General features: G+C 35.9%; 60 protein-coding genes, 1 other RNA gene and 1 pseudogene (2 of these 62 only partly in view). 40 read left to right on the top strand and 22 right to left on the bottom strand.

The window, feature by feature from the left end:
- Window positions 1–1038, bottom strand: partial view of a transposase gene (locus DESTER_RS04325; RefSeq protein WP_041737412.1) — the 5' portion only. Its footprint begins 27 nt before the window's first position; only the first 1038 of its 1065 coding nucleotides appear in the window; it begins with the start codon at window positions 1036–1038; its stop codon lies off the left edge, out of view.
- Window positions 1039–1386: 348 nt separating this feature from the next.
- Between DESTER_RS04325 and DESTER_RS04315 the strand changes: the two genes are divergently transcribed.
- The 3 genes from DESTER_RS04315 (at window position 1387) to DESTER_RS08175 (ending at window position 4554) form a co-directional block, all read left to right on the top strand.
- Window positions 1387–2145, top strand: a complete 759-nt coding sequence (locus tag DESTER_RS04315) for a pseudouridine synthase (RefSeq protein WP_013638433.1) — start codon at window positions 1387–1389, stop codon at window positions 2143–2145.
- A 57-nt stretch (window positions 2146–2202) separates the two neighbouring features.
- Window positions 2203–3459, top strand: coding sequence for a serine hydroxymethyltransferase (locus DESTER_RS04310; RefSeq protein ID WP_013638432.1), 1257 nt, complete (start codon window positions 2203–2205; stop codon window positions 3457–3459).
- 75 nt (window positions 3460–3534) lie between these two features.
- Window positions 3535–4554, top strand: a complete 1020-nt coding sequence (locus DESTER_RS08175; RefSeq protein WP_218914911.1) for a GGDEF domain-containing protein — start codon at window positions 3535–3537, stop codon at window positions 4552–4554.
- Between the two features lie 148 nt (window positions 4555–4702).
- On the opposite strand, the gene groL is transcribed toward DESTER_RS08175, so the two are convergent.
- Window positions 4703–6346, bottom strand: a complete 1644-nt coding sequence (groL, locus tag DESTER_RS04300; RefSeq protein WP_013638431.1) for a chaperonin GroEL — start codon at window positions 6344–6346, stop codon at window positions 4703–4705.
- Between the two features lie 27 nt (window positions 6347–6373).
- Window positions 6374–6664, bottom strand: a complete 291-nt coding sequence (groES, locus tag DESTER_RS04295) for a co-chaperone GroES (RefSeq protein ID WP_013638430.1) — start codon at window positions 6662–6664, stop codon at window positions 6374–6376.
- Window positions 6665–6799: 135 nt separating this feature from the next.
- Here groES and DESTER_RS04290 point away from each other — a divergent pair, with 135 nt between their 5' ends.
- A complete protein-coding gene (locus DESTER_RS04290) occupies window positions 6800–7450 on the top strand; it encodes a Crp/Fnr family transcriptional regulator (RefSeq protein ID WP_013638429.1) in 651 nt (216 codons plus the stop codon).
- A gap of 6 nt (window positions 7451–7456) precedes the next feature.
- Here the strand turns inward: DESTER_RS04290 and DESTER_RS04285 are convergent, their stop codons facing one another.
- Window positions 7457–7762, bottom strand: coding sequence for a nitrous oxide-stimulated promoter family protein (locus tag DESTER_RS04285; RefSeq protein ID WP_013638428.1), 306 nt, complete (start codon window positions 7760–7762; stop codon window positions 7457–7459).
- 49 nt (window positions 7763–7811) lie between these two features.
- On the bottom strand, window positions 7812–9773 hold the full coding sequence (gene cooS, locus DESTER_RS04280; protein ID WP_013638427.1) for an anaerobic carbon-monoxide dehydrogenase catalytic subunit: 1962 nt from the start codon (window positions 9771–9773) through the stop codon (window positions 7812–7814).
- Window positions 9774–9920: 147 nt separating this feature from the next.
- Between cooS and DESTER_RS04275 the strand changes: the two genes are divergently transcribed.
- Genes DESTER_RS04275 through DESTER_RS04255 form a run of 5 tightly spaced genes read left to right on the top strand, consistent with a single transcriptional unit; the run spans window position 9921 to window position 14166 of the window.
- Window positions 9921–10289 carry a NifB/NifX family molybdenum-iron cluster-binding protein gene (locus DESTER_RS04275; protein WP_013638426.1) on the top strand — a complete coding sequence of 123 codons (369 nt, stop codon included), beginning with the start codon at window positions 9921–9923 and terminating at the stop codon, window positions 10287–10289.
- 36 nt (window positions 10290–10325) lie between these two features.
- Window positions 10326–11633: an IS110 family RNA-guided transposase gene (locus DESTER_RS04270; RefSeq protein ID WP_013637888.1), complete on the top strand. Its 1308-nt coding sequence runs from the start codon at window positions 10326–10328 to the stop codon at window positions 11631–11633.
- Between the two features lie 20 nt (window positions 11634–11653).
- Entirely contained in the window at window positions 11654–12619 is a 966-nt protein-coding gene (wtpA, locus tag DESTER_RS04265; RefSeq protein ID WP_013638425.1) for a tungstate ABC transporter substrate-binding protein WtpA, read from the top strand.
- A 52-nt stretch (window positions 12620–12671) separates the two neighbouring features.
- Entirely contained in the window at window positions 12672–13460 is a 789-nt protein-coding gene (locus DESTER_RS04260) for an ABC transporter permease (RefSeq protein ID WP_013638424.1), read from the top strand.
- On the top strand, window positions 13453–14166 hold the full coding sequence (locus DESTER_RS04255) for an ATP-binding cassette domain-containing protein (protein WP_013638423.1): 714 nt from the start codon (window positions 13453–13455) through the stop codon (window positions 14164–14166). The genes DESTER_RS04260 and DESTER_RS04255 overlap by 8 nt, the downstream gene beginning before the upstream one ends.
- On the opposite strand, the gene mobB is transcribed toward DESTER_RS04255, so the two are convergent.
- Window positions 14123–14806: a molybdopterin-guanine dinucleotide biosynthesis protein B gene (mobB, locus tag DESTER_RS04250; RefSeq protein ID WP_013638422.1), complete on the bottom strand. Its 684-nt coding sequence runs from the start codon at window positions 14804–14806 to the stop codon at window positions 14123–14125. The two genes, DESTER_RS04255 and mobB, sit on opposite strands and share 44 nt — an antisense overlap.
- Window positions 14807–14950: 144 nt before the next feature.
- Between mobB and fdhD the strand changes: the two genes are divergently transcribed.
- From fdhD to DESTER_RS04215, 7 genes are read left to right on the top strand one after another with little or no spacing between them, the layout of a single operon-like run.
- The gene (gene fdhD, locus DESTER_RS04245) at window positions 14951–15718 is read left to right on the top strand and encodes a formate dehydrogenase accessory sulfurtransferase FdhD (protein WP_013638421.1); all 768 of its coding nucleotides are present in this window, start codon (window positions 14951–14953) and stop codon (window positions 15716–15718) included.
- 3 nt (window positions 15719–15721) lie between these two features.
- Window positions 15722–16948 (top strand): molybdopterin molybdotransferase MoeA, encoded by a 1227-nt coding sequence (locus tag DESTER_RS04240; RefSeq protein ID WP_013638420.1) that lies wholly within the window; start codon window positions 15722–15724, stop codon window positions 16946–16948.
- 23 nt (window positions 16949–16971) lie between these two features.
- Window positions 16972–17946, top strand: a complete 975-nt coding sequence (moaA, locus tag DESTER_RS04235) for a GTP 3',8-cyclase MoaA (RefSeq protein WP_013638419.1) — start codon at window positions 16972–16974, stop codon at window positions 17944–17946.
- A 25-nt stretch (window positions 17947–17971) separates the two neighbouring features.
- Window positions 17972–18883, top strand: a complete 912-nt coding sequence (gene moaCB / locus DESTER_RS04230; protein WP_013638418.1) for a bifunctional molybdenum cofactor biosynthesis protein MoaC/MoaB — start codon at window positions 17972–17974, stop codon at window positions 18881–18883.
- A gap of 20 nt (window positions 18884–18903) precedes the next feature.
- Entirely contained in the window at window positions 18904–19452 is a 549-nt protein-coding gene (gene mobA, locus DESTER_RS04225; protein WP_041737405.1) for a molybdenum cofactor guanylyltransferase, read from the top strand.
- Window positions 19433–19795, top strand: a complete 363-nt coding sequence (locus tag DESTER_RS04220; RefSeq protein ID WP_013638416.1) for a molybdenum cofactor biosynthesis protein MoaE — start codon at window positions 19433–19435, stop codon at window positions 19793–19795. The genes mobA and DESTER_RS04220 overlap by 20 nt, the downstream gene beginning before the upstream one ends.
- A gap of 23 nt (window positions 19796–19818) precedes the next feature.
- Complete coding sequence (locus DESTER_RS04215; protein WP_013638415.1) at window positions 19819–21012, top strand: FprA family A-type flavoprotein; 1194 nt, start codon at window positions 19819–19821, stop codon at window positions 21010–21012.
- Between the two features lie 9 nt (window positions 21013–21021).
- Here the strand turns inward: DESTER_RS04215 and DESTER_RS08320 are convergent, their stop codons facing one another.
- From DESTER_RS08320 to DESTER_RS04160, 11 genes are all read right to left on the bottom strand, one after another.
- Entirely contained in the window at window positions 21022–21348 is a 327-nt protein-coding gene (locus DESTER_RS08320) for a 4Fe-4S dicluster domain-containing protein (protein WP_013638414.1), read from the bottom strand.
- 21 nt (window positions 21349–21369) lie between these two features.
- On the bottom strand, window positions 21370–21651 hold the full coding sequence (locus tag DESTER_RS04205; RefSeq protein WP_013638413.1) for an ATP-binding protein: 282 nt from the start codon (window positions 21649–21651) through the stop codon (window positions 21370–21372).
- 82 nt (window positions 21652–21733) lie between these two features.
- Complete coding sequence (locus DESTER_RS04200) at window positions 21734–23107, bottom strand: sigma-54-dependent transcriptional regulator (RefSeq protein ID WP_013638412.1); 1374 nt, start codon at window positions 23105–23107, stop codon at window positions 21734–21736.
- On the bottom strand, window positions 23085–24086 hold the full coding sequence (locus DESTER_RS04195; RefSeq protein ID WP_013638411.1) for a two-component system sensor histidine kinase NtrB: 1002 nt from the start codon (window positions 24084–24086) through the stop codon (window positions 23085–23087). The genes DESTER_RS04200 and DESTER_RS04195 overlap by 23 nt, the downstream gene beginning before the upstream one ends.
- Complete coding sequence (locus tag DESTER_RS04190) at window positions 24083–24475, bottom strand: hypothetical protein (protein ID WP_013638410.1); 393 nt, start codon at window positions 24473–24475, stop codon at window positions 24083–24085. The genes DESTER_RS04195 and DESTER_RS04190 overlap by 4 nt, the downstream gene beginning before the upstream one ends.
- A gap of 9 nt (window positions 24476–24484) precedes the next feature.
- A complete protein-coding gene (rlmB, locus tag DESTER_RS04185) occupies window positions 24485–25198 on the bottom strand; it encodes a 23S rRNA (guanosine(2251)-2'-O)-methyltransferase RlmB (protein ID WP_013638409.1) in 714 nt (237 codons plus the stop codon).
- Window positions 25198–25602, bottom strand: coding sequence for a type II secretion system major pseudopilin GspG (gene gspG, locus DESTER_RS04180; RefSeq protein ID WP_013638408.1), 405 nt, complete (start codon window positions 25600–25602; stop codon window positions 25198–25200). The genes rlmB and gspG overlap by 1 nt, the downstream gene beginning before the upstream one ends.
- Window positions 25603–25613: 11 nt before the next feature.
- The gene (hisH, locus tag DESTER_RS04175; RefSeq protein WP_013638407.1) at window positions 25614–26231 is read right to left on the bottom strand and encodes an imidazole glycerol phosphate synthase subunit HisH; all 618 of its coding nucleotides are present in this window, start codon (window positions 26229–26231) and stop codon (window positions 25614–25616) included.
- Complete coding sequence (locus tag DESTER_RS04170) at window positions 26228–27814, bottom strand: MlaD family protein (RefSeq protein WP_013638406.1); 1587 nt, start codon at window positions 27812–27814, stop codon at window positions 26228–26230. Before DESTER_RS04170 ends, hisH begins: the two co-directional genes overlap by 4 nt.
- Window positions 27807–28580, bottom strand: a complete 774-nt coding sequence (locus tag DESTER_RS04165; protein ID WP_013638405.1) for an ABC transporter ATP-binding protein — start codon at window positions 28578–28580, stop codon at window positions 27807–27809. The genes DESTER_RS04170 and DESTER_RS04165 overlap by 8 nt, the downstream gene beginning before the upstream one ends.
- On the bottom strand, window positions 28577–29359 hold the full coding sequence (locus DESTER_RS04160) for an MlaE family ABC transporter permease (RefSeq protein ID WP_013638404.1): 783 nt from the start codon (window positions 29357–29359) through the stop codon (window positions 28577–28579). The genes DESTER_RS04165 and DESTER_RS04160 overlap by 4 nt, the downstream gene beginning before the upstream one ends.
- A 135-nt stretch (window positions 29360–29494) precedes the next feature.
- Between DESTER_RS04160 and lysS the strand changes: the two genes are divergently transcribed.
- From lysS to ssrA, 7 genes are all read left to right on the top strand, one after another.
- A complete protein-coding gene (gene lysS, locus DESTER_RS04155) occupies window positions 29495–31033 on the top strand; it encodes a lysine--tRNA ligase (protein ID WP_013638403.1) in 1539 nt (512 codons plus the stop codon).
- Window positions 31034–31080: 47 nt separating this feature from the next.
- Window positions 31081–32307: an ABC transporter permease gene (locus DESTER_RS04150; RefSeq protein ID WP_013638402.1), complete on the top strand. Its 1227-nt coding sequence runs from the start codon at window positions 31081–31083 to the stop codon at window positions 32305–32307.
- A 2-nt stretch (window positions 32308–32309) separates the two neighbouring features.
- Window positions 32310–32807, top strand: a complete 498-nt coding sequence (locus DESTER_RS04145) for an N-acetyltransferase (RefSeq protein WP_013638401.1) — start codon at window positions 32310–32312, stop codon at window positions 32805–32807.
- Entirely contained in the window at window positions 32804–34030 is a 1227-nt protein-coding gene (gene tyrS, locus DESTER_RS04140; RefSeq protein WP_013638400.1) for a tyrosine--tRNA ligase, read from the top strand. The genes DESTER_RS04145 and tyrS overlap by 4 nt, the downstream gene beginning before the upstream one ends.
- Before the next feature lie 56 nt (window positions 34031–34086).
- Complete coding sequence (gene waaF / locus DESTER_RS04135; RefSeq protein WP_013638399.1) at window positions 34087–35088, top strand: lipopolysaccharide heptosyltransferase II; 1002 nt, start codon at window positions 34087–34089, stop codon at window positions 35086–35088.
- A gap of 75 nt (window positions 35089–35163) precedes the next feature.
- Window positions 35164–36360 carry a methionine adenosyltransferase gene (locus tag DESTER_RS04130; RefSeq protein WP_013638398.1) on the top strand — a complete coding sequence of 399 codons (1197 nt, stop codon included), beginning with the start codon at window positions 35164–35166 and terminating at the stop codon, window positions 36358–36360.
- Between the two features lie 105 nt (window positions 36361–36465).
- Window positions 36466–36818, top strand: a transfer-messenger RNA (tmRNA) gene (ssrA, locus tag DESTER_RS08170).
- Window positions 36819–36840: 22 nt separating this feature from the next.
- Here ssrA and DESTER_RS04120 read toward each other — a convergent pair.
- On the bottom strand, window positions 36841–37509 hold the full coding sequence (locus DESTER_RS04120) for a thioredoxin fold domain-containing protein (protein ID WP_013638397.1): 669 nt from the start codon (window positions 37507–37509) through the stop codon (window positions 36841–36843).
- Window positions 37510–37600: 91 nt separating this feature from the next.
- Here DESTER_RS04120 and DESTER_RS04115 point away from each other — a divergent pair, with 91 nt between their 5' ends.
- From DESTER_RS04115 to DESTER_RS04060, 12 genes and pseudogenes are all read left to right on the top strand, one after another.
- Window positions 37601–38788 (top strand): RNA-guided endonuclease InsQ/TnpB family protein, encoded by a 1188-nt coding sequence (locus DESTER_RS04115; protein ID WP_244829509.1) that lies wholly within the window; start codon window positions 37601–37603, stop codon window positions 38786–38788.
- Between the two features lie 183 nt (window positions 38789–38971).
- Window positions 38972–40414, top strand: a complete 1443-nt coding sequence (locus DESTER_RS04110; RefSeq protein ID WP_013638395.1) for a leucyl aminopeptidase — start codon at window positions 38972–38974, stop codon at window positions 40412–40414.
- Between the two features lie 37 nt (window positions 40415–40451).
- Window positions 40452–41432 (top strand): IS5-like element ISDeth1 family transposase, encoded by a 981-nt coding sequence (locus DESTER_RS04105; RefSeq protein ID WP_013638394.1) that lies wholly within the window; start codon window positions 40452–40454, stop codon window positions 41430–41432.
- Window positions 41433–41494: 62 nt separating this feature from the next.
- Window positions 41495–42626, top strand: a pseudogene (locus DESTER_RS04100) (IS481 family transposase).
- Window positions 42626–42850, top strand: coding sequence for a 30S ribosomal protein S21 (gene rpsU / locus DESTER_RS04095; protein ID WP_013638392.1), 225 nt, complete (start codon window positions 42626–42628; stop codon window positions 42848–42850). Before DESTER_RS04100 ends, rpsU begins: the two are co-directional and overlap by 1 nt.
- A gap of 22 nt (window positions 42851–42872) precedes the next feature.
- Window positions 42873–43322 (top strand): GatB/YqeY domain-containing protein, encoded by a 450-nt coding sequence (locus DESTER_RS04090; RefSeq protein ID WP_013638391.1) that lies wholly within the window; start codon window positions 42873–42875, stop codon window positions 43320–43322.
- A gap of 82 nt (window positions 43323–43404) precedes the next feature.
- Complete coding sequence (locus DESTER_RS04085) at window positions 43405–45675, top strand: endonuclease MutS2 (RefSeq protein WP_013638390.1); 2271 nt, start codon at window positions 43405–43407, stop codon at window positions 45673–45675.
- A 56-nt stretch (window positions 45676–45731) separates the two neighbouring features.
- Window positions 45732–45989: a hypothetical protein gene (locus tag DESTER_RS04080; protein WP_013638389.1), complete on the top strand. Its 258-nt coding sequence runs from the start codon at window positions 45732–45734 to the stop codon at window positions 45987–45989.
- 155 nt (window positions 45990–46144) lie between these two features.
- On the top strand, window positions 46145–47095 hold the full coding sequence (locus tag DESTER_RS04075; protein WP_013638388.1) for a ketopantoate reductase family protein: 951 nt from the start codon (window positions 46145–46147) through the stop codon (window positions 47093–47095).
- 58 nt (window positions 47096–47153) lie between these two features.
- Window positions 47154–47705, top strand: coding sequence for a peptide-methionine (S)-S-oxide reductase MsrA (gene msrA / locus DESTER_RS04070; RefSeq protein ID WP_013638387.1), 552 nt, complete (start codon window positions 47154–47156; stop codon window positions 47703–47705).
- Window positions 47689–48432 (top strand): nitrilase-related carbon-nitrogen hydrolase, encoded by a 744-nt coding sequence (locus tag DESTER_RS04065; RefSeq protein WP_041737398.1) that lies wholly within the window; start codon window positions 47689–47691, stop codon window positions 48430–48432. The genes msrA and DESTER_RS04065 overlap by 17 nt, the downstream gene beginning before the upstream one ends.
- 2 nt (window positions 48433–48434) lie before the next feature.
- Window positions 48435–49544, top strand: coding sequence for an aminopeptidase (locus tag DESTER_RS04060; RefSeq protein ID WP_013638385.1), 1110 nt, complete (start codon window positions 48435–48437; stop codon window positions 49542–49544).
- Here DESTER_RS04060 and rsmA read toward each other — a convergent pair.
- From rsmA to DESTER_RS04045, 3 genes are read right to left on the bottom strand one after another with little or no spacing between them, the layout of a single operon-like run.
- On the bottom strand, window positions 49533–50294 hold the full coding sequence (rsmA, locus tag DESTER_RS04055) for a 16S rRNA (adenine(1518)-N(6)/adenine(1519)-N(6))-dimethyltransferase RsmA (protein WP_013638384.1): 762 nt from the start codon (window positions 50292–50294) through the stop codon (window positions 49533–49535). The genes DESTER_RS04060 and rsmA overlap by 12 nt on opposite strands.
- Before the next feature lie 15 nt (window positions 50295–50309).
- Window positions 50310–50942, bottom strand: coding sequence for an energy transducer TonB (locus DESTER_RS04050; protein WP_013638383.1), 633 nt, complete (start codon window positions 50940–50942; stop codon window positions 50310–50312).
- On the bottom strand, window positions 50926–51354 hold the full coding sequence (locus tag DESTER_RS04045) for an ExbD/TolR family protein (RefSeq protein ID WP_013638382.1): 429 nt from the start codon (window positions 51352–51354) through the stop codon (window positions 50926–50928). The genes DESTER_RS04050 and DESTER_RS04045 overlap by 17 nt, the downstream gene beginning before the upstream one ends.
- A 135-nt stretch (window positions 51355–51489) precedes the next feature.
- Between DESTER_RS04045 and DESTER_RS04040 the strand changes: the two genes are divergently transcribed.
- Complete coding sequence (locus tag DESTER_RS04040; RefSeq protein ID WP_013638381.1) at window positions 51490–51981, top strand: MotA/TolQ/ExbB proton channel family protein; 492 nt, start codon at window positions 51490–51492, stop codon at window positions 51979–51981.
- Here the strand turns inward: DESTER_RS04040 and DESTER_RS04035 are convergent.
- Entirely contained in the window at window positions 51950–52570 is a 621-nt protein-coding gene (locus DESTER_RS04035) for a LolA family protein (RefSeq protein WP_013638380.1), read from the bottom strand. The two genes, DESTER_RS04040 and DESTER_RS04035, sit on opposite strands and share 32 nt — an antisense overlap.
- An 83-nt stretch (window positions 52571–52653) precedes the next feature.
- Here DESTER_RS04035 and rsmD point away from each other — a divergent pair, with 83 nt between their 5' ends.
- The 4 genes in view from rsmD to uvrC are tightly spaced (at most 21 nt apart) and all read left to right on the top strand, a layout consistent with a single transcriptional unit that may run on beyond the window.
- Window positions 52654–53235 (top strand): 16S rRNA (guanine(966)-N(2))-methyltransferase RsmD, encoded by a 582-nt coding sequence (gene rsmD, locus DESTER_RS04030; RefSeq protein ID WP_013638379.1) that lies wholly within the window; start codon window positions 52654–52656, stop codon window positions 53233–53235.
- 3 nt (window positions 53236–53238) lie between these two features.
- The gene (locus DESTER_RS04025) at window positions 53239–54546 is read left to right on the top strand and encodes an IS110 family RNA-guided transposase (protein WP_013637888.1); all 1308 of its coding nucleotides are present in this window, start codon (window positions 53239–53241) and stop codon (window positions 54544–54546) included.
- A gap of 21 nt (window positions 54547–54567) precedes the next feature.
- On the top strand, window positions 54568–55230 hold the full coding sequence (locus DESTER_RS04020; RefSeq protein WP_013638378.1) for a 6-carboxytetrahydropterin synthase: 663 nt from the start codon (window positions 54568–54570) through the stop codon (window positions 55228–55230).
- A protein-coding gene (gene uvrC / locus DESTER_RS04015) for an excinuclease ABC subunit UvrC (protein WP_013638377.1) crosses the window boundary here: on the top strand, window positions 55227–56639 show its 5' portion. The gene runs 339 nt beyond the window's last position; only the first 1413 of its 1752 coding nucleotides appear in the window; the start codon lies at window positions 55227–55229; the stop codon falls past the right edge of the window. The genes DESTER_RS04020 and uvrC overlap by 4 nt, the downstream gene beginning before the upstream one ends.

Raw genomic sequence — 56639 nt, 5'->3', positions numbered from 1 at the left:
TCTGACACTTTTTCCTAACTTCTTAATCGCAACGTTTAAAGCTCCATTAAGGTCTGCATTGAAAACTTTGCTGATCTTCAGGTCTTTGAAAAGACCTCTTCTGACTCTTTTTCCTGTAAATTGTAGTTTATTGATATCTTCTTCCGTAAGTTCTTCCTTACTCTTTCCAGAAATTTCCTCTATGTTCCCTGTTACTGCTGAAATTTGGGAAGTATAGGTTTCGGGTTCTTTGAGAAACTCTATCCCTGCTAATCTGCACTTGTATTCAAGTTTTTGAATGAGTTTTCCAAGTGGTATGTGTCTGAAAGTTTGGTTAAACCTTTTTCCTTTTGTTCCCTCCTTTTGATACTCCTCTGTTAAGCTATCGGAAATGACTACTTTCCCTATTCCTTCTTTTAAACATAAAGCAACTATGAAATTGGATACAGTTCCAAACAGTTGATTAATTCTCTTTTTCCTGTAATTCCAAAGCTTCTTGTGTTCTAATTCTTTTCCTTCACTTTGGAGTTTTGCTGATAGCTTGTTTACCCATTGGTTGAATGCTTTTAAGGGATTGCCATTGATGATAAACGACGGTAAATCCTCTTTGTTGGAAACTGCAGAAATCAAATTCTTGACTCCCAAGTCAATTGAGAGGAAAAACTCTTTGTTTAGATTAACTTCACTTTCAGAAACTTCATAGCTTATTAGGTAAGTTACTTTTCTTAATGCTGTCCAGTTTATCTTGACGTGTTCTACTTTTAAATTTTCTGGAATTTTAAACTTAACTGCTCCATAATCTTTTCCTATTCTAACCACTATATGGTTGGATTTTCTTTTTCCTTGAAGTTTTCTCTTGTCAACTATCATATTAGGATTTGTTTCAAGAGTGAAGGAGTAAAGAGTATTTAGCTTTCTTGGTTTTGGGAGTGATGCTTTTTCTCCTATTTTCCACTTCTCTAAGATGCTTTTAAACTCTTTTACTACCATTCCAACGATAGCTTTTACCGTGTCTGAACCTATTCTTTCAGTCCACAGGATTACCAATTCTTTTTCCATTCTTTAATTTTTTCATTCTCAAAAGGGAGGGTTTCTCTACCCTTTACAAACTTTTCAAGGAATGTTTTGGAGAGGAAGGTTTTTATGTCTTTTGTGTTTTTGTGATATTCTAATGCACACAGATAAAGGAGGTTTTTAAACTGCTGGAAGGTTTTTGAAGCTCTTTTCAGTTTATTGTAGATGCTTTTTTTGGTAGTAGAGATAGATAGGGTAAGGAGCAAGGTAGGACTCCTTTTTGATGTTCTAGGATGAATTTATATTCGAGATATAGAAGTGACAAGTGGTATAAAGACTAATGATTTATAAGGAAATGTAATGTAATCAAAAACTGTTTGCAAGGAGGTAAAGATGCGTTTAAATAAATTTCTTGCATATGCAGGGCTTGGAGCAAGGAGAAAAGTTGAAGAGCTGATAAAACAAGGAAGAGTTACAGTAAATGGTGAAGTAGTTGAAAATCCTGCAGTTGAAGTTGATCCTAAGAAAGATGAAGTAAGAGTTGATGGAGAAAGAGTTAGACTACCCAAAAGATTTATTTATCTTGCTTTTAACAAACCTCAAGGTGTTTTAACAGCAATGGAAAGAGAACCGGGAGATAAAAGACCTATAGTTGCAGATTATTTCAGAAAGTATCCTGTAAGGCTCTTTCCAGTTGGGAGACTTGACTACAACACAGAAGGACTTCTTCTCATGACAAACGACGGAGAGCTCGCAGAAAGACTTGCTCATCCAAGATACCATATTCCCAAGACTTACATAGCAAAAGTAAAGGGAAGAGTAACTCCAGCTGAAATTGAGAGAATGAAAAAAGGAGCAAAACTGGTAGATGATAAAGGGAAACCTTTCTTTGCAAAACCTATAGACATTAAACTTTTAAAGCCAAGTAGAACTGGTAGAAATACTTACGTTCAGATAAGTTTTGATATTGGGAAAAACAGAGTTGTTAGAAGATTTTTTGATAGATTTGATCATGGAGTCTTAAAGTTAAAGAGAATAGCTATTGGACCTCTTAAACTTGGCAATTTACCAAAAGGAATGTATAGAGAGCTAACACCAGAAGAAGTTAAAAAGCTTAAAGAAGTAACTGGATTGGACACTCCTACATCTTAAAATGTATCATTTCGCTGCAAAGAAATGAGTTTGAAATCAATTAATGGAGGTAATAAAATGAAGCATCTTAGGAAAGTTGACGCAGAAGTTTTTGAGGCACTAAAGTGTGAGTACAAAAGACAGAATGAGCACCTTGAGCTTATTGCTTCTGAAAACTTTACAAGTGAAGCAGTAATGGAAGCTCAAGGTTCTGTTCTTACTAACAAGTATGCAGAAGGTTATCCTGGAAAAAGGTACTATGGTGGATGTGAGTGTGTTGATATTGTTGAAAAACTTGCAATTGAAAGGTGTAAGGAGCTCTTTGGAGCTGAGCACGTGAACGTTCAGCCACACTCAGGTTCTCAGGCAAATCAAGCTGTTTATCTTGCTGTACTAAAACCTGGAGATACAATCCTCTCAATGAATCTTTCCCATGGTGGACACCTTTCCCACGGTTCTCCTGTCAACATGACAGGAAAGTACTTTAATGTTGTTCAATATGGAGTTAGAAAAGATACTGAAACTATAGACTTTGATCAAGTTTACAGCTTAGCTAAGGAACACAAGTCAAAGCTTATTATTTGTGGTGCTTCTGCTTATCCGAGAGTAATTGATTTTAATAAGTTCAGAGAAATTGCAGATGAAGTTGGAGCTCTCCTTTTAGCTGATATTGCTCACATTGCTGGACTTGTTGTTACTGGACTTCATCCATCTCCAATAGAAGCTTGTCACTTTGTTACAACAACGACTCACAAGACTTTGAGAGGTCCTCGTGGTGGTGTAACAATGTGTAAGGCTGAATTTGCAAAGGAAATTGATAAAGCTATATTCCCGGGACTTCAAGGTGGACCTCTCATGCACGTAATTGCAGCAAAAGCTGTTGCGTTTAAGGAAGCTCAAACTGAAGACTTTAAAAAATATCAAGAGCAAGTTGTAAAGAATGCTAAAGCAATGGCCGAAGAACTCCAAAGACAAGGTTTTAGACTTGTGTCAGGTGGAACTGATACTCACCTTATGCTTGTTGACCTTACAGATAAGGGAATTACTGGAAAAGAGGCTGAAGCTGCCCTTGGAAAGGCAAACATTACAGTAAACAAAAACACAATTCCATTTGACACAAGGAGCCCATTTGTAACAAGCGGTATCAGAATCGGAACTCCTGCAATAACAACAAGGGGAATTAAAGAAGACGAAGCAAGAAGAATTGCTCAGCTTATAGCTGAGGTTCTAAACAACATCAATGACGAATCAGTAATTGAAAAGGTTAAACAAGAAGTTCTTGAAATCTGTGGTAAGTATCCACTTTATGAAGACCTAAAAGAAGTATATTCTTAAACTTTTAGCGCAGGGCTTTAAAGCCCTGCTTTCATTTTTGTTAAAATTTAAAATAGAACTAATTTTGGATGAATAATGAACAAAAACATAAAGAAGTGGATTAATGAGTGTTTCTTTTTAAACGACGTTACGGGGGAAGAGTTTAATAAAAGCTATAATTGTCTTTTAGGAATTGGTTTATTAATAGCTTTTGTTATAAAATTAATAGCAATTATTAAAAATTTTCTTTTTGGATTACATGAATTTTTATTTATAGATTTTTTATTTTTCTTATTTCTTTTTATAGCTATAATTTTTTTGAAAAAAGGAAAAGGAAGTTTAGTTCCTATTATTTTAATTTTTTCGGTTATTTTTACTTTTACGTATTATCTAAGTTCAGGATATGTTTATGTTCTTTTTTGGTTTTCTTTGATTCCTCTTCTGGCTGGAATTTTCTATAATTTCAAAATAACTTTATTAATTTCATTAATTCCTCTAATCATAAATGGTATTGTTTTTCTTCTTGAGTTAATTAACTCAGGAAACCAAATAAATAATAGCAAAACTATAACCGCTAGTTTACTAATTAAACATTCTTTAACTACAGAACATCTTTTAACTCATATAGAAGCTATTCTCTCATACATCACTTTTACTATCATTGTTTTTATTTACAGGTTATTTATAGACAATTATCAATCAAGTATAAAGAGCTTAATAGAAATAGATCCTTTAACAGAAATATACAACAGAAGAAAACTACTTGATAAATTGAAAGAAGAATATGAAAAGAGTAAAAGATTTAATCAGCCTTTATCTATTTTGATGCTAGATATAGATCATTTCAAACGCGTAAATGATACTTATGGACATCAAATTGGAGATTTAGTTCTTAAAAAACTTGGGAAAATTCTAAAGGAAACTATTAGAAAAATAGATATAGTTGGTAGATATGGGGGAGAAGAGTTTTTAATTGTACTTCCTGGAACAGACATTAAAGGAGCAATAAATGTTGCAGAAAAGCTTAGAAAAAAGGTAGAAAATACTATTTTTCCCTTTGCTGGAAAAATCACAATCAGTATAGGAGTTGCTGAACAAAAGTTAGGGGGGGGGTAGAAAGTTTGGATAACCTAATAAAAGAAGCCGATGAAAAACTTTATCTTGCTAAAAAGAAAGGTAGAAATAGAGTAGAGCCAAGCGTTTAAAAAAAGAAATAAAAAAAGGGGGCTTTCAAGCCCCCTTCATTTTTAGCTTCGATTATCTATTAATACTCAGGCATTGATGGCATGTTCTTTTCTTCCTTTTCAGGAATTTCAGTTACTGTAGCTTCAGTTGTAAGGAGTAGACCTGCTGCAGATGCAGCGTTTTGAAGAGCAACTCTTTCAACTTTAGCTGGGTCAATTACACCAGCTTCAACAAGGTTTTCAAATTCACCTTTTCTTGCATTGAAGCCCCACTCGTGGCCTTTTTCCTTGATAAATTCTTTCACTTTCTCGACAATTACTTCACCAGCATAACCAGCGTTTGCAGCAATTTGTCTTAGTGGAGCTTCAACAGCCTTTTTAACAATTTCAACACCGTGTCTTTTATCTACTTCACCAGCTTCATCAAGCTTCTTAATTAGGTCTTCAAGTTTTTGAGCAGCTGCAATGAGAGCAGTTCCACCACCTGGAACGATACCTTCTTCTACTGCAGCTCTTGTAGCGTGAAGTGCGTCTTCAACACGAGCTTTCTTTTCTTTAAGCTCAGCTTCTGTAGCAGCGCCAACCTTGATGATAGCTACGCCACCAGCGAGCTTAGCGAGTCTTTCTTGAAGTTTTTCTTTGTCGTATTCAGATGTAGCTTTTTCAAGCTCAGCTTTAATCTGCTTAACTCTTCCTTCGATGTCTTCTGCTTTTCCTTTACCGCCGATGATTGTTGTGTGCTCTTTGTCAACAACAACCTTATCAGCTTGACCAAGCATATCAATTGTAACGTTTTCAAGCTTGATTCCAAGGTCTTCTAAGATTGCTGTTCCACCTGTAAGGATAGCAATGTCTTGGAGCATTGCTTTTCTTCTTTCACCAAAGCCAGGAGCCTTAACAGCACATACTTGAAGTGTTCCACGAAGTTTGTTTACTACAAGTGTAGCAAGAGCTTCACCCTCTACATCTTCAGCAATGATAAGGAGTGGTCTTCCCTCTCTTGCTACAGCTTCAAGTACTGGAAGAAGCTCTCTAATGTTAGAAATTTTCTTGCCATAAATGAGGATGTATGGATTTTCTAGAACACATTCCATTTTGTCTGGGTCTGTTACGAAGTATGGAGAGAGGTATCCTCTATCAAACTGCATACCTTCTACAACTTCAAGTGTGGTCTCAAGACCTTTAGCTTCTTCTACTGTAATAACACCTTCTTTACCGACTTTGTCCATAGCTTCAGCGATAAGTTCACCAATTTCTCTATCGTAGTTAGCAGAAATTGTAGCTACTTGAGCAATTTGTTCTTTTGTTTCTACTGGCTTGGAAATGTTTTTAAGTTCATCAACGATAACTTTAACAGCTTCGTCAATTCCTCTCTTAACTTCAATAGCGTTGTCTCCAGCTGTGATGAATTTAAGACCGTCATTAAAGATTGCTTGAGCAAGAACTGTAGCTGTTGTTGTACCGTCACCAGCTTTGTCAGCTGTCTTTTGAGCTACTTCTTTTACAAGCTGAGCTCCAATGTTTTCAACTGGATCTGGAAGTTCGATTTCCTTTGCAACAGTAACACCGTCCTTTGTTACTACTGGAGAACCAAACTTTCTTTCGAGAACAACGTTTCTTCCACCTGGTCCCATTGTAGCCTTAACAGCGTTTGCAAGTTTATCTACACCAGCTTTAATTTTTTGTCTAGCTTCATCAGCAAAGATAATTTCCTTTCCTGCCATTTTTCACCTCCCTCGATTGTTTTTTAATTACTCTTCTACGATAGCTAAGATATCTTCTTCTCTGATTACAAGAAGCTTTTCACCATCAATTTCAACTTCGTTTCCAGCGTACTTGCTGAAGAGAACTTTATCTCCAACTTTTACTTTTAGAGCTCTTACGTCTCCGTTTTCAAGAACCTTTCCTTCTCCAACAGCTATAACTTCACCAATTTGGGACTCTTCCTTTGCTGTATCAGGTAAGATAATTCCCCCTGCTGTTTTCTGTTCTACTTCTACTTTCTTAACTACTACTCTGTCATAAAGTGGCTTGAGTTTCATCCCGTCACCCTCCTTTATCTGATTTTTAGCACTCACCTTGAGTGAGTGCTAATTGCTAACTATAAATTTAGAGCAGAAAATCTAGATGTCAACCTTTCTGTATAATTGAACAAAAACGTTTTTTTGGAGGAAAATTTGATTGAAGTTTTAAAAAAAGTACAGCTTCTTTCTGGACTTTCTGAAAAACAACTAAGAAAATTAGAAGAAATTTCTATCCTCAAACAATACACTAAAGGAAAGATAATATTTAATCCATCACAAAAGGCAGAAGGTTTTTACATCTTACTAAAGGGAAAAATAAAGATCTATAAAACTAAAAAAGGAAAAGAACAAATACTTAGAATTTTTTCAAGTCCAGTCTTTTTTGGAGAAGCTGCAAGCTTTACTGGAGAAAATTTTCCAGTATGGGCAGAAACTTTAGAAGATAGTAAAATACTTTTCATTTCAAGAAAGCAGTTTCTTGAGCTTATGAGAGAAGATCCAGAAATAGCTATCAAATTACTTACCATTATGTCTAAAAGGCTAATTTATCTTACGAATTTAATAGAAAGCCTTTCTCTTAAAGACGCACTTTCTAAGGTGTCCTTTTACATTTTGAAAAAAGTTGAGGAAACAAATAATAATGAAATTGAATTCAGAACAAATATAGTTGCAATGCAATTGGGTTTAACAAAAGAAACAGTTTCTAGAGTTCTCTCAAAACTTAAATTAATGGAAGTTATTAAAAAAGACGGAAATAAAGTAAAAATTCTAAACAAAAAAGCTTTATCTGAGTTATCTGAATAGCATAAGTTATTTTGTTCTTTCTTTTACTTTATGGATAAGCCAATTAAAAGGATCGTAAAGAAGGAGCCTTGGTCCACTAAATCTCATTACTTCTTTAATTTTTTTTCTTTTTTCCGGTTGGTAACAATGAATAGTACACTTTTTACAACTTGGTTTTTCTTCTTTGAAAGGACAAAGGTCTAATCTTTTAAGAGCATAGTCAAGAAGCTCTTTGCATTCGCTACAAAGTTCTCCGTTTTGAGAGCCATGTTTTGCCTTACAGTAAATTTTAAACATTTTCTGTAAAGTCTCTTTTTCTCTTTCAAGAGACATTCTTTTCTCCAATAGTTAAAGTTCCCTCCCCATAGGGAGGGAAAAAGAATTATATTCCAAGAGCTTCTCTTTTTTTCATGATATGTTCTTCTATTCCATCTGCAGCTACAATAGGATCATCACCTACAGCTATCTTACCTCCTGTAAGTCCTTCTACTTCTTCTGTAAGAAGCTTAACAACTTTATCTGATCCTGTAACTGGAGGAACAGGTGAAACGTGAGTGTAAAGTCCCATTGCAACTGCAGAAAATCCGTCAATTACAGCCTTTTGTTCCATATATTCAGGAGCTGTAACTGCTACAGGAAGCTGAGATGGATCAACACCAAGAGCATTTGCAATAGCTATAACCGTCATAATAATTCTTCCTGTATCCGTACAGGTACCAAACGATAACACCGGTGGTATTCCAAGAGCTTTACATATACCTGCAAGTTTTGGTCCTGCATACTTATCAACAGCTTCAATAGTTTCTAATCCTGCCTTTTGAAGACCTGCATTTCCACAACCTGCACCTATTACAAGGATATCTCTTTTTATGAGTTCCTTTGCAATTTGAACAGTCATGCTGTCTTGTGGACCGTTAGCCAAAGAAGTACAGTTAACAAGGGCTACAACTCCTTTAATATCTCCATTCTTAATTACTTCAAGTAGAGGATTTAAGCTACCTCCAAGAGCATTAACTATAGCTTCTGCAGAAAATCCAACAATAGCTTTTTGTTTGAATCTTGAAACGTCTGTGTTAGGTTTATTTTTTCTCTCTTTAAAGTTTTCAATTGCTATCTTAATGATTTCTTTTGCTATTTCCTTCTCTTTTCCAGGTTTATACTCAAGTCTTATAGAGCCTGGAACTCCAATGAGGTTAGAGACAGCAACAAGCTTGAAGTTGTACTTATCGGCATATTCTTTAAGATTTGCGAGTGAACAGTTCATGTCCATTGCAAAAACATCAACTGCACCCGTAGAGAGGAAGTATTCAATGGAAATCCAGTTTGATGTAAGGCCTGCAAAGACATCTCCACACTGCAGTCTTGCCATCATTTCTTGACCGGTTTCAATAGAACCTACAATCTTCACTCCTTTTGCACCGGCTTCTCTTGCCATCTTCTGAATTTCAGGGTCTTTAGCAACTTCTACTAAAGCCATACCAACAAATGGTTCGTGACCGTTTGGAAGGATATTTACATAATCTGGATCAAGGACTCCAAAATCTACTTCACACTCATGCGGAGTTGGTGTTCCATAAAGTGCATCCTGAATTATTTCAAGTGGTATAAGAGTTCCAAATGCTGAAGCTACACCATTTCTTAAAGCTGCAAGTGCTAAAGATATATAGTCACCATCAATATTTGTCATAGACCTTGTTACAGAATCAACAAGCTCATTCATAGGACCTTTAGGCATTATCCCAAGTTTTCTAAAAACTTCTTTTCTACTTTCTGGAGCAAGTTTTTCTACAAAAACAGAATAATCATTCTGGGAAAGGCTTTTAAGAACTCCTTCAGCAACAAGCTTTGCCTTTTCATTAAGTGGGAGAGATGTATCTATATCAAGAACTTCTGCAAGAAGGTCGATTTTTGAAGGGTCTTTAATCTCATAAATTGTATTTCCCTTTGCTGTTTCAAGAAGCGTTAAAGCAGCTTCTCTACAGTGATAGGTATAGGCTGAAAGTCCCATGTTAGCTTTAATAAGAAGATTTCTCATTACTATTCCATGAACATCAATTCCACATACTCCTCTTGGAGTCTTAGGAGTAATTCTACAAGGCCCCATTGAACAAAGCTGGCAAGAAACACCTTCTTTACAGAACTTACATCTAACTGCTTCCATAGCTTCAAATCTATCGGTAACGTTTGAAAGCTGAGCTTCTTTAACTTTTTGGTACATGTAATTAACGCTTTCATGAAAACTTGGCACTTTAAGTCCTATACCTTTTGAAAGATCTGACTCTACGCAGAAATTTTCTTCTTTTTTCTTCTCTTCCTGTCCTTTCCTTCCAAAGAATCCAAACATCCTTTTCCTCCTAAATATGTTTTTAGCCTCTAAATCAATAGTAAAACTTTTTTCTGCAAGTTACCTTGACTTAAATCAAACTGAGGACAATATTTTGATGTTAGTTCATTGGATTTTTATAATTAAATTGAAAAGTGGAGGAGAAAAATGAAAGTTGCAGTTCCAATTCTTGATACTGAAGTTCAAGGTAAAAAACTAGTTAATGCTCATTTTGGAAAGTCAAATTACTTTGCTATTGTTGATATAGCTACAGAAAAGCTTGAAGTTGTGAAAAATCCAGGACTTCATCTAGAAAGGGGAAGGGGAATGCTCATTGCTGATATGTTCAGTGAAAAAAATGTTAAAGCAGTTCTTGTGAAAGAGATGGGACCAGGTTCTTTTGATAAGATACGAAACATTCTTGGAATAAAGGTTTATTTAATACCACCACAAGTTAAATTTTTAGACGATGCGATTAAGAAGTTTAAAAAGGGAGAACTTGAAGAGCTCCTTGAACCTAATGAGGATAGACATTAGCTTTTGGATAGTTTATTAAAGGAGATGATATAAAAGATGTCACCCCCTGAAATTCGGGACTATAGTAAAGAGGCAACCTTTAAAGGCAGGAGGCTGGATTTTTCCCTGGGGAATAAGCCCCGTGCGTGGAGATTAGCCGATGCCTCCTGCCGGCTAATTATAGTGGCGGGAAGCGCCGTATTGGAGTATGGGAATAGTCCCGAAGCAGAGGTTGCAAAACACAAAACATATCAGGGGGTAGAGATGAAGGAGAAGGTAGAGAAAACACTGTATGTCGGAGTGGACTACCACAAAAACAGCTTTACAGCAGCTTATTTAGATTGTCTGACAGGGATACTTAATACCAAGAAGTACGAAGCAGAAGAGTTAGAGAAATTTAAAAATCACCTAACAACTTTTAGGAAAAAAGGATATTCAGTAAAAGTTGCGGTAGAAACCTTAACAGGAGTAACATTTTTTACGGAGGAGATAAGGAACTGCGTTGATGAAATAACTTACGTTAACACTAACAAATTTAAGAACATTCTAAAAGGTGTTAACAGTGCTAAAAACGACAGGATAGATGCAGAAACGATAGCCATTTACTATGAAATGGGCTTACTTCCGACAGTTTACGTCCCGACGAGAAAAGAAAAAGAGCTAAGGATAAAGATGAAAGAGAGAGATAGCTTTGTAGATATGAGAAAAGGGGTAATTAACAGACTTCATAGCCTATTGCTTGAATATGGGATAAAGACAAACAAGAGAGAACTCACCACGAAGAAAGGGATGGAAAGGATAAAGGAAGAAACGAAGAAGAAAGTGCCTCCGTCATTACGAGAAACGATATGGAGGCAAATAGAAACAATAGAATACTTAACAGATAAGATAAGAGAGACAGAAGAAGATATCAAGAGTTTTATAGGAGAAGATGAGGAGCTTAAGGGAAAAGTAGAACTTCTAAAAAGCATACCTGGAGTAGGAGATATAGTAGCTATAGCCTTTATATCTGCCGTATGTAACGAAGAGAGGTTTGAAAACGGAGACAAGGTAGCGGCTTATTTTGGACTTGTTCCTCGTGTTAATAGCAGTGGAGACGAAGTTAGAAATGGAAGGATAACAAAGAAAGGGGACAGCAGAACGAGGAACAAGATTATCCAGGCTACGAGAGCGTTATTGAACAGCAAGTTAGACAATTCAGTTAAAAGATTTTACGAAGGGTTAGTTAAGAAAGGTTTAGAGAAGAAGAAAGCGCTGATAGCTGCGGCGAGGAAATTGGTTAAAGTAATGTTCGCAGTTTTGAGAGAGAGAAGGCAATTTATGGATTTTGTTGAAAATAAATGCAACCTCTGTGTTGGGGGTTGACATCTTTCATAGGAGGGAAAATGAGAAAGTTACTTGCTGTTTTGTGTTCAACGTTAATAACCTCCACTGCTTTTGCAACTGAAAAAACGACTCTTATTATTTTTCATGCCGGAAGCCTTTCTGTTCCATTTAAGAAAATGGAAGAAGAATTTGAAAAAGAACATCCTAACATTGATGTTAGAAGGGAACCAAGTGGAAGCGTAAAGGCTATCAGAAAAGTTACTGACCTTCATAAACCCTGTGATGTTGTTGCAAGTGCAGACTATTCACTTATACCGAAGATGATGTTTCCAAAATATACAGATCACGTTAAAGTATTTGCAACAAATGAGCTAGTTCTCTGTTATACCTCTAAGTCAAAGTATGGAGATAAGATCAACAGTAGCAATTGGTATGAAATTCTAAAGAAAAAGGATGTGAAGTGGGGGTTTTCAAATCCAAACCTTGATCCTTGTGGTTATAGAACTGTAATGATGATAGTTCTTGCTTCTGATTACTATAAAAAACCTTTATACAAAGAACTTCTTGCTCCTGGTACCAATTTGAAACTTATTAAAGAAGACGGAAAGTATAAGGTTTTAGTTCCTAAAATTTTTAGAACAAAGGGAAATAAAGTTTTTGTCCGTCCGAAGGCTGTAGCACTATTAGGACTTCTTGAAAGTGGAGCTATTGACTATGCAATTGAATACAAAAGTGTTGCTCTTCAACATGGATTAAAGTATGTAGAACTTCCAAAGAAGATAAACCTTTCAGATCTTGCTTATAAAAACTACTATTCAAAAGTTGAAGTAAAACTTGGAAACGGCAAAGTAGTTAAAGGAAAACCAATAGCCTACGGCATTACAACAGTAAAGAATGCTCCTCATCCAAAAGAAGCAAAATTGTGGGAAGATTTTGTTACCTCAAAGAGAGGTGTAGGAATTCTGAAAGAGTGCTATCAGAATCCTATATATCCTCCTAAGGTAATAGAAGCCAAGGGGAACTAAGGAGATGCTGGGGTGTCTCCCCTTTTTATTTCAGAAACGGGAGAAGAGGCGGGTGAGAAAGCAGAAGTGGCTTCTGTTTCTTATTGGTGTTCTGACCTTCGGTTGTTTTGCTTTTATAGTTGTTCCTATTCTGAACATCTTTGTTTCTGTAAATCCTGAATCCCTTGAATCTACTTTAAAAGACGGTGAAGTCTGGAATGCAATTTTCACAACTTTAAAAGGAGCAATTTTTTCAACTATTTTGGGTTTAATAATAGGAGTGCCAACTTCTTACTTTCTTTCTACGGTTGACTTTAGAGGGAAAAGTTTTTTAGAAAGTCTTCTAAATTTACCTATAGTTATTCCTCATGTTGCTGTAGGAATAATTCTTTTAAAACTCTTAAGTCAAAATTCTACCTTAGGTAAATTCTTTTCTCACTTTGGAATTCACTTTGTGGATACAATTTATGGGATTATAGTTGCTATGTGCTTTGTAAGTATTTCTTACACTATTACTTCTTCTCTTTTAGGATTTCGTTCAATTAATAAAGAACTTATCTGGACTGCAAGAAGCCTTGGGGCCTCACCGTTTCAGGTATTAAGATTTGTCGTTCTTCCTCTTGCTTTCCCTTATATACTCCGAGGAGCCATCCTTTCTTTTGCTCGTTCAATCAGTGAAGTTGGAGCTCTACTTATAATAGCCTACTATCCAATTACGGCTCCGATTCTTATGTATGAAAGATTTGAGGATTATGGATTAAAAGCATCTACTCCAATTGCAGTTTTAATGATGCTAATAAGTTTCCTTATTTTTATCATTCTCCTATCAATTTCTTATAGGAGTGAAAGAAAAAGTGCTTGAAGTAAAGATAAACAAAAAGCTTAGTTACTTTAGTATTAACGTTGATTTTTCAATAAAGGAGAATGAGTATGTTGTAATTCTTGGTAAAAGCGGTGCTGGAAAGAGCATGACTGCGAAAATTATAGCTGGTATAGAGAAATTAGACAGCGGGAAAATTCTTATGAGAGGAAAAGATATAACAAATTTATCTCCTGAAAAAAGAGGTATCTCGTATCTTCCCCAGAGTAATACCTTATTTCCTCACATGACTGTATTGGAAAATCTTGAATTTCCTTTTAAAGTAAAAAAACTAAGACCTGATAAAGAAAAAATAGAGGAAATAAGCAGTAGGTTTGGCATAGAAAAAATTCTTGATAAAAAACCTTTAAGTATTTCCGGAGGAGAAGCTCAAAGAGTGGCTCTTGCAAGGGCTATTCTTTCTAATCCAGAGGTGGTAATTCTTGATGAACCTTTAAACTCCCTAGATTTTTTTAACAAAGCAGAATTGATAGAGTTCCTGAAAAAGATAAAAGGAGAAAAAACAGTTATCCATATAACTCATGATCCGATAGAGGCGGAAAAACTATCAGATCGGATTTTTCACATAGAAAACGGGAAAATTCTATTTTCTGGAAGCTGGAAAGAGTTTATTGAAAAGTCTAGAGGAGAGCTCCCCTGCAAAATCAGGGAGTTCTTTTCTTTTCTCCCCTATCAACGACAATTCTGATATCCATCTTCTTGATTGGATACTCAATATCTTTTAGGAGCTTAACAAAACCAAAGAGAATTTCTCTCAGTGTTTCCCTAACGTAGTGTTTTATAGGTACTCTTTTTCCGTTAACAAAGAGTTCAACTTCATCAGAGAATTGATCTTCCTTTTTTGCTATAAATGTTTCCTCTATGAACTCGGCTACCTCTTCAGGTTTATTTATGGAGAAGTTCTTAACTCCTTTAATCTCGTAGTCTGAAATAACGCCGATAATGTTTTTCACTTGTCCGACAAGGATTGGCTGGTTTAGCTCTTTCCTTGTTACCTCAAACTTTGGAACGTCGGAATGCTTAAAGCCTTCGCATATAACGATATCGTAGTCGTCAAAGGGGAGGAAGGAAAGGTATTTAAGATCAATCTCTCCAATTTTCTGAAAGAGTATAAGTTCTTCCGGAGTAACAATAGCAACGGCATCAGCTCTAGCTTCTTTATATTTGTAGCTGTCTTTTCCTTCTGTATCCTTTATTACATTTTTATGCTTTGTTGACTTTAAAACTGCAACCTTGTATCCCTTTTTCCTGAGTATCTCAACAACCTTTGTAGCAATAGTTGTCTTTCCTGAGTTTTGATATCCAATAAATGAAATAATCGGAACCATTACTTTCTCCCAGGTTTGAGACGTTGATATATCATTATATGCTTTTTAAAAAAGCAGATACATATTGAAAATATTCTTTGAAAACCTTTATACGAAAGTTTTTCTAGATGTTAGAATAAAAACAATTCAAACTATAGAGGAAAGATGAGTTTATATTCAAAGCATAAAACATTAGAAGTTATCCCTAATAGCAGCTTTGAGCTTGAAGAATTTGTTGTTGAAGAAGTCTCTTATAAAGTATTCTTGAATGATGAGTACATAGGGAGCTCTATGGTTCTTCCTTGTAACCTAGAAGAATTTGGAGTAGGTTTTCTCTTTTCACAAGGATATATCCAAAAGCCTGAAGACATAGAAAGCGTAAGAGTCTGTGATAAAGGTGGAATTTTCGTCTATACGAAAGATAAAAAAATAGAAAAAAAAGATGTAATTATTACTTCTGGTTGTGGAGGAACTGGAAAGATTTCAAGAGACATGTTAGAAAGACCTTTTGAAGAGCTCAAAGAATACAAAATGAAACTTTCAGAAATAGACGATCTAATAAGAGAAACTCTAAAAAGGAATGAAATTGGAAATCTTACTCACTGCGTTCATGCCTGTGGTTTTTGGTCAGAAAAAGGATTTGAAGCTTTTTACGCAGATGTTGGAAGACACAATGCAGTAGATAAAGTAGTAGGAGCAATTCTCCTTCGAAAATTCTCGCCCCGTGGAGCAATCTACACAACAGGAAGACTTACATCCGACATGGTTTTAAAGTGTGCAAGAATTGGAATTCCGATTGTTATTTCAAGAACGGCAACTTCTTCCTTGGGGCTTGAAATTGCAAGAAGAGCAGATGTTACGCTTATCTGTTATGCAAGGCCAGGAAGGATAAATGTCTTTAATAGGCCAGATAGAGTAGTATGGGAGGATTAAGTAATGGAAAACATTTATATAGAGTTTGAAAAAGCTCTAGAAGTTGTTCTATCTAATGTTCCTTCTCTTCCAACAGAAAAAATTTCTCTCTTTGATAGTCTTCATAGAGTTTTGGCTGAAGAGATACTGGCAGATAGAGATAATCCTCCTGCTTCTGTTTCTGCAATGGATGGCTACGGAGTAAGGTTTGAAGACATAAAAGCCGTTCCTGCAAGATTAAAAATCGTTGATGACATTCCAGCTGGAAAGCTCTCAAAGAGGAAAATAGAAAAAGGAGAAGCCGTTAAAATTTTTACAGGTTCTATTATTCCTGAAGGTTGTGATACTGTTGTACCGGTTGAATACACAAAGGAAGAAAACGATTTTGTTACGATAGAGAAAAATTTTCCAAAAGGTTCAAACATAAGAAAACAGGGAGAAGACTATAAAAAGGACTCTACGGTTTTAGAGAAAGGAACTTTTATTACTCCTATTGAAATGGGTGTACTTGCTTCCGTCAATAAAACTCACATAAAAGTTTCTGTAAAACCAAGAGTAGGAATAGTAGTAACAGGAAATGAGATTATAGAGCCTGGAGAGGAAATTAAAGAGGTATCAATGATTAGAAACTCTAATGCATACACTCTCTACGGACTTGTAAAAGAAGCTGGAGGAGAACCAGTTTATTTTGGAATTGTTGATGATGATAAAGAAAAAACTAAAAAGACACTTATTGAAGCATTTGAAATATGCGATTTGGTTGTCACTTCTGGTGGGATATCAATGGGAGACTACGATTTTATAAAGGCAATTCTTCCGGAAATTGGCGTTGAAACTCTCTTTTATAAGCTTAAGATAAAACCAGGGAAACCTGTTTTCTTCGGTAAAAGAGGAAAAAAGTTTATTTTTTCACTTCCAGGTTTTCCTGTTTCTACAGTAATAAACTTTTATAACTTTGTTTTTCCGTTTATTAGAAGAATGTTGGGAGCTCAAAGCATTTTTAGAAAAAAGGTAAAGGGCGTTCTTGCAGAAGAATTTAAAAGAAAAAAGTCTAACAGAATGGAATTTGCAAGATGTAAGTATGTTTATGATGTAGAGTCTGGAGAATATAAGGTCTTTCCTCTTAGAAAACAGGGTTCAGGAATTCTTTCAGCAATGACTGGAAATGTTGGGCTAATGGTTGTTCCAATAGGAACTGATTACATACCTACTGGAGAATTAGTAGATCTGATTCTTATTAAGGAACTATAGGTTTTTTAATAGAGGATAAAGGCTTGAGTAGAATAAATTATCTGCGAATTTCTGTTACAGATAGATGCAATTTTAGATGTAGATATTGCATGCCGGAAGGGACGAAGAAATTTATTCCCCATTCAGAAATACTTCGATATGAAGAAATAACAGAAATTGTTAGAGTTTTTACAGAATTTGGCATTGATTCAGTTAGACTTACAGGTGGTGAACCCCTTGTAAGAAAGGGAATTGAAAGTCTAATAGTCCAGATAAGGGAACTAGAAGAAATAAGGGATATATCTTTAACAACAAACGGCTTCTTTCTTTCAGAAAAGGTTAAGTCTTTGAAAGAACATGGATTAAATAGAGTTAATATTAGCATCGATACTTTGGAACCGGAAAAGTTTGGATTTATAACGGGAACTGGAGATACCAGAACCTTATCAAGGGTTCTTCATGGACTAGAAAAAGCAATAGAAGAAGGACTAAATCCAGTTAAAGTGAATACAGTTCTAATAAAGGGTTTTAACGATAAAGAAATCGAGTCATTTGTTAAATTATCGGAAAATTACGGAGTAGAAGTTAGATTCATAGAACTAATGCCGGTTGGAGGAAAGTTTTTTTCTAGGAAGAACTTTATTTCATCTACTTTAATAAAAAAGCAAATTGAAAAAAAGTTTGGAAAGCTTATTCCTGTTAAGACACGAGGAAATGGTCCTGCAAAATCTTTTATTGTGGAAGGAACAAATGCAAAATTAGGATTTGTTTCACCTATTAGTGAACACTTTTGTAATTCATGTAATAGAGTACGGTTAACCTCGGATGGAAAGTTGAGATTATGCCTTATGAGTGATAAAGATATAGATCTAAAGTCAATTATTAGAAATCCTAGTTATAGAAGACCTCACCTTAGGGAAGTAATCACTGAAGCACTTTTGAGAAAAATTAACATTGATGGAATTAGAGCTCTTGAAAATCGTGGATGTTTAAGAAAAATGTTTACAATTGGAGGATAGGTAGTAACTTTATTGGAGGAAATTTATGAAAACAATAGATATTACTACAAAGTTTGACACACTAAGAACTGCAAAAGCTGTTGGAAGAATAAAACTCTCTCCTGAAACAGTGAAAAAAATTCTAAACAAAGAAATTCCAAAAGGAGATGTCCTTTCTACTGCACAAATTGCAGGAATTATGGGGGCAAAGAAGACTGCAGAACTCATTCCTTTTTGTCATCCAATTCCCATTGATCACATAGAGCTAAAAACCAAAGTTGGTGAAGACTTTATTGAAGTTGAAGCAGAAGTTAAAGGAATTTGGAGAACTGGATACGAAGTTGAAGCAATGAACGCTGTTATGATGGCACTTTTAAACATATTTGATATGTGTAAAGGTTTCGATAAGAACATGGTTATAGAAGGAGTAAAGATTATTTTCAAAAGTGGTGGAAAGTCTGATTGGGGAGAAGACTTAAGTGGTTTAAAAGCAGCTGTTATCACTGTTAGTGATTCAGCCTATGCTGGAAAAAGAGAGGATAGGAGTGGTCTTCTTGCAAAAGAGATCTTAGAGCAGTTTAGAGCTGAAGTTGTTGGTTATACAATCGTTCCAGACGAAAAAGAAGCTATAAAAGAGGCTATCAAAAAGTTTAAACAAATGGAAGTAAACCTTATAGTTACAACTGGTGGAACTGGCTTTAGTAAGAGAGATGTAACTCCGGAAGCTACTTCTGAAGTCATAGAAAGGGAAATGGTAGGTTTTTCAGAAGCTATGCACATTCTTGGAGTCAGATTTACTCCAAAGGCTTTAATGTCAAGAGCAAAAGCAGGATTTTTAAGCGAAAACTCTATAGTTTTGAACTTACCAGGAAGCACAAAAGGTGTTAAGCAAAATCTTGAAATGCTTTTACCACTTGTAAAACATGCACTTAAAATGGCAAAGGGAGAAGGACACTGAAAGACGTTACAGTCTGTATTTTGGCAGGAGGTAAAAGTAGTAGGTTTGGAAAAGATAAGCTGTCCCAAAACCTTTATGGAAAACTTTTAATTGAACACGTTGTTGAAGCTACAAAAGGATTTTCTGAAATTCTAATTGTTGGGAAATTCCCTGATAAGTTTAGACATATAAAGAGTATTAAATTTGTGTTAGAACCTTTTACAGATTTTTCTCCAATTTATGGAATTATTACGGGATTAAGAGCTGCAAAAAACGAAAAAATTCTTTTCCTTCCGGGAGATACTCCTTTTTTAAAGGCTGAAGTTTTAAAAACTTTTTCAAGGGAGTTCCCACCTGCTGTCATTTCGGAAGGAGATAACCTTCACTCCTTGTTTTTCCTGATTTCAAAGTTTCAAATTTGTATTGTTGAAAAATTTTTAAAATCTAGAAAGCATAAAGTTTTTGATCTTCACTATTTAATGAAAAGTAAAAGAGTTGACGTTAGAAAGTTTTTGCATTTAGATTATCAAAAGAAAAGTCTTATAAACTTAAATACGAGGAAGGAGCTTTATGAGGTCATCAGTAGATAAACTTTTAGAAGAAATTAAAAAAAATTCAAATCCTGAAAATCTTGGAATGGTCCTTGTTCACAACGGGATAGTAAGAGAAATTTCAAGAACAGGAAAGAAAATAAAGGAGATGGAGCTCTCTTTTGATGAGGAAAAGCTAAAAAAGGTAGTATCTGAATTTGAAAAGAAAAAAGGAATTGAAGCAATTAAAGTTTGGATTAATAAAGGTAGATTAAAGATAGGCGATGACATTATGGTGGTTATTGTTGCAGGAAAGTTTAGAAAAGATGTTGTACCAGTTTTTGAAGAACTTTTATCAAAAATTAAAGAAGAAGTTGTAGTTGAAAAGGAAATTCAATCTTAGCTTTTAAAATTGAGGAGGGATAAATGGCTGTGAAAAAAATTAAAGATGGAATCTATTGGGTAGGAGCAATAGACTGGGATAGGGTTATCTTTGATGAACTTGTTACTCTTCCTGAGGGAACAAGTTACAACTCTTATATAGTCTTTGGAAGCGAGAAAACAGCATTAATTGATACAGTTGAGCCTTATAAAGGTGAAGAGCTCTTAAGAAACTTAAAAGAGCTCAAAGTCGAAAAAATTGATTACATTATTTCAAACCATGCAGAACAAGATCACTCTGGAATGATCCCCGAAATTCTTAAGCTTTATCCTGAAGCAAAGGTTGTAACAAATAGAAAGTGTAAAGACATGCTTATTGATTTTCTTAATCTTTCAGAAGATGTCTTTTTAGTAGTTGAAGATAAGGAAGTTCTTTCTCTTGGGAACAAAACTTTGCAGTTTTTTATGGCTCCTTGGGTTCATTGGCCTGAAACAATGTTTACTTATGCTGTTGAAGATAAAGTTCTCTTTACCTGTGATTTCTTAGGTTCTCACATTGCAACAAGTGAGCTTTTTGATACCTCTAATAGAAATAGAGCTAAAATTTATTTAGAAACCAAACGTTACTATTCAGAAATAATGATGCCTTTTAGAAATTTCATAAAAAAGCATCTTGCACTTATAGATGAATTAAAACCTGATATTCTTGCTCCAAGCCATGGAGTTGTAATAAAAGATACCGAGTCTGTATTGAATGCTTACAAGAAATGGATTTCAGATAAGGTTGATCCTCTCATTGTTATTCCTTTTGTTTCAATGCATGAAAGTACTCGCTGTATGGTCGAATTTTTAACCTCTGAGCTATGTGCAAGAGGTGTTACTGTAAGACCTTACAATCTCATAACTGCTGATGTTGGAAATATTGCGATGGACTTAGTTGATGCTGCAGGAATAGTCTTTGCATCGCCAACAGTTCTTGCAGGAGCACATCCGGCAGTAATTTCATTTGCATATCTTGTAAACGCTCTTAAACCTAAAACAAAACTTGCTACTATCATAGGTTCTTATGGTTGGGGAGGGCTTGTAACTGTTAAACACATTAAGGAAACACTAAAAAATCTAAAAGTTGAATGGATTGAACCTGTAATGGTTAAGGGATTTCCAAAGGATAGTGACTTTGAAAAATTGAGAGAACTAGCAGAGGAAATAGTAGAAAAAACAAAAGAGTACACGGAATAAATTAATAGATTATCTGTTTTCTTCTTTTCTTCTTCTCATCCTTTTTATCATTTCTTCTAGAGGAAGAGGGGTAGCTTTTATTCCTTTTGAAGGACAAAGATTAACACAGTGACCGCATCCACTGCAAAGCTCGGAATAAGCAGCAATAATATTTCCTTCCTCGTCAAGATCTCTTGTCTCACACATTTGGAGACACTGTTCACAATTTTGACATTTTTCTTTGTCTATAGTTTCTAAGAAAGCTGGAGTATAAAGGTATCCTCCGAGAGTCAGATATGCATAATTACCGTTTTCGTCTGAGAGAAGTTCATCTTCTTTAACTTCTACATTCTCCAAACTGGAGGAACATCCAGACTTTCACAAAAAAGCATTCTCAGGACAAATGATTTTGCATATTCCATCACCAATACAGAGCTCCCAATTGGAAAAAATAGCTACTAATTTTCCATCTACTTCCTCTAATTTAATACATCCTTGAGGACAGACTTCTACACACTTACCACAACCTGTACATTTTGAATAGTCAATTCCTCCAGGATATTGGGGAATAAAAAGAGAACCATCTTGACATAGAATCACTTGCCTTTTTACTTTATCAAGAATTTCCTGTTTTATATGTAACTTACAAATCTGATTCATATACTGTCTCCAAGACTATTTTCACATTATAAACATTATACAACTATAATCAGATAAACAACAATGATGTAGCTCAAATTGATTAATTAGAAATTTCTATTTTTAGTTCTTTTATTTTCTTTCTGAGAGTATTCCTGTGAATTCCAAGAATTTTAGCTGCTTTAACTTGATTGTAGTTACAGTATTTTAAAACTTCTGATATTAAAATCCTTTCAGCACTTTTTATAACAAGGTCATAAAGGTTATTCTTTTCCTTTTGCTCAACAGTAAAAATTTCTACCACAAAATTCCTTATTGCTTCTTCAAATGCAGGTTCTTTGCTGATAATAGCAGTAGGCTTTAAATCTTTTACATCGATGATATCAATAGGAGAAAGAAGCATAGCTCTCAAAATCATATTTTCAAGTTCTCTAACATTTCCTGGAAAGTCATAGTTTAAAAGCCACTCAACGGTACTTTCAGAAAGTTCTTTAACAGGAAGCTTAAATTCCTTAGAAAACTTCTTTATAAAGTAAACAGCAAGAGGAATTATGTCTTCTCTTCTTTCTCTTAGAGGAGGCAAGTTTATATTTACAACATTTAGACGGAAAAAGAGGTCTTCTCTAAAATTTCCCTTTTTTACTTCTTCTTCGAGATTCCTATTTGTTGCTGTAACAATTCTAACGTCAACTTTGATAGTTTTAGTTCCTCCTATTCTTCTTATTTCTTTTTCCTGAAGAACACGTAAGAGTTTCGACTGAAGAGAAAGTTCAAGTTCTCCTATTTCATCAAGAAAAATAGTCCCTCCATTTGCTTGTTCAAAAATACCTTTCTTACTTGATATTGCTCCTGTAAAGGCACCTTTTTCATAGCCAAAGAGCTCTGCCTCAAGAAGGTTAGGTGGAAGAGCTGCACAATTTACGGCTAAAAAAGGTCTATCTCTTCTTGAAGAATATTTGTGAATGGCTTTTGCAATAAGTTCTTTTCCTGTTCCGCTTTCTCCCGTTATGAGTATCGTTGCATTGCTTTTAGCAACTCTACCAATAAGTTTAAAGACTTCTTGCATTTTCCTGCTTGTTCCAATAATCTCATCTTCTACGCAAAAACTTTCTTCTTCTTCTTCTCGTTCCTGCAAACTTAACACTTTATCTAGGATGGACTTTATTTCTTCAAAAGAAAACGGTTTTGTAATGTATTCTATTGCTCCGTTTTCCATTGCTTTTATAGCATAATCCATAGTGCCATAAGCAGTTAAGATAACGATTGGAACATTCTTTACTTCCTTAAGTATCTCAAGTCCTGTTTTTTTTGGCATTCTTATGTCAACAAACGCAATGTCTATACTTTCTTTATTAAGAACTTCTATAGCTTTAATTCCATCTGAGGCCTCAATAACCTCATGACCTAAAGAAGAAAGGTATTTTTTTAAAACCACTCTTATACTCTTTTCATCATCAGCAATGAGAATCTTCGCCATCACTCCTCTTCATAGGAAGAAGTATAGTTATTTCTGTGCCAATTCCTTTTTGGCTCTTTACTTTTAAATCACCACCATGTCTTTTTATAATTTCAGATGTTATAAACGCACCTAATCCTGTACCGCTTTCTTTTGTAGAAAAGAAAGGTAGAAGAAAACTTTTTAGCTCATTTTCATCCATTCCAATTCCCGTATCTTTTATACGGATAAATATAAATCCTGAAGGTTGAATAGCATATCCTGTTTCTATCTTAATTAGTTTCTTTTCTGAGTCAGAAACAGCTTCAATAGCGTTTTTGAAAATGTTCATAATAGCTTGAGTGATTTTATCTCCATCTAAAAGAATTTCAGGAAGAGAAGGATCAAAATCGTAGACAACAGAAATTTCTTTTTCTGATAGCACAGGCTCAAAGAGTTTAACCACATTTTGAATAATTCTATGTATATTTACTTTACAAAAATTCAGTATGGAAAAGTCAAAGCTTTTAATAACATTGTCAAGAAGTCTTTCTATCCTTTCTGTCTCTTCAAGTAAAACTGTAATTAATTCTTCATCATATTCTTTTATCTGTGAAAAGAGTTTAGCGGCTCCTTTAATGCCACTTAAAGGATTTCTTATTTCGTGAGAAAGACCTTTTAGAAAAAATAGTATATCCTGATTAAAAGGATTTTCTTCTACAGCTTGGATAATAACCATAACGCCTTCAACTTTTGACGATACATAAAGAGGAGAAAACGTTAAATAATATTCTCCATCTCTAAAGCCAAAAATTTCCAGAAGGTCTGTATGAGCTTTTTTTATTTTTTCTTCTACTTCTTTTCTTTTTTGAAAGAATTCTGCAATTTTTTTACCTTTTAGATATTTAAAAGATTTATTAAAGAGAAGCTCAAACTTTTGATTTGTATAAGTTATTCTCCCTTCCCCATCAGTAATTGCAATGGGGAAGGGAAAAGAAAAAAGAAGGTCTTCTACTTTCACGTTATAGATAAACCTCCCTTACCGCCTTTTGGAAACTCTTTGATGTTTGATAGATCAAGACCGGTGCTTGGGAGCTCTATTCCTGCAGCTGCAGCCTTAAACTGCTGATGAAATTCCTTAAGTCTTGACTTATCCCCTACAGGAACGACTGCTGTTACTTGAGCTTTCATTATGAAAGCTTCTACAGGTTCGTTAGCAGTTGGATCAAGAGGCATTATAGTTGCCTGAGCTCCCTTTGTTGTCGGAACAAGAGCAAAAACTCCTGCATCTTTAATCTTTAGATACTCTTGTCCTATTTCTTCAAGAACTCCTATAATCCCTGAAGATGGTATTATGCTTTCTCCTCCTGCTGTTTGAATAAAAACAAGTTTTCCTTTAAGGTTCTCCATTCTTCCTCCCTACTTGCTCTGTTGTTGGGATACTAAATATAGTCCTATTGCAACAGCATTTGAAACATTTAAAGAGTTAACATGTCCCTTCATTGGAATAGTAACAGTATCGTCAAGTAGCTTGAGAGTTGTCTTAGATAGTCCTTTCCCTTCAGAGCCAGCCACAAGACCTAAAGGAAATGGAAAGGAGTAATTGCTTATACTTTTGCCTCCAGATTCAAGCCCAATGAGCCAACCACCTGCTTCCTTGAATTTCTTAAGAGCTAATCTAAAACTTGAAACAATCGAAAAAGGAATGTAAAAAACAGCTCCGGTAGAAGCTTTAACAACAGTATTTGTTATTGTAGCACTTCTATCCTTTGGAAGAACTATTCCAGCTACTCCAAATGCATCTGCTGATCTAAAAATTGCACCAAGATTGTGAGGGTCTTCGATTCTATCAAGAAAAAGAAGACAGCCATTAGTTTCAAGAGCTCTTTGAACGAGTTCTTCAAAATCTTTTGGTTCTACAGGAGAAATAACTGCAACTATTCCTTGGTGTTTTTCAGTTTTAGCAAGTTCAAAAAGCTTCTTTTTTCCAACCTTTACTATCTTAATTCCCCTTTTTCTTGCAAAAGGAAGAATTTTTTCTCTATCTCTAAAAGTTTTTTCAGCATAGATCTTTAAGACTGGATATCCAGCCCTTAAAGCTTCAGCTACAGGATTGACTCCATAAACAACCATTATCCACCAACCTTTAAATCATCTTTTGTTCCTTCTTCACCATCAGGACCAGGAGAAATAAGAGTAAAATGTTTGCCGTCAGAAACATAAATAAAACTATTTCCCCAAGCATCCTTAGGGATTTTTTCTAAATAAGGTCCTTTCCAGTTTTTAGGAATAGGTTCTTGCTGTGGTTTTTCTACAAGTGCTTTTAATCCTTGATCCGTGGTTGGATAGAAAGAGTTGTGAAGTTTATAAAGTTTTAAAGCCTGTTCGATATTTTTCATTTGAACTTCAGTTGTTGTAACTTTTGCTTCTTCTCCTCTTTTTAAAAATTTTGGTGCAACAAGAGCTGCAAGAAGTCCTAAAATAACAATAACAACCATTAGTTCTATAAGAGTAAATCCTTTCCTTCTTTTTCTCATCTAAAAGCCTCCTAATATTTTTTTACAAACCTATAAAAATTTTCAAGAAGCTTTAAACCTGCTTTTTGACTTTTTTCTGGATGAAACTGAGTGGCCAAAATATTTTCTTTTTCAATGGAAGAAGTAAAGAAAATTCCATAATCTGTTTCTGTTAACTTAACCTTTTCATCTTTTGGTTTTACATAAAAAGAATGAACAAAGTAGAAAAACTCTCCTTCCTTTATTCCTTCAAGTAAAGTAGATTCTTTCTTCTTATAAATTTGATTCCAGCCCATATGAGGAATTTTATACTCCTTTGAAAGTTCGAACCTAACAACTCCTCCTTTTATGAATCCAAAACCTTGAGTTTCTCCAAATTCGTAACTCTTTTCAAAAAGAAGTTGAAGTCCAAGACATATTCCCAAAAGAGGTTTTCCCTTTTCAACTTCGCGTATAATAGTTTCCCAAAGACCTTTATCTTTAAGGTTTCTCACAGCGTCCTTAAAAGCTCCAACTCCCGGAAGAACAAGTCCTTTCGCGTCTTTTAGTTTTTGTAGTTCATCAGTAACAACAACGTCTGCTCCAATATGCTCTAAAGCTTTGCTTACACTTCTAAGGTTTCCCATTCCGTAATCTATTACTGCTATCACTTTATCCCTCCTGGAATAGAACCAAGCAGATACTTTAAGTCATCATCTCCAAAGAGAACACCTGTACCAACGAAAAATCCTCTATATTTATGGTATAGAAGTTCATCTCCACCAAAGTATAGATACCAGTTTTTATTGAGATTGTACCTTAAGCCAATTCTAAGGTGCGGAGGAATTGTTTTTCCATCTAGTTCTTTTCTTCCTGCATCCCAAACGTCAGAAAAAATCATATACTTATCGTTATATATGTAGTCTAATCCGATACCTCCTGTACTTTCTTTAAGTCCTCCTCTTAAAACAAACTTGCTTCCAGGATGGAGCCATTTATCGTTAAAGACTTTTGCATACTGTAGAGTAAATTCTGTCTTATAGTTCTTTACTATTTCCTCTCTTCTTTCCGTTGTACCATCGTATGTTATGTAGTAATCTTTTTTGTCTACTTTTCCTTGTGAATCTCCAACAACTTCTAATAGATAGTAATGGTCTTCTGCAGGAAGTATTTTTAAAGATAAAATACCTCTTGTATCTCCAGTTCTTGTATTTACATCTCCTCTAAATCCTATAAAAGTTTTAGTAGTTTGAAACTTATCTGCCACCTTTCCAAGAGTTTCAGTAGTTTTAGATAGATTTTTATAAAGAGTTTCATCGTTAAAGAGTTTTCCAATTGTTCCTTTTCCTTCATTAACCTTTGTAAGAAGTTCTTTAAACTCTTTCGATGTGCTCTTTAGGTTTTTCGTTATCTCTTGAATGTTTTGAAGGTTTTCCTCATTTAAAAGTTTTTGAATTTGAGATGTTAACTTGTCTATTTTCTCTGCGATTTTTGGAGCTCTCTCTGAAACTTCTCTAAGGCTAACAATAGTTTCTCTAATATCCTGTCTATTTTCAACGGCTATTTCTGAAAGCTGAGTAGTAAGAGAGTTTACATTATCCATAATTTGCGGAAGTTCTTCTTTTAAAGTAGAAGAAAGGACAAGAGCATTTTCTAAAACTTCCTTGATTGTCTTTCTGTTTTCTTCCATCATACCGTTTAGGTTGTTTACAGCCTTATCAATGTGAGAAGTAAGCTGGGAAATCTTGTCCATTATAACGGCAAGTCGGTTTTCCCCATTAGGCGTTATTAAGGCATTGTTAAACTTTTCAATAGTCTCGTACAAAGCACTTATAAGCTCATCTATTGATGGGGAATCCTGTGTCTTCTCAATTACTGCTCCTGAAGGAAGTTCTGGATTTAGTGGTGAACCGGGATTAAGCTCTACATACTTTTCTCCCATAAGTCCCATTGTTTCTATTCGTGCAGATGCATCTTTGTAAAGCTTAACAGGCTTTAAAAAAATAATCTCGACAATGGCGCTGTTTTCTTTTACTTTTATGCCTATTACTTTTCCAACCGTAACTCCAGCGACTCTTACAGGAGCATCTTTCTCTAGTCCTGCTACGTTTTTAAACTTTATGTAGTAGTGTTTTTCTGAAATACCTCTTTTAAACTTTAAAGGTTCTAAAGTTGTAGCAATTACTCCTAATCCAAGAAAACTTAAAACTACAAAGGCTCCTACTTTTGCTTCAAGACTTAGTTTCTTAGCCATTTCCTTGCTCCATTGCTATGGTTATAGGTCCTTCCGGTTCCCCATTGATGAACTGTTTGACAACAGGGTTTTCGGAATGTTTTATCTCTTCAGGAGTTCCAATTTGAACTATCTTTCCGTTCCAGAGAATAGCGATTCTATCTGCAATTCTAAAAGCACTGTTAACATCATGAGTAACTACAATACATGTTTTTTTGAATTCCTTCTTCAACCTAAGAATCAATCTATCAAAAATTACAGTCATAACAGGATCAAGTCCGGAAGTCGGTTCATCGAAAAGAATGCACTTTGGGTTCATACAGAGAGCTCTTGCAAGGGCTACTCTTTTTTTCATACCTCCTGAAAGCTCAGATGGATAATGATCTTCTGTACCAGAAAGTCCTAAAAGGGAAAGATAGTATCTTGCCTTTTCTCTTGCTTCTTTTTCCTTAATTCCTTTCTTTTCAATTAGGTAAAAAGCTACGTTATGCCATACTGGAAGGGAATCAAAGAGAGCTCCATGTTGAAAGACATAAGTCAAAGTTTCACGAAATCTAACCAATTCCTCTTCATCAAGATTCAAAATGTCCATTCCATATACAACAACTTTTCCGCTATCTGGTTTCATGAGACCTGCAATTTGCTTTAGCAGAACACTTTTTCCTGTTCCTGATGGTCCCATAATTACAAAAATTTCTCCATCGTAAACGCTAAATGTAATTCCGTCATGGACAACGTTTTCTCCAAAGGATTTCTTTAAGTTTTCAACGATAATTACTTCTTTCATAGGTCAAAAAACCTCAAAATAAAAGTTATTAAATAGTCAAATATGAGGATTGATATAGAAGAAACTACAACTGCTTTAGTTGTGGATTCTCCTACTCCTTTTGCTCCACCTTTTGTAAAGTATCCGTATAAACAGCTTATAGTTGCAATGAGAAATCCAAAAATGGCAGCTTTAATAAGTCCATGATAGACGTCATTCATTTCTGCTAAATTTTGGGTATACCTGATATAAAGCGTTTTATTGATGTTGAAAACAACCACACTAACGATATAACCACCAATATAACCTACAATGTCAGAAATAATTGTTAAAAGAGTAACAGCAATAACCGATGTATAAACCCTTGGAGTAATTAAGTATTTTATTGGGTTAACTGCCATCATCCTAAGTGCGTCTATTTGCTCGGTAACTTTCATCGTTCCTATTTCTGCAGCCATAGCAGAACCAGATCTTGCTGTGATAAGAAGAGCAGTTAGAACAGGTCCAAGTTCTCTTGCCATAGATATTGCTACAACTCCTCCAATCATATACTCAGCATTAAACCTGTGGAAAGCTTCGTACGTTTCAAGAGCAATAACACCTCCAGTAAAAAGAGATGTAATTGCTATTACAGGAAGAGAGCCTGTTCCAATGGAAGCAAGTTGATATAAATAATGTTTGAATCTTATTGGTTTTCTAAATGCAAGAACTATTGCCTTTACTGAAATAATTAGCCAACTACCCCAAAACTCAAGGAAATTTATGGTTACTCTGCCGATAGCTTCTAAAAGCTTAAACAATTTCAAACTCCGCTATATTGTTAATATCAGATTAATCAAATTTACCTAAATTATATCAGCATCCTCTTCCTTCTCCTTGTTAAAATTGTAAACTTTGATTCACAAACTTATCATAAATTCTCTAAGGAGAGAGAAATGGCTGAAGAAAGAATAGTTGAACAGAGAAAAGAGAAAATTGAAAGACTAAAAGAGCTTGGCTATGAACCTTACGCTTACAAGTACGAGGTAACAACTACTGCAAAAGAGCTCCTTGATAAATTTGGAAGACATAAAGAAGGAGAAGACAAAGAAAAAGAACAATTACCGGAGGAAGAATTTTCTCTTGCCGGAAGAATAGTCTCTATGAGAGTCATGGGTAAAGCTGCTTTTTTCCACATTCAGGACGGAACTGAAAAAATTCAGTGTTACGTTAGAAGAGATTTAGTAGGAGAAGAGTTTTACAACAAAATCTTCAAAAAATTAATTGATATAGGTGACATAGTTGGAGTTAAGGGAAAGCTTTTCAGAACACGAACTGGAGAGTTAACTCTTGAAACTTTCCAGATAACACTTTTAACAAAATCTCTTAGACCTTTGCCTGAAAAATGGCACGGTCTTACAGACGTCGAAAAGAGATATAGACAAAGATATCTTGATCTGATAGTTAATCCTCAGGTAAGAGAAATCTTTAGAACAAGAACAAAGATAATAAAGAAATTGAGAGAGTTTTTAGACAGTAAAGGATTTATGGAGGTTGAAACTCCTATCTTGCAGCCGATAGCATCAGGTGCAGCTGCAAAGCCTTTCATCACTCATTACAATGCTCTTGACATAGATGTTTATCTTAGGATTGCTCCTGAACTTTATCTAAAAAGACTTTTAGTTGGTGGTTTTGAAAGAGTTTACGAGCTTGGAAAGAACTTCAGAAATGAAGGAATTAGTACAAGACACAACCCAGAGTTTACAATGGTAGAGTTCTATATGGCCTATGCAGATTACAACGATTTGATGGAACTAACTGAAGAGCTCTTTGAGTACTTGCTTGACGAAATTTTCGGTAAAGGAGCAAGAGAAATAGAGTATCAAGGAACTAAACTCTCTTTCAAAAGACCGTTTAGGAGAATTTCCTATCTTGAAGAGCTCTCAAAGAAAACAAGTCTGACAGAAGACGAGCTCCTACACGATGAAGAAAAAGTGCTTGAAAAAGCAAAGGAAGTAGGAGTTGAGAATGCAGAAAAACTTTCCCACTTTAAAAGAGTTCAAGAGCTCTTTGAAGCCTTAATAGAACCAGAGCTTATTCAACCGACCTTTGTTATAGATTTTCCTAAAGCAATATCTCCGCTTGCAAAAGAAAAAAGAGGAAACCCTGAGCTTGTTGAAAGATTTGAGCTTTTTATCTTTGGTAGAGAAATTGCTAACGCTTACACAGAGCTTAATAACCCAGAGGAACAGGAAGCAAGATTTAGACAACAGCTTGAAGAAAAGGCAAAAGGTGACGACGAAGCAATGGAATACGATGCAGACTTTATAACAGCTCTTGAGTACGGAATGCCTCCAACGGCTGGAGAAGGAATAGGAATTGATAGACTCGTAATGCTCTTTACAGATAAAGATTCAATTAGAGAAGTTTTGCTTTTCCCTCAGCTAAGACCGGAAAAGAAGCACCACGTAGAAGAAACTAAAGACTCAAACTAAGTATTAAGGGGGACTTTCCCCCTATAATTTTTGGAGAAAAACACGTTATGAACCAACTTGTTAGATGGTTATCTCTTAGAGGACTAAAACTAAAGAAAGGTTATCTTTCCTTTGCCCTCTTTATTGCTATATTAGGTGTTGTTGTTGGTGTAGCAGCTTTGATAATAGTAAACTCCGTAATGACGGGATTTCAGGACGCTATAAAAGAAAAACTCCTTTCAAGTAACGCAGATATCATTGTAATGAAAAAAAGCGGGGCTTTTTATGAGTACGACTATGCCGAAAGAAAGATAAAAGAACTTTCTCATGTAAAAGGAACAGAACCTTTTATACATATTCCTGTCATGGCATCATCAACTGACATTTCTTACGCTTCAGGAGCTTCTTTAAGAGGTTGTGATCCCAAAAAAGAACCTACAGTTACAGATATACCTCGCAAACTAATTTTAGGAGATTGGCAACTATTTGAAAATACAAAAGACGGAGTAGTAGTTGGTAGGATATTAGCAGACAACTTAGGAATTACAATTGGAGATAGGATAACTCTCCTTTCTCCAATGGGAAGAAAAACTCCCTTTGGAATTATTCCAAGAACCGCTTCCTTTAAAGTTGTAGGAATATTTGAAGTTGGGATGTATCAATTTGATTCAGGACTTATTTTAGCTCATATAGACGAAGTTAGAAAAAAGTTTGGCCTTGGAAATATCGTAACAGGAATAATGGTAAAGCTTGATGATCCCGAAAATGCAAAGATAGTCGAGAGAAAAATAGAAGAGACCTTAGGTAATGAATTTATAGCTCAGGACTGGATAAGCCTTAATAAGAGTCTTTTTTCAGCTTTAAAGTTGGAAAAACTTGCCATGTTTTTAATTTTGACACTTATAGTCATAGTTGCTTCTTTTAATATATCAAGCTTACTGATGATGAACGTAAATGCAAGAGCAAGAGATATAGCCATACTTAAAACCGTAGGAGCTCTTGATAGTTTCATTTTAAAGGTTTTTATTCTGCAAGGGTTTATAATTGGTGTAATTGGAACAATTGTCGGTGAGGTAATAGGAATTGGAGTATCTATTTTAGGAGAAAAGTATAAGCTTATTCCTCTTCCTCCTGATGTCTATTACATTGACCATCTTCCATTTAAACTCCATATTTCAGACTGTATAGTTGCTGCAGTATCAGCTATACTGATAAGTGTTCTTGCTACTATCTACCCTGCAAGAAAAGCTGCAAAAACAGAACCTGTTAAAGTCTTGAGAATGGGAGAAAACTAAAATTGGAAAAACAAAAGAAAGTTAAAGGTATTCTAAGAAAGGCAAGGATGAAAGATGCAGAAAGAATACAGTTTCTTATAAACGAGTATGCTAAGCAAGGGCTTATGCTTCCTCGTTCTATTAACAGTATTTACGAACACATCAGAGATTTTTGGGTTTATGAAGAAAGTGGAAAAATTCTTGGAGTATGTGCTCTAACTATTTTCTGGAATGACCTTGCAGAAGTTCGCTCTCTTGCAGTTGATCCGAAGCACTTAAAAAGAGGTATAGGCACAGCTCTTGTAAAAAAAACCTTGGAAGAAGCCAAAGAATTCGGAATAGGGAGAGTTTTTACACTGACTTATCAAGTAAGGTTTTTTGAGAAGTTAGGATTTAAGGTAATAGATAAAAACTCCCTTCCCCATAAGATTTGGAGAGATTGTATAAACTGTGTTAAGTTTCCAAACTGTGATGAAACAGCAATGGAAATAGAAATTCTCAAAGGAGAGAGGGAACAATGACACCAGAGGAACAGCTTAGGATTATAAAAAGAGGAACTGCAGAAATAATTGGTGAAAATGAACTTCTTAAAAAGCTTAAAGAGAAGAAAGTTCTTTACGTAAAAGCTGGATTTGATCCAACAGCGCCGGACTTACATCTTGGACATACAGTTCTTCTTTGGAAATTAAGGGATTTTCAGGAGCTTGGACACAAAGTCTATTTTCTTATTGGTGACTTCACTGCAATGATTGGAGATCCAACAGGAAAGTCTGAAACAAGACCTCCTCTTACAAAAGAAGAAGTTTTAAAGAATGCTGAAACCTATGCTCAACAGGTCTTTAAAATACTTGATCCGGAAAAAACAGTAGTTGTTTTCAACAGTGAATGGCTTGATAAAATGACAGCTACAGACCTTATAAAACTCTCATCTAAATATACTGTAGCAAGAATGCTAGAAAGGGACGATTTTTCTAAGAGATTTAAGGAAGGAAGGTCTATCCATATTCATGAATTTATATATCCTCTTTTACAAGGTTACGATTCAGTAGCACTAAAAGCAGATGTTGAGTTGGGAGGAACCGATCAAAAGTTCAACTTACTTATTGGAAGACATCTTCAAAGAGAATTTGGGCAGGAAGAACAAACTTGCATAATGATGCCAATCTTAGAAGGACTCGATGGCGTGCAGAAGATGAGCAAATCTCTTGGAAATTACATAGGAATCTTGGAGCCTCCTGAAGAACAATTTGGAAAAGTTATGAGAATTTCAGATGAACTAATGTGGCGCTACTATAGACTTGTTACAAGAGTTTCAGAAGAAGAAATAGAAGAAATGGAAAAGGCAGTTAGAGAAGGAAAACTTCACCCAATGGAAGCAAAGAAAAGATTGGCAGAAACAATAGTTAGAACTTTTCACGGTGAAGATGCCGCAAGAAAGGCAAGAGAGCATTTTGAAAGAGTTTTTTCTAAAAGAGAGCTCCCAGAAGAAATACCAGAGCCGGAAATTTCCATACCGGAGAATCCAGTATGGCTTCCAAGACTTCTTAAGGAAGCAGGTCTTGTAAAATCAACATCTGAAGGAAGAAGACAAATTAAAGGTGGTGGTGTAAGAATAGACGGTGAAAAAATAACAGACGAAAACTTAAAAATAGACGTCTTAAAGAAGGAATTTATCCTTCAAGTAGGAAAGAGAAGATTTGCAAGAATAAAGCCTGAAAAAGTAACAATTACATCTGAAAACTAAAATTTAGCTGTATGCGCGGGGATTACCCCGTGCATAGTTAACTTTAAGAGGGAAGGTTGAGAAACATTCTTATCTTTCAAACGGCATTCTTAGGAGATTTGATTCTTACTTCTTCTTTAATAAAGTCTATAAAGAAGAGTTTTCCAGAAGCTAATGTCTCTATAGTTGTTAGAAAAGGTTTTGAAAGTGTATTTCAAGGGTTTTCCTATGTGTCAGAGATTATCTCTTACAATAAGAAAGGTTTTTTAAAATTTTCAAGACTTTTAAAAGAAAAGAATTTTGATCTTGTAATTTCTCCTCATCGTTCTCATAGAACTTCACTACTTCTTTTCTTGTCCAGGATAAAAAGAAGAATAGGTTTTAATACTTCAGGGTTTAGTTTTCTTTACACTGATAGAGTTAAATATAGACAGGGTAAGGAAGTTCATGAAATTGATAGGAATCTCGATCTGTTATTGCCTTTAAAAGATGAGTTTTCTGTTGTTGTAGATAAAAAGCCAGAACTCCCAATATCTAATTCTGAATCAAAAGTAACTCTTGAAAAATTTAACTTGAAAAAAGACTACATAGTTCTTGCCCCAGGCTCAGTATGGAAAACAAAAATGTGGCTTTCAGAGTATTATGGAGAAGTTGCTAAGTACTTCCTAAAAAAAGGAAAAAATGTTGTTTTAGTAGGCTCAAAAAGTGATTTGGAACCTTGTACAAAAGTTCATGAAATAGCAGAAAAGAGAACTATTAATCTATGTGGAAAAACGACACTGAGAGAATTCTTTTCAGTTATAAAAGAAGCACAGCTACTTATTTCTAACGATTCTTCGCCTGTTCACGTTGCAAGTTGTTTTAATATTCCTGTTGTTGCAGTTTTTGGAGCAACAGTAAAAGATTTTGGTTTTTATCCTTATAATAAAGATAAAGGAGTAGTTGCAGAAATTGACTTATACTGCCGTCCATGTGGAATTCATGGTGGGAGAAGGTGTCCAGAAGGTCACTTTAGGTGCATGAAAAATCTAAAACCGGAAATTGTTATAGAAAAAGCTGAAAATTTACTTAAAAAGTAATATTTTCATTTTCCCAATTTTTGAAAATTGATGATATATTTCTCTAATCCAAATTCATTTGCAGGAGGCAGTTAAATGAACATACGTGTTACTCCTCTGGACACTCAGCCAGTCAATGGTGCTGAGATTGAGATTGTAGAAAGAAAGGGGCTTGGCCACCCAGACACAATATGTGATGCTCTTGCAGAAAAGCTTTCCGCAGAGCTCTGTAAGTTCTACTACGAAAAGTTTGGTTTTGTTCTCCATCACAACGTTGATAAAAATCTTTTAGTTGGTGGAAGTGCAATTCCTAAGTTCATGGGAGGAGAAGTAACAGAACCTATAGAGATTTTTCTGTCCGGTAGAGCTATTAAAGAATATAAGGGAGTGAAAATCCCTGTAGAAGAATTGGCAGTAGAAAGTGCAAAGAAATGGTTGAGAGAAAATATCCATGCTATAGATCCTGAAAAAGATGTAAGAATATACACTTACATTAGACCTGGTTCTGTAGATCTTGTAGACATTTATATGAGACAGTTAAAGGAAGGCGTTCCTCTTTCTAATGACACTTCTTTTGGTGTTGGTTATGCACCTTTTGATGAAGTAGAAAATGTTGTTTATCACATTGAAAAAAAGCTTAATAGTAAAGAATTGAAGAAAATACACCCTGAGCTCGGGGAAGATATTAAGGTAATGGGAGTTAGAATTGGCGAAACAATAAAGGTAACGATTGCCTGTGCGTTTGTTGATAGATATATCAAAGATATTAATGACTACGTTGAAAAAAGAGAAAACGTTAGGAAAATTGCCTATGATGTAGCTACTAAGTTTACAAATAGAGAAGTTCAAATATACGTTAATACAGGCGACGACATAGAAAACCAAAACGTTTATATAACTGTTACAGGAACTTCTGCAGAAGCTGGTGATGATGGAGAAGTAGGAAGAGGTAACAGAGTAAATGGTCTTATTACTCCATATAGACCTATGAGTCTTGAGGCTGCAGCCGGTAAGAATCCAATAACTCATGTTGGAAAACTTTATAACATTACGGCAAACGAGATAGCCAAAGCTGTTATTGAAAATATTCCTGAAATAGAAGAAGCTTACTGCTATATGGTTAGTCAGATTGGTAAACCTGTTAATGAACCGCTTGCTGTTGATGTAAAGATAAGAACTTCTGAAAAACCTGAAAGTTTCCAATCAAGAATAGATACTATCGTTAAGGACTGCCTCTCTGAGATGAAAAATACTTGGAAAAAACTTGTTGAAGAGGAAATAACAGTTTATTAATTAGATTTGTATTTCTATCTTCTAACCCTCCCTATTTAGGGAGGGTTTTATATTTTTTGTAAATTTGCAAATCGAGCATATATTTAGTTTTGGACAGTAGAATACGGGGGTGACTGGTTTCGACGGGGATGCAAAGGTTCAGGTAGTGGCACGCCGAGGAGCCAACCTCGTAAAAAAGGCACCCAAGATAGTTGCCAACGAAGAACTTGCTCTCGCTGCCTAATTAACGCAGCGACGTCCCCCGGAGCTTAGCCCATCGGTTCCGGGTAGGGCGCCAGAGAGATGGGCTGGGTTACCACCTTCGCCTTCGAGGTGGTAGCCGAGAAAAGAGAAGGCTGGCTCCAGGGCGCCTGCCTGTGGGCTAACCCTGGAGTGAGAAAGCAAAACACAGGCTAAGCGTGTAGAAGCTACCTGAACCGCATCTCCGGACGCGGGTTCGAATCCCGCCACCTCCACCAACAAATAAAGAGAAAAAAGTGATTAGTGAAGTGTGAACTTGGTTAGCATTCTTTCAAAATCACTAATACCAACTGCTACTTTTCTATCTGGAAAAACAAAAACAGGAGTTCCTGTTATTCCATATCTTCTCAAGATATCTGAAACTGTCCAAACCTTTAGTTTTCCTGTATCACATACATCTAGATTTTCTTCTAAACTAAAGAGATCATTAATATTTTTTTTCTTACAAACCGCGTTAGAAGCAGCGGCTATTTCCTTTTTGCTAAAACCGACCATTACAAAGCTTAAACGGAATTTTTTTGCCAATTTAGTTAATTTTTGCTTATTTTCTTGGCAAGCTTTACATAAAGGATTAGTAAGGACAATTATCTCTTTACCACTTCCAATAGAAAAAAGAACGTTCCTTTTTAAAATGCCATAGTCTTTAAAAGAAAGGACAAAAGAAGGAATCTTTAACAAAATTCCTTCTATTAGAAACCTTTTATCATGGGATAAAAAGAAGGTTTCTCCTTCATGTGTAGAAATTTTGCAAGCGGAAAAGCTTTTCAGATTTTTAATTTCTTTAATAGTTAAAGGTGTCTTTAGTGTTCTATTAAGTATAGCCTGTGCTTCTGAAAAACTGGGACATTCCTGTGCTACTGAGTTATAAAACGAGAAAATCATTATCATTATGGCTATAATACTTTTCATCTTTTTCCTCCTTGCGGTTGGAGACCCCTTCCGTCAGGGAGAGGAAGAGACCGCACTTGAAAGTTTGCAGGTATTGAAGTAATATATGAATATGAAACTGCAACGCACTCTTAAACTTGTTCTTAAACCTACTGAAGAACAGAAACAAACACTCCTTGAAACCATTGAGCAGTATAAGTTTGCCTACAACTATACTTGTAAAGTTGGTTGGAGTGCAAAAACTTGGAACGGGATTGAGCTCCACAAACTTACCTATTACACGGTAAGAGAAAAAACCTCTCTCCCTTCTCAACTCGTTATTTCTGCAAGGGTTGTAGCTACTGAAAGCCTCAAATCTGCAATCAAGAGAAAGAAGAAAGGACTCAAAAGCAAATGTCCTCAGAGCAACAATCCTGCTATCCGTTATGATAGGCGTTCCTATACTGTTTGGCTGGAAAGAGAAGAAGTCTCCCTCGCTACCGTTAAAGGAAGACAGAAGTTTAAGGTAAAAGTTCCTGATTACTTCAAGCAATACCTTGACTGGAGAGTTACTTCTGCGAATCTCAAGTATGACAAGAGACTTAAAAAGTTCTTTCTCAACATTACCTGTGAAAAGGAATTCCCCGATGTAGAACCTGTTAACTACTTTGTCGGAGTTGACCTTGGTCTCCGTAACCTTGCGGTAGTTTCTACTCCTGACGGAAAAATTAACAAGTTCTTTGATGGGGGACACATAAGGGCAGTTTCCGAAAGATATTTTGCACTTCGCAAGAGATTGCAGTCCAAAGGCACTCCTTCTGCAAAGAGGCACCTCAAGACACTTTCCCAGAAGGAGAAACGGTTTCGGACTGCTATTAACCATAGGATAGCAAAGGAGATAGTTAGCCTTGTTCCTGCTGGTGGAGTAATTGTCCTTGAGAAGCTCAAAGGAATCAGGAAAAGGATTAAGGTTAACAAGCAAAATAGACGCTGGATACACAGCTGGAACTTTGCACAGCTCCAGCAGTTTATAGAGTATAAAGCTCAAGCTAAGGGAATAAGAGTGGTCTATGTAGATGCACGCTACACCTCTCAAAAGTGTAGCAGATGCGGACACATTTCTCGTTCTAACCGAATTGACCAGTCTCACTTTGTCTGCAAACATTGTAGTTACTCCCTTAACGCTGACCTTAACGCCAGCAGGAACATAGTTAAAAACTATCTGGCTTCTCTCCAAAGAGGAGAAGTCGGGACTGGGAGTGGTATATCCCTCCCAGTGGGGCGCTGTCAACCGTCCCAATGTAGCGGTGCTACCTGGTAGCATCAGCTACAAGCTCCTTCCGTCAGGGAGGAGTAGTTGACTCTATCTCCATTGTGACTAACTATAGATAAATTCTTTTCAAGAATATTTTAACCTATACTTTTCCTGTGGCTATTTTGGCTTTAAAGTTTATAATTAAACTGGTTTTGATAAAACAGAAATTTTTAAAAGAGGAGGCAAGAAATGAAAATAACATACACTCATGAACTTCCTGCCAACAAAAAAGGAGATGCTCTTGTAATTGGAGTTTATGAAGGATTAAAAAATCTTACAAAAGAAGAAGTAGCCCAGCTTAAAAGCTTAAGTTTTTCAGGTAAGTTAGGAGAAGTTGTAACTGTTCCCGGTACAGAAAACTTTAAAACTTTAATCTATGTAGGGCTTGGTAAAAAGACTGAGCTTAAGACTGACGTTGTAAGACTTGCAGCAGCAAAAGGAATAAAGAGTGCAAAGAGAATAAAAGCTAAAAAAGTAGTCTTTGAACTTTTTGGTGTGGACAAACTAAAAGAGAAAGCTGCAAAAGCTCTTGCAGAAGGAATTGTACTTGGCAATTATTCTTTCAATAAGTACAAAAGTAAAGAAGAAGAAAAGTTTGAGTTAGAAAAAGTAACTGTTGCTGGTGAAAAAGAGTATAAAAAAGATTTTGAATCTGGTTATGTCTTGGCTGAAGCTGCAAACTTTACAAGAGATATAGTAAATGAACCAGGAAATGTAGTAACTCCTGAAAAGCTTGCAGAAATCGCAAAGGAGCTTTCCGAAAAGTACGGTTTCAAGTGCAAAGTTTTTAAGGAAAAGGAACTAGAAAAGAACAAAATGTTTGGAATTCTTACAGTAGGAAAGGGAAGTAAAAATCCTCCTAGATTTATTCATATAACTTACAAACCTAAAAATCCTAAAAAGAAAATTGCAATCGTTGGGAAAGGTGTAACCTTTGATAGTGGTGGACTTAACATAAAACCAGAACAGTTTATGAAAACGATGAAATCAGATAAAGCTGGTGCTTGTGCAGTTCTTGGAATAATGAAAGCAGTTGGAGAACTAAAACCAGATGTGGAAATTCATGCTCTTATTCCGACCGTTGAAAATATGCCAGGTGGAAAGGCTTATAGACCTGACGATATTATTGTTTATAAGAATGGAAAAAGCGTTGAAATCCACTCTACAGATGCTGAAGGAAGGCTTATACTGGCAGATGCTCTTATTTACGGTTCTGAACTTGAACCAGATGTAATGATTGATATGGCAACATTAACTGGGGCCTGTGTAGTTGCTCTTGGATACTATACTTCAGGACTTTTTACAAATGATGATAAACTGGCAAATACTTTCCTTAAACTATCAGCTGAAACCGGCGAGAAAATGTGGAGAATGCCATTAGATGAAGATCTAAAAGAAGATATTAAAGGAGCATATTCTGACCTTCAAAACGTTGGAAAGACAAGATACGGTGGAGCAATAACAGCTGCTCTCTTTTTACAGAACTTTGTTGATTTTGAAAAAGTAAAATCTTGGGCTCACATTGATATTGCAGGTCCTGCATTTCTTGATAAGGAATGGAAATATTATTCTCCAGGAGCTACAGGACAGCCTGTAAGAACTGTCGTTGAATATATAGTTTTGGAAAATTAGTTGTTAAGTTTGAATATGAACTGAGGGTGTTTGAAAATTGCCAAAATTAAGAAAAAAGCCTATCCTCTCCGGTATGAAAGCGAAAAGACTAAATTTCCACAAAGTACTCAACCTATCAAAAACATACATGAACCGGAGAGGACAGGCTGTACTGGTATATTTATATCCTTTTAAAACCAAAAGAGGAAGACCCAAGAAATACCCTGACGAGATAATTCTTACCCTTCTTTTCCTCCAAGTAGCCTGGAACCTATCATTCAGAGACCTTGAATATTTGGCAGTTCAGATATTTGGAAGAGAGAATATTCCTGATTTTTCAACCTATTATTACCGACTCAAGCAACTACCTTCCATTCTCCTTGTAGATTTTCTGAACTTTGTCTCTCGAAGACTCTTAGGGAAGTATCATAAAGAACTAAGATTTCTGATAATAGATGGAACTGGCTTCAAATACAATGAGATTTATCCATTGAAAATTCTAAGAGGCAAAGAGATAAAGGAGGTAAAAAGCCACGTTAAAGTTGTTGTATTAAGCGTTCATCTAAAAGATGGAAAAAGGTTCATTCTTACTGCATTACCTGGAGAGAGTTACGCTTCGGAAGTGAAACTTGGAGAGAAAATAGTTAGGTGGTTAAACGAAAGGGGATTTATATGGAGAGCTTTGAAAGGAAAGCCATTTTTAGGAGACAAAGCTTATGACAGCATTAAGTTTATTGAGCTTGTTCTGTTAGTAGGCTTAAAGCCTTACATAAAGGTGAGAGAAACATTAAGGAAGGGAATTAAATCTGAGATTAGGCTTAAATGCAAAGAGCTTTTAGAATCTGATGAAATTTACAGGTTTAGAGGACTGATAGAGAGTATTTTTGGAGAAGTTAAGCAGGATGTTGGAAGTTACGAGAGAACAAAGAGCTTTCATATAGCTCAACTGTTTGTTTTAGCTAAGTTTATCCTCTTTAACATGGGAGTTTTGTTCTTTGTCTGGATGATTTTTCAAACACTCTCGAATATGAACTGTTGAAGTTCAGATAGAAGGTGGACACCCTACAATAACCTTTGAATACCACAAGGAGGTGTCCACCGATGAAACAATTGAAAAGATTCAAAGGAACATCCCTCCATATATCAAGCACAAATACAGCATTCAAAGAAACCCTGAAAGAAGGAAGAAGAGTAAAAAAGAAACTTGACCTAACAAAAGACAGAAACGTTAAAAGGAGACTCAAATGGATAGAGTACTACCACAAAACAGGCAACGCCAGAAAAACATGCAGATACTTTGGCATCAGTCCAACAACCTTCTACAAGTGGAAAAAAAGATACGACAAGTACGGGATAGAAGGACTCCAAGACAGAAGCAAAAGACCTCATAAAGTAAGACAACCACAAATAGAACCTGAAATAGAACACATCATCGTCACAATAAGGGAAAAATTCCCTAACCTGGAGCAAAGAAAAGATAGCAGCCTTCATGGAAAGATACCTAAATGTAAAAATATCATCCTCTACAGTTTACAGAACTCTCAAAAGACACGGACTAATAGAAAGAACCTGGAAACTAAAAAGTACCTACAAGAGGAAGAAACAGAAAGGGAAAAAGAACCGCACCAGAAAAGGACTAAGAGCAGACAAACCAGGAACAATCCTCATGGACGTTAAATACCTCTACTGGTGCGGTAAAACCTTTTACCAGTTCACGGCAATAGACAAGTTCACCCGAATAGCATTTGCCAAGGTTTATTCTACAAAAAGCAGCAGGAGCGGAAGAAGGTTTTTTGAAGAACTTGAAAAATTTCTTCCCTTCAAGATAGAGAAAGTTCAAACGGATAACGGGAGCGAATTTTTAGGGGAGTTAGACGAATATCTTAAAAGAAAAGGGATAGAACACTACTTTAGTTATCCGAAATCTCCCAAGACTAATGCGCATGTAGAAAGGTTTATTCAAACGACAGAAAGTGAACTATGGATGATAGAAGGAACAGAACCGACTGTTGATGAGATGAATAAAAAACTTTTTGAGTATTTAAAGATTTACAACTTTCTTAGACCCCATCACTCTTTAAATTACAAGACTCCCGCTGAGAAGTTTGAGGACTATATTAGAAGTCATCAAGGTGTCCACCATGTATTGAACTCGAACATGAACTTGCTATTAGAGTCTAAAAGGACTATAATTTGCCAGCGTAAAACCAAAATAAAAGGAGGCGATGCTTAATGGCAACAGTTTACGTCCGCGATGGAGAGCCATTTGAAAAAGCACTAAAGAGATTTAAGAAACTCTGCGAAAAAGAAGGTATACTTACGGAAATCAAGAGAAGAGAGTACTACGAGAAGCCAAGCGAAAAGAGGAAGAGAAAAGCAATGGCTGCAAGAAAGAGACTTATCAAGGCTCTCAAGAAACGCGGTCTTCTTCCACCAAAAGGCAAGAAGAAAAAGTAATAGAGGTTAATAGAGGTAATTAATGGGACTGAAAGCGCAGCTCCTTCAGGATATGAAAGAGGCTATGAGAGCCAAGGATAAAGTAAGGCTCTCTACGATCAGAATGATTAACTCTCTAATTAAGAACGCTGAAATTGAGAAAAGAGGAGAGCTCACAGACGACGAGATCATCCAGCTCCTCATGAAGTACGCAAAGCAGAGAAAAGAAGCCATTGAGATGTACGAAAAGGGCGGAAGGCAGGATCTGGTAGAGAAAGAGAAGGCTGAATTGGCTGTAGTTGAGTCTTATCTTCCAAAGCAGATGAGCGAAGAGGAAATAAGAGAGCTCGTCAAGGAAGCCATCGAAGCTACAGGAGCTTCTTCACCGAAGGATATCGGAAAAGTGATGCAACACGTTATGCCCAAAGTCAAAGGTAGAGCTGACGGTTCTGTTGTTAATAAAATCGTTAGAGAGATGCTTGCAAACGGCTGATGATTTTGTATAATAGATATTGGATGGACAATAATCGTGGTACTTCCACTCCTTTGGGTAATTGGAGGGGGTATTTATACTAATGTTCAAAGGAGTGGGGTACCACTTAGAATTCAACAAAATTCTTAAAGCTACCTCTGAACTCGCAAAAAGCGAGCCAGGTAAATCTGCAACGTTGTCGCTTGTTCCACTTACAAAAAGAGAAGAGGTCGAACGAAATCTCCGGATAACAGATACTCTTGTTAAACTTTTATCGGAAAAACAACTTCCTTTAGAGTCTTTTCCTGATATCTCAAAAACGATAAATAAACTTTCTGTTGAAGGTGCTATTTTAAGCGTCGAAGAGCTTGTATCGATTTTAAAAGTTATAAGACAATCCTCCATCCTGAAGAACTTCTTCTCCAGTCTGGATGAACGGTTTTCACGGATCAAATACTTTGGGGAAAGGCTTTCCAGATTTGAAGGGTTGAGAGAAGTCCTTGAAAGGTCGATAGACGATACAGGAGAAATCCTTGATACCGCTTCACCAAGGCTCAAAAGCATAAGGAAAAACATCAGAGTAACCACCTTACGGATAAGAGAAAAGCTGGAATCTCTGGTAAACCGCTACGAAGACCTCTGTCCAGACAGGATAGTAACCGAAAGGGAAGGGCGTTACGTCATCTTGGTAAAACCTCACTTTAGGAAGAAATTCTCAGGAATAGTCCATGATCGATCCTCATCGGGTCAGACACTTTACGTTGAACCAGCTTCTGTCATTGAAGATAACAACAGATTGAGGGAGCTGAAAGCTGAAGAAAAAGAAGAGATAAAGAGAATTTTGATTGAACTCTCCTGGAAAGTGAGTGAAAGGAGAGTGGAATTACTGACGAGTTTCAGAACCCTCATTGAGCTTGATAGGCGCTATGCAACTGCACTTCTCTCTCTGAAACTGAAAGGCACTCTTCCTGAGTTCTCTGAAGAAATAGACCTAAAAGAGGCAAAGCATCCTCTAATACTCCTTTCCGAAAAAGAAGTGGTTCCCGTTGATATAAAGCTAAAGAATGGACTTGTCATAACAGGTCCCAACACAGGTGGAAAAACGGTCACCCTTAAAACCGTTGGACTTCTCTCCATGATGGCACAGTCTGGGTTCCTCATTCCTGTCAGCGAAGGAAGCAAACTGAGACTCTTTAAGAAGTGGATGGCAGATATTGGTGACGAGCAGAGCATCGAACAGAGCCTTTCAACCTTCAGTGCCCACGTCAAGAACATCTCTGAAATTCTAAGGGAAGCTGATAAGGATTCCCTTGTTCTTCTTGATGAGCTAGGAGCTGGAACAGACCCGATAGAGGGTTCAACCCTTGCAATCGGGATCCTCAAATATTTAAAAGAAAAGAACGCAAAGGTCATAGCAACAACCCACTTTACACCCGTTAAACTCTTTGCCTACAAGGATGACTATTACGATGTCGCCTCAGTGATGTTTGATGAAGAAACCTTAAAGCCCCTCTACAAACTTGCCTACGGGATAATCGGAAGAAGTTACGCCCTTGAGATTGCAAAAAGGTACGGAATGCCCGAAGAGGTTATTGAAACCGCAAGGTCTCTCATGACGGCAGAAGACAGGCTTGCCGAGGACATAATAGCTGCCCTTGAGAAGGAATACAGGAAACTGACAGAAGAAAAGGAAACTGTTGAAAGGCTAAAAGAGGCATTAAAGAAAAAAGAGGAGGAGCTCCAGAAGAAAGAAAAGGAACTCAAGGAAAAATCGGCAAGAGAAATTGAAAAATTCATAGAGGAATTAAAGAAAAAGAGCGAAGAAGTCTTCAAAAAGGCAAAATCTGAAAAAGCAAAACAGGAAATAAGGCAGATCGTAATTACTGCAAAGAACAGAGCCAAAGCTCTTGCAGAAGCTAAAGAGGTAAGAGAAGTCAAACCAGGCAATACTGTAAAGCTTCTTAAATCTGGAAGGAAAGGAAAAGTCCTTGAAGTCGATAAAGAGAGAAAAGTGGCAAAGGTTCTGGTTGGTGGCTTGAAGGTTGACGTTAAACTTTCTCAGATTGAGCCAGTTGAAGAGACAGTAAAGCAAGAGGAGATTGTAAAGGTCAACGTAAAGAAACCGTCAACGTTTTTCCCTGAGCTTAAGCTCCTTGGAATGAGAGGAGAGGAAGCTCTCGCAGCGGTTGAGCAGTTCTTAGACGATGCAAATCTTGTTGGAATAAAGAGGGTCAAGATTGTCCACGGTTATGGAACAGGAATACTAAAAAGGCTTATAAGGGAATATTTAAAAGAGTCTCCTTACGTCAAAAGCTTTAGACCTGGAAAGATTGAAGAGGGTGGGGACGGCGTAACGATTGTGGAGCTAAAATAACTAGTTATCAGTTTAAAACTGAGGAAATCCTTGAAAGGTGGAAGGAGATAGAAAAAGTGAGGAAAGTCTATCCTACAGAGAGAAGTCCAGACAATATAGTTCTAGAAAAGATAAAACACTGTGAAATATTTAAAGGAATAGGCTATAAGTGGTCTGAATGTTACGATGGTTGTATTTCGGACGTTTACCTGCTGGGAATGAGGGTGTTAAAGTCCCACAGTGGTTACTCTTTCTGCTGCGGCTTTACACTTCAGGTTTTCTACGAAGTTTTAGAAGATATGGACGTTCCACAAATAGGAGTATTTTGGCAATAAAACAAAGGATGTAAAGGTCATCTTTGTAGGAAGGTTGGAACCTGTTGAAAGCTGGAGCTTGCTGCGGGTTTCAAAGACTGCAGTGAGGTATAAAGGATAAGGAGCTCTGGAGACATTTGCTTTCCTATCTAAACTTCAAGTAAGAGAGGTCTGAAATGAGATTTGCAATATTTGGAACCGGCGGAGTCGGAGGATTTTACGGCGGGATGGTTGCCCGCTGTGGTCATGAGATTGTTTTCATTGCAAGAGGTAAAAAGTTAAAAGCAATGAAAGAAAAGGGATTAACTGTTAAGAGCTTTAAGCACGGTGAGTGGACAGTCAAGGAGGATGGAAAGAGAATTACCTTCACAGACAAACCAGAAGAGGCTGGAAAAGTCGATGTTGTCTTTGTCTGCGTGAAGTCCTACGACACTGAAAATGTTGCTCCAAAGTTACTCCCAATGTTAAAGGAAGATACTGTTGTTGTTTCCATCCAAAACGGAATTGAAAATGAAGAGATACTCGCGAAATACGTTGGTGAAAATAGAGTTTTAGGAGCTACAGCGTTTGTAGGAGCTTACGTTAAAGAACCTGGAGTTGTTGTCCATGAAGCAGCAGGTCTTTTAGAGATTGGGGAAATGAGTGGACAACAGTCAGAAAGGGTTGAAAAGCTTGTTGAAGAGCTTAAAAAATGTGGAATTGAAGCAAGGGCTTCAAAAGATATCAGATACACCCTCTGGAAAAAGCTGGTCTGGAACATTGCATTTAACCCTTACTCGGTCATAACGGGAGCAACAGTTGGAGAAATGCTTTCTATGCCGGAAAGTTATGAAATACTGAAAAACTTGATGGAGGAGTGCTACAGAGTTGCTGAAGCCCACGGCGTTAAGTTAAAACCGAAGATCATGGAAAACTACTTAAAATCCTCTCCAGACTTGATGGACTACAAAACTTCGATGCTTTTGGATTTTGAGAGAGGTAAACCAATAGAGCTGGAAGGCATAACAGGAGCCTTAATCAGAAAGGCTGAAGAGAAAGGAATTAAGATTCCTTACAATAGATGTGTTTACGGTACCGTCAAGATCCTCTTAAAGAAGAGAGACAAGAAATTGATGGAAAAGAAGTAAACAGGTGGGCTGGAGTCTTTTCAATTTCTGAGATTGAGAGTTTCCTAAGGAGGATTTTGTGAAAAAAGCAACTTTTGCAGGTGGTTGCTTCTGGTGTCTTGAGGAAGCGTTTTCTAAGGTTCCTGGGGTTGTAGAGGTTATTCCTGGATATGCTGGGGGTAATGTAGAGAATCCTACTTATGAGGAAGTTTGCTCGGGTAAAACTGGACACGTTGAAGCTGTTCAGATAACTTACAATCCAGAAAAGGTTTCTTATAGAGAACTTCTCATAACTTTCTGGACTTCAATCGATCCCACAGATTCAGGTGGACAGTTTGCAGATAGAGGAAGTCACTACAAAACCGTGATTTTCTACCATGATGAAGAACAGAGGGAACTGGCTGAGAAGAGCAAAAAGATTCTTGAAGAAAGCGGTCTTTTCTCTGAAACCATAGCTACAGAGATTAAGTCTTTCAAAAACTTCTACGTGACCGAAGGATATCACAGGAGATTCTTTGAAAAAGAACCGATGAGATACTACTACTATAAAATCAACTCCGGAAGGGCTAAGTACTGTGAGATTGTCTGGGATAAGAAGAATGGAAGGAAACTCCTTGAAGAAAAGCTTTAAAGCCTACGCAGTTCAGTTTGAAACAGTCACAGGCAAGTTTGAGAGGAACTACAGCCGATTTTTAACGTTTCTAAACTTGTGCGAAAAAGGTTCTTTGGTTGTTATTCCTGAGGTTTTCCTCACAGGTTTTTACTATGAAGATATCGAATCTGCTGCAAGGTTCTCCGAAAGGATCGTTAGTGAGCTTTTAGAATTTTCAAAAGGACTTGAGCTTACCCTCGTTTATACGGTAATTGAGAAGATTAACAACAAATTCTTTAATTCTGTTCAAGTTATTGATAAAGGTAGACTCCTTCTTTCTCGTCCCAAGATAAAGCTTTTTGCTCCAATGGATGAAGATAAATATTTTGTTGCTGGAAGTGAAAAGGATTTGAAGCTCGTAGAAACTTCCATTGGCGTAATAGCACCTGTAATCTGTTTTGAGCTAAGGTTCTCTGAAATCTTTTTAGAGCTTTTGAAAAATGGAGCTGAAATCTTTACAGTTTCTGCCCAGTGGGGAAAAGCAAGGAAAGAACACTGGAAAGTTTTAACTTCTGCAAGAGCCATTGAAACACAGCGCTTTCTGGTTGCATCAAACGGTATTGGTGAAATGGCAGGAAACTCAATAATTGTTGATCCGTGGGGAAGAATCTTATCTTCTGCTGGAGAGAGTGAAGGAATAATTTCAGGAAGAATAGATTTATCTGTAATAAAACAGGTTGAGAGAAAGCTTCCAATGGGGAGGTGAAGATGGGAATTTGGGACTGGCACGATGAAAAGGTAAAAAAAGCAATTAAAAACTTATTCATAAAGAATCTTTGCACATCTAAGGAAGACAAAGTTTTAATCCTTTCAGATACCTACAAGGAAAGAATCGGAGAGCTCTTCTTTTCTGTTGGAACTAACTTCTCAAATTACGTCCTCCATCTGACATATCCACCAACTGGAAGACACGGGCTTGAACCACCAGAGGTTGTCTGGAGGGGAACCTTTGGTTCTGAGTTCGTTGAGGAGCTAAAATCAAAGGGACTTTTCGAAAGAATACAGAGAAAAGAATTAACTCAAAGCGATGAAGAAGAGATAAAAGAGATTCTCCTTGAAACCACTTCTCCCCTTGATTTACCATCAGTGGTCGTTGCCGTGAACGAGCATTCTCTAAGCCATACACTTTTCAGGAAGCTCTGCACAAACTTCCTCTCAATGAGATTTGCAAGTATGCCACTCTTTGAATCATTTATGTTCTATACTTCTATGCAGGCAGACTGGAATCTGGTTGCGAAACACTCAAAAGTTCTTGCAAGCCTCCTAACAGATGCAACAGAAGCCCACATTACATGTCCACTTGGAACAGATATAAGATTTTCTCTTGAAGGAAGAGAAGGACTGGCAGATACAGGAAAACTCTGTACACTCGGAGACTTTGGAAACCTACCAGCAGGAGAAGCATTTATTGCACCAGTTGAAGAAACAGCTGAAGGAGTCTTTGTAACCAAATATGCACCTACAAGGAAACTAAGCGAACCAGTAAAGCTATTCGTCGAAAATGGAAAGGTCATAGAAGTAAAGGGTGAAGAAGCGTTTTCAAAATTCTTGACAGATTTAATCCATCATGAGAAGAATGCAGACAACATTGCAGAGTTTGGGATCGGAACAAACGAAAAAGCAGAAAGGTTTGACAACATATTAGAGGCTGAAAAAATCCTTGGAACCTGTCATATAGCAATCGGAGACAACAGCGCTTTTGGTGGAGAGACAAGAGCAAACGTTCATATTGACTTACTTGTAGATAAACCAACAATTAAACTCAGGATTGGTGAAAAAGAAGTTGAAATAATGAGAGAAGGAAAGTTATTGGTGTAGCTGAAAGTCTCGAACTGTATAAAAGAGCTCCAGCAGTTTTTCTGGTGGGAGCTTCTCAGCTCTTCTTTCCATGTATTCTGAAATCTCTTCTGGATAATTTTTGAGTTTCAGGTTGCTCTTTAATTTTTTTCTCCGCTGTGAAAATGCTCTTTTCAGGAAACTCTCAAATTCAATTAGCTCTTTTTCTTCTATGTCAAACTCTTTCGGAGTCATCATAAAAACGGTTGACATAACCTTTGGGGGAGGAGTGAAAGCCCTTGGAGAAACATCAAAAAGCTTTTTTATATCAAAGAAGAGAGAAAGTAGTGCTGGCAGATAGCCGTACTCCTTACCTTTTCGTGCAGAAAGCCTATTGGCAACCTCTTTTTGAACCATAAAGATTCCCTTTTCTACCGAATCCTTGTGGTCAAGAAGGTTTCTAAGGATTGCAGTTGAGACGTTGTAGGGAAGGTTTCCAAAGTATTTAAACTTTCCATCAAAAGAAGAAAAGTCAAACTTGGTTGCATCGGCATTTACGATTTTAATTCTGTCACCAAACTTTTCCCGTAGATGCTCCACCCAATCCTTATCAATTTCAATAACTATAAGTTCTTTTGGATTTCTTTTAAGTATCTCTTCAGTTAGAGCTCCCCCACCCGGTCCTATTTCAATTACTCTATCTTCAAAAGTAATATTTCCAGAATCAACTATTTTTCTAATTATGTTCCTATCTTTTAAAAAATGCTGTCCTAATGATTTTTTAAGTCTCATTTTTAAACTTCCATTTTAATTTTGTTTAAGACTTTCTAAGTTGTACTCAATCTCCAAATGAAAGGTTATCCTTTCATTTTTTATAGTTTGGGGAATTGGAGGAAACTTTGCTCTTTCTATGGCTATACATGTAGCTTTCTGAAGTATTTCGCTTTTTCCACTAAAAGGCTTACACTTAATAACCTTTCCACTTTTGTCTAAAACAAATTTAACTGAAACAACTCCTTCCTCTCCTCTTTCTATTGCCTCTAAAGGATAAAAAATGTTTTCTTCAATAGCTTTTTTTATTGCATCTACATAGTAAGCCGGAAGATTACCTTGAAGAGGCTTCAGACCTCCGGGTTTTTTCTTTTCCAGAACTTCCTTTTTTTCTTCTTGAGGAATTTTCTTTTGAGGTTTCTTTGTAACAACTTTAGGCTTTTCCTTAGGAATAACTACTTTTTTCTTTTGTTTAGGTTCTTTAACTATTTTCTTCTGCTTTGTTACAAGAACTTTCGGTTTTTTTTCATTCTTTAGAAGAGATATTTTGATTACCTGTTTTACCTCTTGTTTATGAGGCTTATGGAGGTTTTTTACAATATAGATAAATCCTGCTTCCAAAAAAAGAGCCAAAATAAAGGCTAATAAAAATCTAACGGTTACCTTCATTTTTCTCCTTTGCAATCAAACCAATTGAATTAATTCCGACTTCTTGAGCTGTATCCATTACACTAACTAAAAGCTGAACTTTTGAATCTCTATCAGCATTTATAGCAACAGAAACTACGGGATTTTTTCTTTTTGCTTCTTTTAAAAGCCTTTTTAAATCTTTAAGACTAACTTTTTTTTCTTTAAAATAAATAGAACCATCTTTCTTTATTGTAATAGTTACAATTTCTTTTTTTACGTTAACTTTTGTTTTCTGAGTGGTTTCAGGAGGATTTGTTTTTATAGCAAGCCCTGGGATAATACTTCCAGCTATGAGAACAAAAAAGGCAAGCAAAAACAGCATAACGTCTACCATAGGAACAATTATGAGTTGAGGCTTTTCCTCTACAGGTTCGTCTTTGAATTTACACATCACCTACCATCCTTAAAGTTTCTTTTTTACACATCACCTACCATCCTTAAAGTTTCTTTTTGTATTAAAATTTATCATAATTATTTTAACAGTAAACTGAATTATTTTAACAGTAAACTGATCGTGGAGGAAAAGTTGGCTTTCTCAATGGAAATTGCTCATAAGGCCGTTTTCTTTGCATTATATTTTCTTCTTTTTATTGCAACGGTTGTGTTTATAGAAAGACTTCTTTATTTTCTCTTTGCCTTTCCTTCAGAGAAAAAACTTCTTTTAAAGGATACTGAAGGCTTAAAGGAAACAGAAGTAGAAACATATTATCACACCTTTGTTTCTAAGCTTACAAGAGGAAAGGGAGTTTTATCTTTTACCATTACTGCCTCGCCGCTTTTAGGACTATTAGGAACTGTCCTAGGAATAATGGAGTCATTTGTAACAATGGCAGAAAAAGGAGTTTCTGATATAGTTGAGGTTAGTAAAGGAATAGGATTAGCTCTTGAAGCAACAGCTTTAGGTATATTTGTTGCAGTTATCACTCTTGTTTACTACTACTACTTAAACGGAAAAGTCGAAAAGGCAAAAACAGAAATTAAAGTTCTTATTTTGAAGAACTTAAAGAGCAGGGAGTAATTTTAAAAAGGTTTTCTGAAAGTTTTACGTTTTCTTTCCAGCTCTTTATTACGTATGTGGCAAAAGTTTTGTCTATTTGAACAGTTTTAAAAGCTTTTAGATTACAGTCTTTATCTATAAGGAGGATAATTTTCTCAAAGATAGAGTTTTCATAAGTTGGTTTTAGCTCTACAGTTTCAAAATTTCGACTTTCCTCAATTTTTACAATTTTAAAAAGCTTTTTGAAGTTTTCAGGATTGTTTAAGATTTGAAAAAGGGGAAAGAGCTCACTTTTAGTGTCAAGCTCTGTTATCTGACACTGATTATCAGAAGGAAAAACCGTTTCTAAATACTCTCCGTTAGATACAAGATAAATATCGCTTCCTTTTGTATATTCCCAGCGAAATTTTGATGGTTTTTCATAATAAATAACACCACCGTAAAGATCAACAGTGTCCCCAGCTACAGGAAGTTTAGTTTCCTGGGAAAAGACAATCTTTAGTGTTTTTATAGACTTTAGTTTTTCTAAAAAAGAATCTAATTTTCCGTCCCCATAAGCTGGAGCTACAAAAAAGAAAGTTAAAACAAGTGAAGACAAAATCTTTTTCATCTTGTTCTCCTTTTTTTAAAAATTAACATTTCTTTCTTATAGGACATAATTTATTTTCTATCAATACACTTTAGGAGAATAGAATGAGAATAATTGGTGGAAAGTATAAAGGAAGGAGAATAAAATCGCTTCCTAAACGTTCTGATACGAAGCTTTTAAGACCAACAACTGAACGGGTTAAAGAATCTGTTTTTTCTATTCTCAATAATTATCTTGAAGGAGTTAAATTTCTTGATCTCTTTGCAGGTACAGGAAATGTTGGTATAGAAGCCATAAGTAGAGGAGCAAAAAAGGTCGTTTTCGTAGAAAATGATAAGAGGTTCTGTAATCTAATAGAAGAAAACTTGAGAAAGCTTGGTGTAGAAAGAGGAAAATACGAGATAATCTGTGATGACTATGTTAATGCACTAAAGAAGCTTGCCAAAAGAGGTGAAAAGTTTGATTTTATTTACGCAGATCCTCCCTATGAAAAGGGTTTTTACACAAGAATTGTAAATATGGTAAAAAACTTCGATCTTCTTGATGAAGATGGACTTTTAATCCTTGAGGAGCCAAAAAATGCACCATTTCTTCCAGATGATGAAAAATGGATTGTAGAACGTAGAGGATATGGTACTACTCTTGTTACATTTATAAATTTCTATCCAGAAAAGGAGATGATATAAAAGATGTCACCCCCTGAAATTCGGGACTATAGTAAAGAGGCAACCTTTAAAGGCAGGAGGCTGGATTTTTCCCTGGGGAATAAGCCCCGTGCGTGGAGATTAGCCGATGCCTCCTGCCGGCTAATTATAGTGGCGGGAAGCGCCGTATTGGAGTATGGGAATAGTCCCGAAGCAGAGGTTGCAAAACACAAAACATATCAGGGGGTAGAGATGAAGGAGAAGGTAGAGAAAACACTGTATGTCGGAGTGGACTACCACAAAAACAGCTTTACAGCAGCTTATTTAGATTGTCTGACAGGGATACTTAATACCAAGAAGTACGAAGCAGAAGAGTTAGAGAAATTTAAAAATCACCTAACAACTTTTAGGAAAAAAGGATATTCAGTAAAAGTTGCGGTAGAAACCTTAACAGGAGTAACATTTTTTACGGAGGAGATAAGGAACTGCGTTGATGAAATAACTTACGTTAACACTAACAAATTTAAGAACATTCTAAAAGGTGTTAACAGTGCTAAAAACGACAGGATAGATGCAGAAACGATAGCCATTTACTATGAAATGGGCTTACTTCCGACAGTTTACGTCCCGACGAGAAAAGAAAAAGAGCTAAGGATAAAGATGAAAGAGAGAGATAGCTTTGTAGATATGAGAAAAGGGGTAATTAACAGACTTCATAGCCTATTGCTTGAATATGGGATAAAGACAAACAAGAGAGAACTCACCACGAAGAAAGGGATGGAAAGGATAAAGGAAGAAACGAAGAAGAAAGTGCCTCCGTCATTACGAGAAACGATATGGAGGCAAATAGAAACAATAGAATACTTAACAGATAAGATAAGAGAGACAGAAGAAGATATCAAGAGTTTTATAGGAGAAGATGAGGAGCTTAAGGGAAAAGTAGAACTTCTAAAAAGCATACCTGGAGTAGGAGATATAGTAGCTATAGCCTTTATATCTGCCGTATGTAACGAAGAGAGGTTTGAAAACGGAGACAAGGTAGCGGCTTATTTTGGACTTGTTCCTCGTGTTAATAGCAGTGGAGACGAAGTTAGAAATGGAAGGATAACAAAGAAAGGGGACAGCAGAACGAGGAACAAGATTATCCAGGCTACGAGAGCGTTATTGAACAGCAAGTTAGACAATTCAGTTAAAAGATTTTACGAAGGGTTAGTTAAGAAAGGTTTAGAGAAGAAGAAAGCGCTGATAGCTGCGGCGAGGAAATTGGTTAAAGTAATGTTCGCAGTTTTGAGAGAGAGAAGGCAATTTATGGATTTTGTTGAAAATAAATGCAACCTCTGTGTTGGGGGTTGACATCTTTCATAGGAGTAAGATATGTTTGAGATTTCAAAAGTAATTGAGTTTTCAGCAGCACATTCTGTTTACTCACAAAAACTTAATCCTGAGTGGACAAAAAATACCTATCCGAAGTGTAGAAGACTTCCAGGTCACGGTCATAACTATAGACTTGTTGTTTACTTAAAATCTGAAAATCTTGATTTTTCTCAAATGGTTACAGACTTTGGACATTTATCTTGGCTAAAAAGTTTTGTAGATAGCTGTTTTGACCATAAATTAATACTTGGAATGGATGATCCAGCATTACATCTTTTCTTTACAAAATTAGGACTTATGAAAAGTGAAAAATTAGTTATTCCACAAATTGATGGAAAAAAAACAGAAGTTGATGTTGTAGCGGTTGATGAAAACTATCGCATAAAAAAACTAACAATTAGAGAAGTAGATTTATCAGAAATTAAAAGTTACAAATATTTTTCGTTTCAAAACTTTAGATCGGATTCTGACTCAGTAGAAGCCGATTTCTATCAGCGACTTCTTGACGGAATATCTCTTTTTAGTGGTTCTCCGACTTCTGAAAATCTTGCAAGATTCTTTTTTTACTTTGTAAGCGAGAATATAAAACCTCTTGGGATAAAATGTTCTAAAGTTTCTATTCATGAAACTCCTACTTCCTGTGCTACTTTTAAGGAGCGATGAGGGAAAAGTTACAGACTGTTCCGGATGCTCCTGGAGTTTACTTTTTTAAGGATAAAAGCGGAAAGGTTATTTATGTTGGAAAGGCAAAATCTTTAAAAAATCGCCTTTCCACTCATATCAATTGCACAAATCCGAATGAAAAGAGTTATAAGATTACTAAAAACGCTGTAGATTTCGATTATATAGTTGTTAAAAATGAAAAAGAAGCGCTTACATTAGAAGCGGAATTAATAAAGAAATATCTTCCAAAGTTTAACGTTCTTCTAAAAGATGATAAAAGTTATCCATATCTTGTTCTTACCGATGAAGAATTTCCCACAGTAAAAATCGTAAGAAAAAAAGACTGTTTGAAGGGAAAGAAGTTTGGACCTTTTGTTCCTCCTAAAAATGCTCGAAATCTAAAGGATTTAATTCACAAAGTTTTTAAGTTAAGAAAATGCAAAGAATTGCTAAATCGCTCAAAGCCTTGTCTTCAATACTACATAGAAATGTGTACTGCTCCTTGTTGTAATTACGTTTCTAAAAAAGACTATAGAAAACAGGTTGAGGGAGCTCTGTCTTTTTTAACGGGAAACGTCAAAAACCACATAAATAAGCTTTACAGTGAAATAGAAAAAGCAGCTGAAAACTTACAATTTGAAAAAGCTGCCATACTTAGAGATCAACTTATAGCTATAAAGGATATCTACGAGAAAGGTTCTATTTTCTTTGAAAATTATCCAAGCTGCGATGTATTTTATATTGAAAGGAACAATGGAATCTTTTCGGGTGTTAAGTTAACAGTTAGAAATGGTATTCTCTATGGGAAAGAAAACTTTCAATTTGATCCCTTAGATCCGTGGGATGAAAACTTACTTTTGGAGTTTTCTAATTATAGGTTAGAGCAAATAGACGAAAGTATAGTAGGAACAATTTGGATTAAAGGAACTTACGAAGAAGAAAATCCGCCAAAAGAGATTTTTGCTAATTTTCATTATCTTGGAAATGAATTTTCTGTTAAAGAAATTCCAGAAAAGGTACTTCAATTAGTTAAGAAAAATAGGTCGATAGCAAGAACAAATCTTAATTTAGAAAAACTTAAATTTGAGTACGAAAGTGTGTTCTTGGATACTTTTCCTGAAAGGGTAGAAGTTTTTGACAATTCTTCGCTTCAAGGAACGGCAAGTGTTGGGGCCTGTATTGTTTGGGAAAAAGGAGAGTTTGTAAAGAAAGATTACAGAAGATACAAGATAAAAAATGTTAAAGGGATTAACGACTATGGTTTTTTAGAAGAGGTTTTGACAAGACGTTTTAAAAGAATAAAAAAGGGAGAAGTAAAAAGACCTAATTTAGTTTTAATTGATGGGGGAATTGGACAACTTAACGTTGCACTAAAGGTACGTGATTCATTAGGACTTGATTTCAGAGTC

The sequence above is a fragment of the Desulfurobacterium thermolithotrophum DSM 11699 genome, assembly GCF_000191045.1.
GTDB classification, from domain to species: Bacteria; Aquificota; Aquificia; order Desulfurobacteriales; family Desulfurobacteriaceae; genus Desulfurobacterium; species Desulfurobacterium thermolithotrophum.
The sequence above is the reverse complement of the archived record's forward strand: the minus strand, read 5'-3'. Positions and strand labels throughout refer to the sequence as shown.

What these genes read in the sequence shown, in the direction of transcription:
- DESTER_RS04315 (WP_013638433.1), top strand. Translation starts at nt 1,387, where the DNA reads ATGCGTTTAAATAAATTTCTTGCATATGCAGGGCTTGGAGCAAGGAGA.
- DESTER_RS04310 (WP_013638432.1), top strand. Translation starts at nt 2,203, where the DNA reads ATGAAGCATCTTAGGAAAGTTGACGCAGAAGTTTTTGAGGCACTAAAG.
- DESTER_RS08175 (WP_218914911.1), top strand. Translation starts at nt 3,535, where the DNA reads ATGAACAAAAACATAAAGAAGTGGATTAATGAGTGTTTCTTTTTAAAC.
- groL (WP_013638431.1), bottom strand. Translation starts at nt 6,346, where the DNA reads ATGGCAGGAAAGGAAATTATCTTTGCTGATGAAGCTAGACAAAAAATT.
- groES (WP_013638430.1), bottom strand. Translation starts at nt 6,664, where the DNA reads ATGAAACTCAAGCCACTTTATGACAGAGTAGTAGTTAAGAAAGTAGAA.
- DESTER_RS04285 (WP_013638428.1), bottom strand. Translation starts at nt 7,762, where the DNA reads ATGTCTCTTGAAAGAGAAAAAGAGACTTTACAGAAAATGTTTAAAATT.
- cooS (WP_013638427.1), bottom strand. Translation starts at nt 9,773, where the DNA reads ATGTTTGGATTCTTTGGAAGGAAAGGACAGGAAGAGAAGAAAAAAGAA.
- DESTER_RS04275 (WP_013638426.1), top strand. Translation starts at nt 9,921, where the DNA reads ATGAAAGTTGCAGTTCCAATTCTTGATACTGAAGTTCAAGGTAAAAAA.
- DESTER_RS04270 (WP_013637888.1), top strand. Translation starts at nt 10,326, where the DNA reads ATGTCACCCCCTGAAATTCGGGACTATAGTAAAGAGGCAACCTTTAAA.
- wtpA (WP_013638425.1), top strand. Translation starts at nt 11,654, where the DNA reads ATGAGAAAGTTACTTGCTGTTTTGTGTTCAACGTTAATAACCTCCACT.
- mobB (WP_013638422.1), bottom strand. Translation starts at nt 14,806, where the DNA reads ATGGTTCCGATTATTTCATTTATTGGATATCAAAACTCAGGAAAGACA.
- fdhD (WP_013638421.1), top strand. Translation starts at nt 14,951, where the DNA reads ATGAGTTTATATTCAAAGCATAAAACATTAGAAGTTATCCCTAATAGC.
- DESTER_RS04240 (WP_013638420.1), top strand. Translation starts at nt 15,722, where the DNA reads ATGGAAAACATTTATATAGAGTTTGAAAAAGCTCTAGAAGTTGTTCTA.
- moaCB (WP_013638418.1), top strand. Translation starts at nt 17,972, where the DNA reads ATGAAAACAATAGATATTACTACAAAGTTTGACACACTAAGAACTGCA.
- DESTER_RS04220 (WP_013638416.1), top strand. Translation starts at nt 19,433, where the DNA reads ATGAGGTCATCAGTAGATAAACTTTTAGAAGAAATTAAAAAAAATTCA.
- DESTER_RS04215 (WP_013638415.1), top strand. Translation starts at nt 19,819, where the DNA reads ATGGCTGTGAAAAAAATTAAAGATGGAATCTATTGGGTAGGAGCAATA.
- DESTER_RS04205 (WP_013638413.1), bottom strand. Translation starts at nt 21,651, where the DNA reads ATGAATCAGATTTGTAAGTTACATATAAAACAGGAAATTCTTGATAAA.
- DESTER_RS04200 (WP_013638412.1), bottom strand. Translation starts at nt 23,107, where the DNA reads ATGGCGAAGATTCTCATTGCTGATGATGAAAAGAGTATAAGAGTGGTT.
- DESTER_RS04190 (WP_013638410.1), bottom strand. Translation starts at nt 24,475, where the DNA reads ATGGAGAACCTTAAAGGAAAACTTGTTTTTATTCAAACAGCAGGAGGA.
- rlmB (WP_013638409.1), bottom strand. Translation starts at nt 25,198, where the DNA reads ATGGTTGTTTATGGAGTCAATCCTGTAGCTGAAGCTTTAAGGGCTGGA.
- gspG (WP_013638408.1), bottom strand. Translation starts at nt 25,602, where the DNA reads ATGAGAAAAAGAAGGAAAGGATTTACTCTTATAGAACTAATGGTTGTT.
- DESTER_RS04170 (WP_013638406.1), bottom strand. Translation starts at nt 27,814, where the DNA reads ATGGCTAAGAAACTAAGTCTTGAAGCAAAAGTAGGAGCCTTTGTAGTT.
- DESTER_RS04165 (WP_013638405.1), bottom strand. Translation starts at nt 28,580, where the DNA reads ATGAAAGAAGTAATTATCGTTGAAAACTTAAAGAAATCCTTTGGAGAA.
- lysS (WP_013638403.1), top strand. Translation starts at nt 29,495, where the DNA reads ATGGCTGAAGAAAGAATAGTTGAACAGAGAAAAGAGAAAATTGAAAGA.
- DESTER_RS04150 (WP_013638402.1), top strand. Translation starts at nt 31,081, where the DNA reads ATGAACCAACTTGTTAGATGGTTATCTCTTAGAGGACTAAAACTAAAG.
- tyrS (WP_013638400.1), top strand. Translation starts at nt 32,804, where the DNA reads ATGACACCAGAGGAACAGCTTAGGATTATAAAAAGAGGAACTGCAGAA.
- DESTER_RS04130 (WP_013638398.1), top strand. Translation starts at nt 35,164, where the DNA reads ATGAACATACGTGTTACTCCTCTGGACACTCAGCCAGTCAATGGTGCT.
- DESTER_RS04120 (WP_013638397.1), bottom strand. Translation starts at nt 37,509, where the DNA reads ATGAAAAGTATTATAGCCATAATGATAATGATTTTCTCGTTTTATAAC.
- DESTER_RS04115 (WP_244829509.1), top strand. Translation starts at nt 37,601, where the DNA reads ATGAAACTGCAACGCACTCTTAAACTTGTTCTTAAACCTACTGAAGAA.
- DESTER_RS04110 (WP_013638395.1), top strand. Translation starts at nt 38,972, where the DNA reads ATGAAAATAACATACACTCATGAACTTCCTGCCAACAAAAAAGGAGAT.
- rpsU (WP_013638392.1), top strand. Translation starts at nt 42,626, where the DNA reads ATGGCAACAGTTTACGTCCGCGATGGAGAGCCATTTGAAAAAGCACTA.
- DESTER_RS04090 (WP_013638391.1), top strand. Translation starts at nt 42,873, where the DNA reads ATGGGACTGAAAGCGCAGCTCCTTCAGGATATGAAAGAGGCTATGAGA.
- DESTER_RS04085 (WP_013638390.1), top strand. Translation starts at nt 43,405, where the DNA reads ATGTTCAAAGGAGTGGGGTACCACTTAGAATTCAACAAAATTCTTAAA.
- DESTER_RS04075 (WP_013638388.1), top strand. Translation starts at nt 46,145, where the DNA reads ATGAGATTTGCAATATTTGGAACCGGCGGAGTCGGAGGATTTTACGGC.
- DESTER_RS04060 (WP_013638385.1), top strand. Translation starts at nt 48,435, where the DNA reads ATGGGAATTTGGGACTGGCACGATGAAAAGGTAAAAAAAGCAATTAAA.
- rsmA (WP_013638384.1), bottom strand. Translation starts at nt 50,294, where the DNA reads ATGAGACTTAAAAAATCATTAGGACAGCATTTTTTAAAAGATAGGAAC.
- DESTER_RS04050 (WP_013638383.1), bottom strand. Translation starts at nt 50,942, where the DNA reads ATGAAGGTAACCGTTAGATTTTTATTAGCCTTTATTTTGGCTCTTTTT.
- DESTER_RS04045 (WP_013638382.1), bottom strand. Translation starts at nt 51,354, where the DNA reads ATGTGTAAATTCAAAGACGAACCTGTAGAGGAAAAGCCTCAACTCATA.
- DESTER_RS04035 (WP_013638380.1), bottom strand. Translation starts at nt 52,570, where the DNA reads ATGAAAAAGATTTTGTCTTCACTTGTTTTAACTTTCTTTTTTGTAGCT.
- rsmD (WP_013638379.1), top strand. Translation starts at nt 52,654, where the DNA reads ATGAGAATAATTGGTGGAAAGTATAAAGGAAGGAGAATAAAATCGCTT.
- DESTER_RS04025 (WP_013637888.1), top strand. Translation starts at nt 53,239, where the DNA reads ATGTCACCCCCTGAAATTCGGGACTATAGTAAAGAGGCAACCTTTAAA.
- DESTER_RS04020 (WP_013638378.1), top strand. Translation starts at nt 54,568, where the DNA reads ATGTTTGAGATTTCAAAAGTAATTGAGTTTTCAGCAGCACATTCTGTT.